The sequence below is a fragment of the Gorillibacterium sp. CAU 1737 genome, from assembly GCF_039888655.1.
In the GTDB taxonomy this organism is placed as follows: domain Bacteria; phylum Bacillota; class Bacilli; order Paenibacillales; family NBRC-103111; genus Gorillibacterium.
Genome location: NZ_JBDQQO010000002.1, coordinates 416664 through 474334, shown reverse-complemented (window position 1 = coordinate 474334; position 57671 = coordinate 416664). Strand labels below are relative to the sequence as shown.

At 54.7% G+C, this 57671-nt stretch carries 58 protein-coding genes (1 of these 58 only partly in view); 57 read left to right on the top strand and 1 reads right to left on the bottom strand.

Translation table 11 applies throughout. From position 1 onward, the window contains the following. On the bottom strand, positions 1–439 hold the beginning of the coding sequence (locus AAFN83_RS06665; RefSeq protein WP_347768045.1) for a branched-chain amino acid aminotransferase. The gene continues 644 nt to the left of window position 1, outside the view; the window shows 439 of its 1083 coding nt (coding positions 1–439); it begins with the start codon at positions 437–439; the stop codon falls past the left edge of the window. Between the two features lie 266 nt (positions 440–705). Between AAFN83_RS06665 and sucC the strand changes: the two genes are divergently transcribed. The 57 genes from sucC (at position 706) to AAFN83_RS06380 (ending at position 57331) form a co-directional block, all read left to right on the top strand. After that, the gene (gene sucC / locus AAFN83_RS06660) at positions 706–1887 is read left to right on the top strand and encodes an ADP-forming succinate--CoA ligase subunit beta (RefSeq protein ID WP_347768044.1); all 1182 of its coding nucleotides are present in this window, start codon (positions 706–708) and stop codon (positions 1885–1887) included. Next, positions 1884–2846 carry a succinate--CoA ligase subunit alpha gene (gene sucD / locus AAFN83_RS06655; RefSeq protein WP_347768042.1) on the top strand — a complete coding sequence of 321 codons (963 nt, stop codon included), beginning with the start codon at positions 1884–1886 and terminating at the stop codon, positions 2844–2846. The genes sucC and sucD overlap by 4 nt, the downstream gene beginning before the upstream one ends. 185 nt (positions 2847–3031) lie before the next feature. Then, positions 3032–4144, top strand: coding sequence for a DNA-processing protein DprA (dprA, locus tag AAFN83_RS06650; protein WP_347768040.1), 1113 nt, complete (start codon positions 3032–3034; stop codon positions 4142–4144). 14 nt (positions 4145–4158) lie between these two features. Next, positions 4159–6261 carry a type I DNA topoisomerase gene (gene topA, locus AAFN83_RS06645; protein ID WP_347768039.1) on the top strand — a complete coding sequence of 701 codons (2103 nt, stop codon included), beginning with the start codon at positions 4159–4161 and terminating at the stop codon, positions 6259–6261. A 166-nt stretch (positions 6262–6427) separates the two neighbouring features. Continuing rightward, a complete protein-coding gene (gene trmFO / locus AAFN83_RS06640) occupies positions 6428–7750 on the top strand; it encodes an FADH(2)-oxidizing methylenetetrahydrofolate--tRNA-(uracil(54)-C(5))-methyltransferase TrmFO (RefSeq protein WP_347768038.1) in 1323 nt (440 codons plus the stop codon). A gap of 247 nt (positions 7751–7997) precedes the next feature. Next, positions 7998–8537 carry an ATP-dependent protease subunit HslV gene (gene hslV / locus AAFN83_RS06635; protein WP_347768037.1) on the top strand — a complete coding sequence of 180 codons (540 nt, stop codon included), beginning with the start codon at positions 7998–8000 and terminating at the stop codon, positions 8535–8537. A gap of 47 nt (positions 8538–8584) precedes the next feature. Further along, positions 8585–9982 (top strand): ATP-dependent protease ATPase subunit HslU, encoded by a 1398-nt coding sequence (gene hslU, locus AAFN83_RS06630; protein WP_347768036.1) that lies wholly within the window; start codon positions 8585–8587, stop codon positions 9980–9982. Positions 9983–10059: 77 nt separating this feature from the next. Further along, positions 10060–10815 carry a GTP-sensing pleiotropic transcriptional regulator CodY gene (codY, locus tag AAFN83_RS06625; protein WP_347768035.1) on the top strand — a complete coding sequence of 252 codons (756 nt, stop codon included), beginning with the start codon at positions 10060–10062 and terminating at the stop codon, positions 10813–10815. Positions 10816–11078: 263 nt separating this feature from the next. Beyond that, the gene (gene flgB / locus AAFN83_RS06620) at positions 11079–11489 is read left to right on the top strand and encodes a flagellar basal body rod protein FlgB (protein WP_347768033.1); all 411 of its coding nucleotides are present in this window, start codon (positions 11079–11081) and stop codon (positions 11487–11489) included. A 3-nt stretch (positions 11490–11492) separates the two neighbouring features. After that, the gene (gene flgC / locus AAFN83_RS06615) at positions 11493–11939 is read left to right on the top strand and encodes a flagellar basal body rod protein FlgC (RefSeq protein WP_347768031.1); all 447 of its coding nucleotides are present in this window, start codon (positions 11493–11495) and stop codon (positions 11937–11939) included. Between the two features lie 51 nt (positions 11940–11990). Further along, positions 11991–12290 (top strand): flagellar hook-basal body complex protein FliE, encoded by a 300-nt coding sequence (gene fliE / locus AAFN83_RS06610; RefSeq protein WP_347768030.1) that lies wholly within the window; start codon positions 11991–11993, stop codon positions 12288–12290. A 37-nt stretch (positions 12291–12327) separates the two neighbouring features. After that, the gene (gene fliF, locus AAFN83_RS06605) at positions 12328–13905 is read left to right on the top strand and encodes a flagellar basal-body MS-ring/collar protein FliF (RefSeq protein ID WP_347768029.1); all 1578 of its coding nucleotides are present in this window, start codon (positions 12328–12330) and stop codon (positions 13903–13905) included. 12 nt (positions 13906–13917) lie between these two features. Next, complete coding sequence (fliG, locus tag AAFN83_RS06600; protein WP_347768028.1) at positions 13918–14940, top strand: flagellar motor switch protein FliG; 1023 nt, start codon at positions 13918–13920, stop codon at positions 14938–14940. Next, positions 14927–15787, top strand: a complete 861-nt coding sequence (locus AAFN83_RS06595) for a FliH/SctL family protein (RefSeq protein WP_347768027.1) — start codon at positions 14927–14929, stop codon at positions 15785–15787. Before fliG ends, AAFN83_RS06595 begins: the two co-directional genes overlap by 14 nt. Beyond that, positions 15780–17102: a flagellar protein export ATPase FliI gene (gene fliI / locus AAFN83_RS06590; protein ID WP_347768026.1), complete on the top strand. Its 1323-nt coding sequence runs from the start codon at positions 15780–15782 to the stop codon at positions 17100–17102. Before AAFN83_RS06595 ends, fliI begins: the two co-directional genes overlap by 8 nt. A gap of 5 nt (positions 17103–17107) precedes the next feature. Continuing rightward, entirely contained in the window at positions 17108–17548 is a 441-nt protein-coding gene (gene fliJ / locus AAFN83_RS06585) for a flagellar export protein FliJ (RefSeq protein ID WP_347768025.1), read from the top strand. 58 nt (positions 17549–17606) lie between these two features. Next, positions 17607–18515 (top strand): MotE family protein, encoded by a 909-nt coding sequence (locus AAFN83_RS06580; RefSeq protein ID WP_347768024.1) that lies wholly within the window; start codon positions 17607–17609, stop codon positions 18513–18515. Between the two features lie 41 nt (positions 18516–18556). Further along, the gene (locus AAFN83_RS06575; protein WP_347768023.1) at positions 18557–20053 is read left to right on the top strand and encodes a flagellar hook-length control protein FliK; all 1497 of its coding nucleotides are present in this window, start codon (positions 18557–18559) and stop codon (positions 20051–20053) included. 31 nt (positions 20054–20084) lie between these two features. Then, positions 20085–20522: a flagellar hook capping FlgD N-terminal domain-containing protein gene (locus AAFN83_RS06570; RefSeq protein ID WP_347768021.1), complete on the top strand. Its 438-nt coding sequence runs from the start codon at positions 20085–20087 to the stop codon at positions 20520–20522. Positions 20523–20524: 2 nt separating this feature from the next. Then, a complete protein-coding gene (locus AAFN83_RS06565; RefSeq protein ID WP_347768019.1) occupies positions 20525–20902 on the top strand; it encodes a TIGR02530 family flagellar biosynthesis protein in 378 nt (125 codons plus the stop codon). Between the two features lie 95 nt (positions 20903–20997). Beyond that, entirely contained in the window at positions 20998–21819 is an 822-nt protein-coding gene (flgG, locus tag AAFN83_RS06560) for a flagellar basal body rod protein FlgG (protein ID WP_347768018.1), read from the top strand. 111 nt (positions 21820–21930) lie between these two features. Then, positions 21931–22155 carry a flagellar FlbD family protein gene (locus AAFN83_RS06555; RefSeq protein ID WP_347768016.1) on the top strand — a complete coding sequence of 75 codons (225 nt, stop codon included), beginning with the start codon at positions 21931–21933 and terminating at the stop codon, positions 22153–22155. Next, positions 22152–22631 (top strand): flagellar basal body-associated FliL family protein, encoded by a 480-nt coding sequence (locus AAFN83_RS06550; protein WP_347768015.1) that lies wholly within the window; start codon positions 22152–22154, stop codon positions 22629–22631. The genes AAFN83_RS06555 and AAFN83_RS06550 overlap by 4 nt, the downstream gene beginning before the upstream one ends. A 36-nt stretch (positions 22632–22667) precedes the next feature. Further along, on the top strand, positions 22668–23666 hold the full coding sequence (gene fliM, locus AAFN83_RS06545) for a flagellar motor switch protein FliM (RefSeq protein ID WP_347768014.1): 999 nt from the start codon (positions 22668–22670) through the stop codon (positions 23664–23666). Beyond that, entirely contained in the window at positions 23656–24978 is a 1323-nt protein-coding gene (fliY, locus tag AAFN83_RS06540; RefSeq protein WP_347768013.1) for a flagellar motor switch phosphatase FliY, read from the top strand. The genes fliM and fliY overlap by 11 nt, the downstream gene beginning before the upstream one ends. A gap of 19 nt (positions 24979–24997) precedes the next feature. Continuing rightward, positions 24998–25360, top strand: a complete 363-nt coding sequence (locus AAFN83_RS06535) for a response regulator (protein ID WP_347768011.1) — start codon at positions 24998–25000, stop codon at positions 25358–25360. A gap of 27 nt (positions 25361–25387) precedes the next feature. After that, positions 25388–25861 carry a flagellar biosynthetic protein FliO gene (locus AAFN83_RS06530; protein ID WP_347768009.1) on the top strand — a complete coding sequence of 158 codons (474 nt, stop codon included), beginning with the start codon at positions 25388–25390 and terminating at the stop codon, positions 25859–25861. Then, complete coding sequence (fliP, locus tag AAFN83_RS06525) at positions 25854–26639, top strand: flagellar type III secretion system pore protein FliP (protein ID WP_347768008.1); 786 nt, start codon at positions 25854–25856, stop codon at positions 26637–26639. The genes AAFN83_RS06530 and fliP overlap by 8 nt, the downstream gene beginning before the upstream one ends. 12 nt (positions 26640–26651) lie before the next feature. Continuing rightward, positions 26652–26921: a flagellar biosynthesis protein FliQ gene (gene fliQ, locus AAFN83_RS06520; protein WP_347768006.1), complete on the top strand. Its 270-nt coding sequence runs from the start codon at positions 26652–26654 to the stop codon at positions 26919–26921. 5 nt (positions 26922–26926) lie between these two features. Next, a complete protein-coding gene (fliR, locus tag AAFN83_RS06515) occupies positions 26927–27721 on the top strand; it encodes a flagellar biosynthetic protein FliR (protein WP_347768005.1) in 795 nt (264 codons plus the stop codon). 23 nt (positions 27722–27744) lie between these two features. Further along, positions 27745–28836: a flagellar biosynthesis protein FlhB gene (gene flhB / locus AAFN83_RS06510; RefSeq protein ID WP_347768004.1), complete on the top strand. Its 1092-nt coding sequence runs from the start codon at positions 27745–27747 to the stop codon at positions 28834–28836. A gap of 33 nt (positions 28837–28869) precedes the next feature. Then, positions 28870–30900: a flagellar biosynthesis protein FlhA gene (gene flhA / locus AAFN83_RS06505; protein ID WP_347768003.1), complete on the top strand. Its 2031-nt coding sequence runs from the start codon at positions 28870–28872 to the stop codon at positions 30898–30900. Continuing rightward, positions 30897–32234 (top strand): flagellar biosynthesis GTPase FlhF, encoded by a 1338-nt coding sequence (flhF, locus tag AAFN83_RS06500; RefSeq protein WP_347768002.1) that lies wholly within the window; start codon positions 30897–30899, stop codon positions 32232–32234. The genes flhA and flhF overlap by 4 nt, the downstream gene beginning before the upstream one ends. Continuing rightward, positions 32235–33149, top strand: a complete 915-nt coding sequence (locus AAFN83_RS06495; protein WP_347768000.1) for a MinD/ParA family protein — start codon at positions 32235–32237, stop codon at positions 33147–33149. It begins immediately after the preceding gene. A gap of 67 nt (positions 33150–33216) precedes the next feature. Continuing rightward, complete coding sequence (locus AAFN83_RS06490; RefSeq protein ID WP_347767998.1) at positions 33217–33858, top strand: CheB methylesterase domain-containing protein; 642 nt, start codon at positions 33217–33219, stop codon at positions 33856–33858. A 23-nt stretch (positions 33859–33881) separates the two neighbouring features. Next, the gene (locus tag AAFN83_RS06485) at positions 33882–35921 is read left to right on the top strand and encodes a chemotaxis protein CheA (protein WP_347767997.1); all 2040 of its coding nucleotides are present in this window, start codon (positions 33882–33884) and stop codon (positions 35919–35921) included. Positions 35922–35962: 41 nt separating this feature from the next. Further along, positions 35963–36424 carry a chemotaxis protein CheW gene (locus AAFN83_RS06480; RefSeq protein ID WP_347767996.1) on the top strand — a complete coding sequence of 154 codons (462 nt, stop codon included), beginning with the start codon at positions 35963–35965 and terminating at the stop codon, positions 36422–36424. A gap of 3 nt (positions 36425–36427) precedes the next feature. Continuing rightward, a complete protein-coding gene (locus AAFN83_RS06475) occupies positions 36428–37045 on the top strand; it encodes a chemotaxis protein CheC (protein ID WP_347767994.1) in 618 nt (205 codons plus the stop codon). Continuing rightward, complete coding sequence (locus tag AAFN83_RS06470; RefSeq protein ID WP_347767993.1) at positions 37042–37536, top strand: chemotaxis protein CheD; 495 nt, start codon at positions 37042–37044, stop codon at positions 37534–37536. Before AAFN83_RS06475 ends, AAFN83_RS06470 begins: the two co-directional genes overlap by 4 nt. A 3-nt stretch (positions 37537–37539) precedes the next feature. After that, positions 37540–37959, top strand: a complete 420-nt coding sequence (locus AAFN83_RS06465) for a hypothetical protein (RefSeq protein ID WP_347767992.1) — start codon at positions 37540–37542, stop codon at positions 37957–37959. Positions 37960–37970: 11 nt separating this feature from the next. Beyond that, positions 37971–38762, top strand: a complete 792-nt coding sequence (locus AAFN83_RS06460) for a FliA/WhiG family RNA polymerase sigma factor (RefSeq protein ID WP_347767990.1) — start codon at positions 37971–37973, stop codon at positions 38760–38762. Between the two features lie 38 nt (positions 38763–38800). Beyond that, positions 38801–40210 carry a DUF342 domain-containing protein gene (locus AAFN83_RS06455; protein WP_347767989.1) on the top strand — a complete coding sequence of 470 codons (1410 nt, stop codon included), beginning with the start codon at positions 38801–38803 and terminating at the stop codon, positions 40208–40210. A 33-nt stretch (positions 40211–40243) separates the two neighbouring features. Next, positions 40244–40561, top strand: a complete 318-nt coding sequence (locus tag AAFN83_RS06450; protein WP_347767988.1) for a hypothetical protein — start codon at positions 40244–40246, stop codon at positions 40559–40561. A gap of 37 nt (positions 40562–40598) precedes the next feature. Further along, the gene (locus AAFN83_RS06445) at positions 40599–41165 is read left to right on the top strand and encodes an LOB domain-containing protein (protein ID WP_347767986.1); all 567 of its coding nucleotides are present in this window, start codon (positions 40599–40601) and stop codon (positions 41163–41165) included. Further along, positions 41158–41646 carry a hypothetical protein gene (locus AAFN83_RS06440; RefSeq protein ID WP_347767985.1) on the top strand — a complete coding sequence of 163 codons (489 nt, stop codon included), beginning with the start codon at positions 41158–41160 and terminating at the stop codon, positions 41644–41646. Before AAFN83_RS06445 ends, AAFN83_RS06440 begins: the two co-directional genes overlap by 8 nt. Positions 41647–41883: 237 nt before the next feature. Then, positions 41884–42582 (top strand): 30S ribosomal protein S2, encoded by a 699-nt coding sequence (gene rpsB / locus AAFN83_RS06435; RefSeq protein ID WP_347767983.1) that lies wholly within the window; start codon positions 41884–41886, stop codon positions 42580–42582. 107 nt (positions 42583–42689) lie between these two features. Then, positions 42690–43340: a translation elongation factor Ts gene (gene tsf / locus AAFN83_RS06430; protein WP_347767982.1), complete on the top strand. Its 651-nt coding sequence runs from the start codon at positions 42690–42692 to the stop codon at positions 43338–43340. A gap of 91 nt (positions 43341–43431) precedes the next feature. Further along, the gene (gene pyrH / locus AAFN83_RS06425; RefSeq protein WP_347767981.1) at positions 43432–44160 is read left to right on the top strand and encodes a UMP kinase; all 729 of its coding nucleotides are present in this window, start codon (positions 43432–43434) and stop codon (positions 44158–44160) included. Continuing rightward, complete coding sequence (gene frr / locus AAFN83_RS06420) at positions 44160–44717, top strand: ribosome recycling factor (RefSeq protein ID WP_347767980.1); 558 nt, start codon at positions 44160–44162, stop codon at positions 44715–44717. The genes pyrH and frr overlap by 1 nt, the downstream gene beginning before the upstream one ends. 142 nt (positions 44718–44859) lie before the next feature. Further along, positions 44860–45621: an isoprenyl transferase gene (locus tag AAFN83_RS06415; RefSeq protein ID WP_347767979.1), complete on the top strand. Its 762-nt coding sequence runs from the start codon at positions 44860–44862 to the stop codon at positions 45619–45621. 20 nt (positions 45622–45641) lie between these two features. Further along, positions 45642–46457, top strand: coding sequence for a phosphatidate cytidylyltransferase (locus AAFN83_RS06410; protein ID WP_347767978.1), 816 nt, complete (start codon positions 45642–45644; stop codon positions 46455–46457). 10 nt (positions 46458–46467) lie between these two features. Then, entirely contained in the window at positions 46468–47619 is a 1152-nt protein-coding gene (locus AAFN83_RS06405; RefSeq protein WP_347767977.1) for a 1-deoxy-D-xylulose-5-phosphate reductoisomerase, read from the top strand. Between the two features lie 227 nt (positions 47620–47846). Then, a complete protein-coding gene (gene rseP, locus AAFN83_RS06400; RefSeq protein ID WP_347767975.1) occupies positions 47847–49103 on the top strand; it encodes an RIP metalloprotease RseP in 1257 nt (418 codons plus the stop codon). A 90-nt stretch (positions 49104–49193) separates the two neighbouring features. Next, positions 49194–50648: a proline--tRNA ligase gene (gene proS, locus AAFN83_RS06395; protein WP_347767973.1), complete on the top strand. Its 1455-nt coding sequence runs from the start codon at positions 49194–49196 to the stop codon at positions 50646–50648. A gap of 205 nt (positions 50649–50853) precedes the next feature. After that, entirely contained in the window at positions 50854–51792 is a 939-nt protein-coding gene (locus AAFN83_RS06390; RefSeq protein ID WP_347767972.1) for a helix-turn-helix domain-containing protein, read from the top strand. 85 nt (positions 51793–51877) lie between these two features. After that, the gene (locus AAFN83_RS06385) at positions 51878–52864 is read left to right on the top strand and encodes a helix-turn-helix domain-containing protein (protein WP_347767970.1); all 987 of its coding nucleotides are present in this window, start codon (positions 51878–51880) and stop codon (positions 52862–52864) included. A gap of 135 nt (positions 52865–52999) precedes the next feature. Further along, positions 53000–57331 (top strand): PolC-type DNA polymerase III, encoded by a 4332-nt coding sequence (locus AAFN83_RS06380; RefSeq protein ID WP_347767969.1) that lies wholly within the window; start codon positions 53000–53002, stop codon positions 57329–57331. Positions 57332–57671: the final 340 nt, after the last annotated feature.

Genomic DNA, 57671 nt, shown 5'->3' with positions numbered 1-57671 from the left:
TCACGAAGGGACGAATATACAAGGAGGAGCCTTCCGCATCCGGAACCCAGCTGGCCTCGACCTCTACCAGCTTGCGAATGGCTTCGACGAAGAAGGCTTCATCGAATTCCGGAATATTCAGGCGTTCACACGAAATGTTGAAGCGGGCAGCATTGCGATCCGGACGGAACAGGAGAATGCGGCCGTCCTCTGCCTTGAATGCCTTCATGCCCTCGAAGACCGTCTGCCCGTAATGGAACACCATAGCGGAAGGGTCGAGAGAGAAGGGACCGTAAGGAACGATACGAGCATCGTGCCAGCCCTTTTCGTCGGTGTAATCAACCAGAAGCATATGATCGGTAAAGTAGCGGCCGAACCCAAGCTCCTTCGGGTCAGGCTTCGGCTTCATCGCTTCTGAGCGAACGATGCGGATGGCGGGAATTTGGGTGGTTGAGGTCATGAATCATCTTCCTTTCGGTGTGGCCTGCAGAGTCTTTTCTCTAACTATAAAAGAAAACTTCGCTAATGTACAATCCTCGGCAGGGGTCCTCGCGGCCCGATAGAGGAGGGAAAGGAAAATCATTCAAAAAGAAATCCCCTTTTTTCAAATGAAACGATTGCTAATTTCCAGTTTGTCAATAAAATAGAATATAGGATTACTCGTTTATCATCTGTAGATGTTGCAAAATTGGCACAATTTCGCATTCTCTGATGGGAGGAACGGGGATGAACATTCACGAGCACCAGGGCAAGGAGCTGTTGAAGAGGTACGGCGTTCAAGTTCCGCGAGGCAAGGCTGTGTTTACCGTGGAGGAGGCCGTTCAGGCGGCAGAAGAGCTGGCAGCCCCGGTCACCGTTGTGAAGGCTCAAATTCATGCGGGTGGACGAGGGAAAGCAGGAGGCGTCAAGCTGGCGAGGTCGATCGAAGACGTGCGGGTTTATGCGGAGGAACTGCTCGGCAAGGTGCTCGTAACGCATCAAACAGGGCCGGAAGGGCGAGAGGTAAAGCGGCTTCTGATCGAGGAAGGCTGCGACATTCGCAAAGAGCTGTATATCGGGCTCGTCATCGACCGGGTAACGGGGCGAGTGGTCCTCATGGGCTCCGAGGAAGGCGGGACGGAGATCGAAGAGGTAGCGAAACGCACCCCGGAAAAGGTCGTCAAGGAAACGGTCGATCCGGCTGCGGGGCTTGCTCCTTTTCAGGCCAGGCGGCTGGCGCTTGCCATCGGGATACCCGCGGCGCTAACCGGCAAGGCCGTGCGGCTTCTGCAGAGTTTGTACAGCGCTTTCACCGATCTGGATTGCTCGATTGCGGAGATCAACCCCCTCGTCTTGACGGGGGACGGAGAGCTGCTTGCGCTGGATGCGAAGCTGAATTTTGACGACAACGCTTTGTTCCGCCATCCCGAGCTTCAAGAGCTTCGCGACCCGGGGGAAGAAGACGAGAAGGAGCGCCGTGCCGCTAAGCTGGACTTATCTTACATCGCCCTAAACGGAAACATCGGATGCATGGTTAACGGGGCGGGTCTCGCGATGGCGACGATGGATATTATCCATTATTATGGCGGAGAACCCGCCAACTTCCTCGATGTGGGAGGCGGTGCCAGCACCGAGAAGGTAACGGAAGCGTTCAAGCTCATCCTGTCCGACGACCAGGTGAAGGGCATCTTCGTCAACATCTTCGGCGGTATCATGCGCTGTGATGTCATCGCGAATGGAATCGTCAGCGCAGCGAAAGAGGTAGGATTGGATCGCCCGCTGGTCGTTCGTCTGGAAGGAACTCATGTGGAGACAGGGAGACGAGTGCTCGAGCAATCGGGCTTGCCGATCCTGACGGCTGTATCCATGGCGGACGGAGCCCGCCGAATCGTGCAGGAAGTCGAGCACCGGGGAGGAATGAGCGCATGAGCATTCTGGTGAACAGGAGCACGCGGGTTCTGACGCAGGGAATGACCGGGGCAACGGGACTCTTCCATACAAAAGGAGCGCTGGAGTACGGCACGCACATGGTCGGAGGGGTCACGCCTGGCAAAGGCGGAACCGAAATCGAGGTAACCCTTGATAACGGGACAGGAGTCCGTCTGCCAATCTTCGACACGGTGGTGGAGGCGAAGCGGGCTACGGGAGCGACAGCTTCGGTCATTTATGTTCCTCCCGCCTATGCCGCGGATTCCATCATGGAAGCCATTGATGCGGAGCTGGAGCTCGTTATCTGCATCACGGAAGGCATCCCGGTTCGGGATATGGTTCAGGTGAAGCGGTACCTGGAGGGCAAGAAGACCGTGCTCATCGGTCCGAACTGCCCCGGTATCATCACCCCGGGCGAGTGCAAGATCGGCATCATGCCGGGCTATATTCATACACCGGGTCATATAGGCGTCATTTCCCGCAGCGGAACGCTGACCTACGAGGCGGTTCATCAGCTGAGCGTGCGCGGCATCGGCCAATCGACGGCGGTCGGCATCGGAGGCGATCCGGTGAAAGGGGCGGATTTCATCGACATCCTGGAGCGCTTCAATGAGGATCCCGACACGTATGCCGTGTTCCTGATTGGGGAAATCGGAGGAACCGCTGAAGAGGAAGCGGCTCGGTGGATTCAAGCGCATATGAAAAAACCGGTGGCGGCGTTTATCGGCGGACAGACCGCGCCGCCCGGCAAGAGGATGGGGCATGCCGGCGCCATCATCTCGGGAGGAACCGGAACCGCGGCAGAGAAGGTTGCGGCCTTGTCCGAGGCGGGAATCAAGGTTTCCCCCACTCCCTCGCAGATGGGTGAAACCATGGCAGCCCTGCTCGCCGAACGCGGCATCCTTGCCGCCTGCATCACGGCGGAACCGGCTGGCTCAGTGGCAGCAGGTGGGAAGTAGGAAGAAGCGCTTGCGCCTAATGGGTTTCCATATTATGCTTATCTCAACCAAACACAACAGCAGATTTGGATTGGTAAGCAACCTTTCCTGACCCTAACCGGGCGGGAAAGGTTTTTCTTTTTATATACGGCTATCCATGGCTGAATGAAACCGGATCGAATGAATCTTCGTAAAGGAGTGGGTATATGGAAGAGAGAAGTGTCATGCTGGCCCTTCAAGAAATCAAAGGCGTGGGCTGGAAGACGGTGCTGCGTCTAGTCTCAGGACTCACGAGGCTCAGCGTATTACCGAGCATGTCCTCGGAAGAGATTGCCGGCTTAGGGTTCCCTGCGTCAAAAGCGGAGATGATCCTATCGTCTCTTCGGGATATCGACACAGAGAAGCTGGAAGAGGAGTATGCCCGGAAGCGCGTTCGCGCCATCACCATCTACGACGAGGACTATCCGGCTCTCCTCAAACAGACATCCCAGCCGCCTTGGGTGCTCTATGCCATCGGTCGAACAGAGCTTCTTCCCCTTCCCTGCGTCGCGGTCGTGGGCACTCGAACGCCTACGGCGTACGGGACGCGCGTGGCCGAGGAACTGGGGAAGCTTCTTGACCAGTCTGGAGGAGTCGCGGTCAGCGGACTTGCCCGAGGGATCGACGGTGCGGTCCATCGAGGTGCTCTCTCGGGGAGTGGAGGCACCATCGCCGTTGTCGGCGGCGGGCCGGATGTCATCTACCCACCGGAGCATCGGGCCTTGTATACAGAGATGGCGACGCGCGGCCTTATCCTCTCCGAATTTCCGCCGGGTACGAGGATTTCACCGGGGCTGTTCCCGCTCCGCAATCGGATTATTGCCGGTCTCTCGCTTGGGACCGTGGTGGTGGAGGCAGCGGTTCGGAGCGGTTCGCTCATTACGGCGGACCAGGCTCTCGATGAGTCGCGGGATGTCTTCGCTGTGCCCGGGCCGATCAGCTCGCCCAAGAGTCGCGGGACCCACGAATTGATTCGACAAGGTGCGCGAATCGTGATTGAGCCCGCTGACATCATTCGCGAATATGCGGCAAGCTTCCCATCGGCCGGTGTTGTCTTGACGGCGGGACCTCCCCGTGATAAGCTCCCTGAGCTAAGCGAAGAGGAAGCCCGGCTTCTCGCTTCCTTTCCGGAAGGTCCGGTCACCCTCGACACGCTGCTCGCCAAGAGTCAAACAAATTTTGGACATTTGCATGAACTTCTGCTAAATTTAGTTTTGACCAAAAGGATCAAAGCGCTGCCAGGTGCGGCCTACGCCAAAATAGAAGATTGTACACAGTAAGGGAGGTCGGACGCATGGCAGATTCCCTGGTGATCGTAGAATCACCCGCCAAAGCGAAAACGATCGGCAAATATCTCGGAAGTAAATATATCGTCAAAGCCTCAATGGGGCATATTCGCGATCTGCCCAAAAGCCAGATCGGCGTCGAGGTCGAGAACAGCTTCGAGCCCAAATACATCACCATTCGCGGCAAAGGTTCCGTTCTGAAGGAACTGAAGGATGCGAGCCGCAAAGTCAAACATATCTATCTCGCGGCTGACCCTGACCGCGAAGGGGAAGCGATTGCCTGGCATCTCGCTCATTACCTGAACGTGGACGAGAGCGCGACCTGCCGCGTCGTGTTTAACGAAATTACCAAGCAAGCAGTGAAGGACGCCTTCAAAACCCCGCGTCCGATCAACATGGATCTGGTCAATGCCCAACAGGCGCGGCGGATTCTCGATCGGCTCGTCGGCTACAAGATCAGCCCTCTTCTCTGGAAGAAGGTTAAGAAAGGTCTGTCAGCCGGGCGCGTTCAATCCGTATCGGTGAAGCTGATCATCGACCGGGAAAATGAGATCCGTGATTTCCTGCCCGAAGAGTATTGGTCGATCACGGCCAAGCTGCAGCAGAAGGGCGCTGCCTTCGAAGCGAAATATTACGGGACGAACGGTGAGAAGAGGGAGCTCGGATCGGAGGCGGATGTCCAAGCCGTCTTGAAGGATCTCGAGCAGGGTTCCTTCGTCGTTGTGGATGTGCGAGAGAAGGAACGCCTCCGGCATCCATCAGCTCCTTTCATTACGAGTACGCTGCAGCAGGAGGCGGCCCGCAAGTTGAATTTCCGCGCCGCCAAGACGATGTCCGTCGCCCAGCAGCTTTACGAAGGGATCGATCTCGGCAAGGAAGGGACCGTCGGTCTCATCACCTACATGCGGACCGACTCCACCCGGATTTCGCCGGTCGCACAGGAAGAAGCCAAAGAATTCATCCAAGGCAAGTATGGAGAGGCTTTTGTCCCGGAGACCCCACGTGTCTATACCAAGAAGAACGCCAACACCCAGGACGCACATGAAGCGGTCCGTCCCAGCTCGGTGCTGCGTGAGCCTGAGTTGATCAAGGAATTCCTCTCTCGGGATCAATTCCGCCTGTACAAGCTCGTCTGGGAACGGTTTGTCGCAAGTCAGATGGCCTCGGCCGTTATGGATACCGTTACGGCGGATTTGAGCGCGGGGCCCCATCTTTTCCGTGCCGCGGGTTCGCAGGTGAAATTCCCGGGCTTTATGAAGGTGTACATCGAAGGAAGCGATGACAGCGTCGCGGAGGACGATGGGCTCCTGCCGCCGCTGCATGCGGAGGATCGGCCTTCTGTGCAGAGCATCGATCCGAAGCAGCACTTTACTCAGCCCCCTCCTCGGTACACGGAAGCACGGCTCGTTCGAGCGCTGGAGGAGATTGGAATCGGACGTCCGAGCACCTACGCCCCGACTCTGGAAACCATCCAGAAGCGCGGGTATGTGGCCTTGGAAGAGAAGAAATTCATGCCGACCGAGCTCGGAGAGCTGGTCATCGCTCAGATGGAGGAGTTCTTCCCCGAAATCCTCAACGTCGAGTTCACTGCCCACATGGAGCAGGACCTTGACCATGTGGAGGAAGGCAAGGAAGATTGGGTCCAAGTCTTGGAAACCTTCTATGAAACCTTCTCCAAACGGCTGGAGTACGCCGAGGAAGAGATGAAGGAGATCGAGATTCAAGACGAGGTCTCGGATGTCATCTGTGAGAAGTGCGGTCGTCACATGGTCTACAAAATGGGCCGCTTCGGCAAATTCCTCGCCTGCTCCGGGTTCCCCGATTGCCGGAACACGAAACCGATTGTGAAGGATACAGGGGTCACCTGCCCGCAGTGCAACCAGGGCAAAATCATCGAGCGGCGCAGTAAGAAAGGCCGAATCTTCTACGGCTGCGACCGATACCCCGATTGCGACTTCGTATCCTGGGATCGTCCGGCCGGAAAACCTTGTCCGGAGTGCGGCGGTCTCATGATCGTAAAGAATACGAAGAACGGTCCTGTGATTCAATGTACCAAATGCGATTACAAAGAAGAGCCGCAAGAGGAAGAGAGCGGCGACGATCTGGAATAAGAGCGGCAGCGAATAGGCTGCCATCGGCAAGAGCGTGTGGGCAGCCTGGGGTTCATTCTCCGGGCTGCCGGACACGCTCTAGCTGTGGAGACGGGACGCCGCCGCAACACTTTCGGCGTCACCGTTTCTTCTTGTCTTCGCGTCTATTACGGAAGGAGTTACCCTCATGAGTTCATCTGCATTCCCGCGTGTTACCGTCATCGGAGCCGGTCTGGCCGGCAGCGAGGCAGCCTGGCAAATCGTCAAGCAAGGCGTCCCGGTGAGGCTCTACGAAATGCGCCCCGTTCGGAAAACCCCGGCGCACATTTCCGATAAATTCGCCGAGCTCGTCTGCAGCAATTCGCTGCGAGCCAACGGCCTGACCAATGCCGTCGGCGTTCTTAAAGAAGAGATGCGACGTCTGGATTCTCTCATCATGCGAAGCGCCGACAAGCATGCCGTTCCTGCCGGTGGAGCACTCGCCGTGGATCGTGACGGATTCTCCGGCGAAATTACCGAAATTCTTCACCAGCATCCCTTGGTGGAAGTCGTCAACGAAGAGCTGACGGAGATTCCGGAAGGGATTACTGTGGTCGCATCCGGTCCACTCACCTCTCCGTCTCTGTCGGAGAAGCTGCGAGGCCTCATAGGAGAAGAGTACCTCTACTTCTACGATGCTGCTGCGCCGATCGTGGAGAAGGACTCCATCGACATGGACAAGGTGTTCATCGCTTCCCGTTATGACAAGGGAGAGGCAGCCTACATCAACTGCCCGATGAACGAGGATGAGTTCAATGCGTTCTACGATGCGCTGACAACGGCAGAGGCCGTTCCCTTGAAGGAGTTCGAGAAGGAGATTTACTTCGAGGGCTGCATGCCGGTCGAAATCATGGCCTCCCGCGGCCGTCAGACGCTCCTGTTTGGCCCCATGAAGCCGGTTGGCTTGCCCGATCCACGCACAGGAAAGATTCCGCATGCGGTACTCCAGCTGAGACAGGACAATGCGGCTGGGACGCTCTACAACCTGGTAGGCTTCCAGACACATCTGAAGTGGGGGGAGCAGAAGAGGGTATTCTCGCTCATCCCGGGACTGGAAAACGCAGAATTCGTTCGTTACGGCGTAATGCACCGCAACACGTTCCTGAATGCTCCCCGCCTGCTCGAACCGACTTATCAGTTCAAGCAGCGCCATGACCTCTTCTTCGCCGGGCAAATGACCGGAGTTGAAGGCTATGTGGAGTCGGCGGCTTCGGGTCTGTTGGCCGGCATGAACGCAGGCCGTCTTGCTCGCGGGCTGGAGCCTGTCGTCTTCCCGCTGGAATCGACGTTAGGCGGTATGGCCCATTACGTGACGAATGCCGATCCAGGGGCTTTCCAGCCGATGAACGCGAACTTCGGCCTGTTCCCGCCGCTCGGAGAGAAGATTCGCAACAAGCAGGCGAAGAACGAGAAGCTGGCTCATCGCGCGCTCGATGCGGTCCAAGCCTTTTTGCCAACGCTGAATTCGTAAGCAGCGGTTCATTCGTCAACCAAATCGTCCGCTGCTGCCGGCTCGAAGCGGGAAGACCTCTCAAGAGGCTCTTCTTGCTTCGGCCGGTTTCTTTCATTAGTCGTTGGCCAAATCCGCTTGTGAGGCCAAGCACAGGTGTGATACGATAGGTGTGTTTGTCACATGAGGCAATGAGGGACGGGGCTTTGACTCCCCCGGTCAGAATATTCAGTTAATAATGTCGGAACCCGGCAAGGAGGGATTCACCATGGGAGATTTTCATGCAACCACAATCTTTGCGATCCGTCACAATGGCAAAGGAGCCATTGCGGGCGACGGCCAAGTCACGTTCGGCAACAGCGTTGTCATGAAGAACACGGCGAAGAAGGTGCGGCGCCTCTATCGAGGCAAGGTAGTCGCAGGCTTTGCCGGATCGGTCGCGGATGCGATCACGCTTTTTGAGAAATTCGAGGGCAAGCTGGAGGAGCATGGAGGCAACCTGCAGCGCTCCGCGGTGGAGTTGGCCAAGGAGTGGAGATCAGACCGCGTTCTTCGCAGGCTGGAAGCGATGATGATCGTCATGGATGCAGAGGGACTGTTGCTCATCTCCGGGAATGGAGAGATTATTGAGCCGGATGACGGGATTTTGGCCATCGGTTCGGGCGGCAATTTCGCCCTGGCGGCTGGTAGAGCCCTGCATCGGTATTCCCCGCAGCTTGAAGCGAGGGACATCGCCAAGGCGGCACTTGAGACGGCATCGGAAATCTGTGTCTATACGAACGGCAATATCATCGTGGAAGAGATCTGAACCGATCATGCGCTTCGCGCATAAAGCCCGAAGGAGGCGATCTTCGTATGAAAAAGCAGACGGTGTTCACCCCGCGCGAGATCGTAGCGGAGCTGGATAAGTACATAGTGGGCCAGGCCAAGGCCAAGCGCTCGGTAGCGGTTGCCCTGCGCAATCGTTATCGGCGGAGCAAGCTCGAGGAGCAGCTTCGCGACGAAGTGGTTCCGAAGAACATTCTGATGATCGGCCCGACCGGCGTGGGCAAGACGGAGATTGCCCGCCGGCTCGCCAAACTCGTAGGCGCGCCTTTCGTGAAGGTGGAGGCGACCAAGTTCACCGAGGTCGGCTACGTCGGACGGGATGTCGAGTCGATGGTGCGCGACCTGGTGGAGACCTCGATCCGCATCGTGAAGGCGGAGAAGGCCGAGGAGCTGAAGGACCGTGCGGGGGAGCTGGCGGAAGAGCGGCTTGCTGCGATTCTCGTTCCACAGCCCGAATCCGCCAAATCCTCCCGAAATCCGTTTGAAATGCTGTTCGGCGGGCAGAATGCATCTGCACCGGAACCGCAAGCCCAGGATCCTTCCTTGGATGCCAAGCGTCGGGAAACGTTGGATCGTCTGAAGCGCGGGGAACTGGAAGAAGAGACGGTCGAGATCGACGTGGAGGATCATTCCCCGACGATGCTCGATATGCTGGCCGGCCAAGGGAACGAGCAGATGGGCATGAACCTCCAGGAGATGTTCGGCAACATGATGCCGAAGCGTCGAAAGAAACGCCGTCTCAAGGTGAGAGAGGCGCGTCAGGTGCTCCTCCAGGAGGAAGCTCAAAAGCTGATGGATATGGATGAGGTGAACCAGGAGGCGCTTAGACGCGCCGAGCAGTCCGGGATCATCTTCATCGATGAAATCGACAAAGTCGCCAGCGGCGGCAAAGGAAGCGGGCCAGATGTATCCCGAGAGGGCGTGCAGCGTGATATTTTGCCGATCGTCGAAGGCTCTACGGTATCCACCAAATACGGTCCGATCCACACCGATTACATTCTCTTCATAGCAGCAGGAGCTTTTCACATTTCGAAGCCTTCCGATCTGATCCCGGAGCTGCAAGGACGCTTTCCGATTCGGGTGGAGCTGACCAACTTAAGTGAAGACGACTTCTACTGCATTTTGACGGAACCGAGAAACGCCCTGACCAAGCAATACACGGCTCTTCTCCAGACGGAGGGGATCGATGTGGAATTCTCCGAAGAGGCCATTCGCGAGATTGCCAAGATTGCGGCCGAGGTCAACCGCAATACGGAGAATATCGGGGCCAGGCGTCTGCACACCATCCTGGAAAAGCTTCTGGAGGATCTTTCCTTTGAGGCTCCGGACCTCCAGTTGGAGCATTTCGTCATCACCCCGGAATACGTCCGGGAGAAGCTGGTGGAGATCGCGAAGAATCGGGATTTAAGTCAGTATATTTTATAGGTCGATAGACCTAATTTTTATCAAAGGTCTTTCCGCAAGATCATGATGGGCTGTACGGATATGATGGGGGTATAGAGATGAGCTTATTGGGAAAAACACGAACCCTGAACCGGCTGCTGCAAAAAGCCGCTGGGAAGGCAGTTAATTTTAGGGAAATGGCGGAGGTGCTGCGGGACATCCTGGGAGCAAGCGTCTTCGTGATCAGCCGACGGGGCAAGATGCTGGGGTTCGCGGTATCCGGCCCGTTCGGCTCGGAGGAAGCCGAGCGCTCCATCAACCAGGAGCGTCGGATTCCGGCCGATTACAATCATCGTTTGCTGAAGATCGACGAGACTCTGTCCAATACGGAGGACCCGCTTCATTCTTTGTTTGCACCTGGAATTCTAACCGTTGTGCCCATTATCGGCGCAGGGGAACGTGTAGGTACGCTCGTCCTCTCCCGTCCTGATCAGCTGTTTACCGATGACGATCTGATCCTGGCGGAATACGGCTCTACCATTGTCGGCATGGAAATCCTGCGGGAAAAAGCGGAGGAATATGGCCAGGAAATTCGCAGCCGTACTGTGGTTCAGGTTGCGGTTAATTCCCTGTCTTACAGCGAGCTGGAGGCCGTCGAGCATATCTTCGAGGAGCTGAACGGCAAAGAAGGCCTGCTGGTGGCGAGCAAGGTGGCGGACCGGGTCGGCATCACACGGTCGGTCATCGTCAACGCTCTGCGCAAGCTGGAGAGCGCCGGTGTGATCGAGACCCGCTCGCTCGGCATGAAGGGAACGTACATCCGGATTTTGAACGACCAGCTTTTGTCCGGTCTGGATAAAGCAAAAATTCAATAAAAGCGTTCTGGGGATTAAATTAAATAACGGAAACAGATGAGCACTATCTCACAGGAAGATAGTGCTTTTTTCATATTGAATGAAATGGGGAAAAAAGGAATAATCAGATGGTGTGATCGTTCGCACGAATGCGACAAAAGTTGCATTTTTCTTGATTCCTGTCGAATCAAGAAGGGAAAGCAGGCCTTTTCGACGAATTACCTTCCTAAGATGTTGCTACAAGGCTGACGAGCTGTCTAAATGAAACCAGGTAAAGGGGGACAATGACGACCTTGCTTACGAATTCAACTTTTCGACTGCTTGAAAATACCCTTGATTCTTCTGCTTTGCGGCAACGGGTGCTGGTGAACAACCTGGCGAACATCGAGACGCCGAACTTCAAGCGTTCCGATGTCGACTTTGCGAAAGTTTTGCAAAAGGAAATGACCTCTTCGTTCAGCATCGAAGCGAAACGGACCGACTCGAGGCACATTCCGTTCAGCGGCTCGGGATCTTCGGTAGATCCTCGTATTGTGACGGATGAGACCTCCGTGATGAATAACAACAAGAACAATGTGGATGTGGATTCCGAAATGACGAAGCTGGCTGAAAATCAGCTTAGCTACTATACGCTCATTTCACAGGCCAACTATGACATCAAGCATCTACGCACTGCCATTGGGGGGAGAGGGTAATCCATGAGACTGAACACCGGATTTGACATTAGTGCATCCGCCCTTACGGCCGAACGGCTTCGCATGGACGTCGTCTCCTCGAACATCTCGAATGCCAACACGACTCGCAGCAAGCTGGTCAATGGCAAGTGGGAGCCTTATACCCGCAAGATGGTCGTGATGGAGCCGAATGCAAAGTCATTTCAATCTTATATGAATACCGCCATGAACAAGTCCGCAGGGGATGGGGTCAAGGTGACGAAGATTACCGAGGACAGCGCTCCTTACAAAATCGTCTACAACCCGACGCATCCCGATGCCGATGAGAACGGCAATGTCCTGATGCCGAATGTCGATGTCCTGAAGGAAATGGTGGACATGATCGCAGCGACACGCTCGTATGAAGCCAACGTAACCGCTCTGAATGCCTCTAAGGCGATGGTGACCAAAGCGCTTGAAATCGGAAGATAATCGCTAGAGAAAAAACCGCATCAAGAGCGGCACTGATGGAGGAATCCGTACATGATTAACCCGATTTCCATTCAATCGCTTCAAGCGGCCGGAACCAAAACGGCAGGATCTGTTACCGGAACCGAGCTGGCTGGCCAATTCGGTGACTATTTGAACGGAGCGCTTACGAAGCTTAGCCAGGATGAGCAAACGACGAAAAACTTGACGACGGCCTTCATTCAAGGAGAGTCTACGGATATCCACACTCTGATGGTTGCTCAAGAGAAGGTGTCCCTCGGACTCGAGCTCACCGTACAAGCACGCAATAAAATGATAGAAGCCTACCAAGAAATTATGAGGATGCAGCTGTAATGAATCATTTATTGCCTGTTTATGATGGGGTGACACGGTGAACGAAACGATTCGACGCTACTGGGACGGAGCCAAGGAACGCTGGCTTCGCTTCGGAAAAAGCCAAAAGATAGCTTTTGTTTCGATTTTATTGATTTTGCTTATATCGGTTCCGATGCTCATTATGTATTTCTCTCGAACCGAATACTCGCTCGCCTTTACCGATCTTCAACCAAATGATGCGGCGGCGATCAAGAATTATCTCGATTCCAGTTCCATTCCCTATCAGCTGAGCGATGACGGGAAGAACATTTCGGTGCCGCGCAACAAAGCGGCCACCATCAAGATCGATGTCGTACAACAAGGCTTGAACCAGAACGGCGCGATTGGATATGAATCGCTGAAGGACAGCGCCTTCGGTACTACGGACCGCGAATTCGACGTTAAACAGCTGTCCATGCTGCAAGGCGAAGTCGAAAAGATGCTTAATACCTTTGATGCGGTGGCGCGCTCCAATGTCATGATCAACCTGCCGAAGGAATCGGTCTTCTTGACGGATTCGGAAAAGGAAGCGTCCACGGCAGCGGTCATCCTGACGCTGAAGCCGGGCTACCTGCTCGATCAGCAGAAGATCGACACGATGTACCAGCTCGTCTCGCACAGCGTGAAGAACCTTCCGGTCGGCAATGTCACGATTTCGGAAGCGAACGGGGACCTGCTTCCCTTTTCGAAGTCTGATGAAGCGACGGCTTCCGCCACGACAGCTGCATCGGTTCAGTTCCAGATCAAGAAGCAATTCGAGCGCGACATCCAGGCGAACGTAACGAAGATCTTGAGCGAAGTGATTGGGTCGGAGGGCAAGGTCGTTCCGATCGTTGTCGCAAGCCTCAACTTCGACAAGAAGACGAGCGAAGAAAATCTCGTTACCCCGGTTGTGGATAACGAAGGGATCGCTATCAGCGTGCAGGAGATTCAAGAGAGCTATTCCAGCGATGGCAGTTCGGCAAGCGGAGCAGCCGGCACCGGGGAAACCGATGTCCCGACTTATCCGTCCGACACGAACAGCGGCAAAACCACTTCGGAGAAGGTCCAAAAGACGATCAACAACGAGGTTAACCGCATTCATAATGTCATTGAGAAGAGCCCGTACTATATCAACGATTTATCCATTTCCGTAGGCATTGAAACACCAAACGGACAACCGTTGTCGGATGACCTGCGAACGAATATTCAAAAGCTGCTCAAAAGCGTAGTCAGTGCATCGCTTGCCAACCGCGAAAATGCTTCTGCATTAACAGACGATGATCTGACGGCAAAAGTTACGGTCTTTGAAAATAATTCCACTGCGACGACTGCGACAGCAGCCTCGAACGGACTGAACTGGTACCTGATCGGAGGAATCGGCGCGGCTGTGTTAGCGCTCGCCGGCCTAGGGGGTTTCCTTCTGGCGAGGAGACGGAGGAATAACGCGCTGGTGGAAGAGTTCGAACCGGCACCGACCCGTGTGGAATATCCGACTATCGATCTGGATGCGGAGACCGGGGAAACTCAGATGCGCAAGCAGCTTGAAATGTTGGCCAAGAAAAAACCGGATGAGTTTGTCAACCTGCTCCGGACTTGGCTGGTAGACGAATAGGGGTGTCGATTCTTGGCTAAAGCTTACGCTCAACAACCCGTTTTATCGGGCAGGCAAAAGGCGGCGATTCTGCTCATCAGCCTCGGCCCGGAAGTGTCTGCTCAAATCTTCAAGCACTTGCGCGATGAGGAAATTGAGCAGCTGACTTTGGAGATCGCCAACGTCCGTAAGGTGGACTCCTCCGAAAAAGAAATGATCCTGCAAGAATTTCATCAAATCTGCATGGCCCAAGAATTTATCTCTCAAGGCGGGATCAATTACGCCAAGGAAATTTTGGAGAAGGCTCTCGGGTCGCAGAAGGCGATCGATATTATCAACCGGCTTACGGCCACCCTGCAGGTTCGTCCCTTTGATTTCGCCCGCAAGGCAGATCCAGGGCAGATTCTGAACTTCATTCAGAATGAAAACTCGCAGACCATTGCACTTGTTCTCTCTTATCTGCAGGCGGACCAAGCCTCTATGATCCTGTCGTCACTTCCGCAAGAGAAGCAGGCGGAAGTGGCCAAACGGATCGCCCTTATGGACAGCACTTCCCCGGAGATCATCGCTCAAGTCGAGCGAGTTCTCGAGCAGAAGCTGTCTGCGACCGTCACGCAGGATTACACGTCGGCAGGCGGCATCGAGGCGATCGTTCAAATCTTGAACGGCGTCGACCGCGGTACCGAACGGACGATTCTGGACTCTCTCGAGATTCAGGACCCCGAGCTTGCCGAAGAAATCAAGAAGCGGATGTTTGTCTTCGAAGACATTGTCAACATCGACAACCGTTCGATACAGCGTATCATCCGCGACATCGAGAATGCCGACCTTCAACTGGCGCTCAAGGTGGCAAGCGACGAGGTTCGGGAAGTTATCTTCCGGAACATGTCCAAGCGGATGGTCGAAACCTTCCGCGAAGAGATGGAGTTCATGGGACCGGTTCGCCTGCGCGATGTAGAAGAAGCGCAAACCCGAATCGTCTCGACGATCCGTCGACTCGAGGAAGCTGGAGAGATCATTATCGCCCGTGGCGGGGGGGACGATGTCATTGTCTAATCTCATCAAGCCGGACGGCTATATTGCCCTGGATGAAGCGAAGCTCGTGCAGCACATGGAAAAGTGGATCTTGGAGCGCCGCGCGGAGAGCATGAAAGAGAGTCTGGCCGATGAGCAAACCGAGAAAAGAGATCGTGAACTGGCCGAATTAAATGCCATGAAGGACGGAATTATTCTCGACGCCGAGCGAATGGCGGAAGAACGAATCCGGCAGGCGCAAGAGGAAGCCGATCAGCTGCGGGAGGAAACCGAAGCCGATCTGGCCGCCTGGTGGGAAGAAAGAAGGAGCCATGATGCGGAGGCCGAGGAGGCTGCCCGTCAGCATGGCTACCAGATCGGCTACAAAGAAGGAATTCTGAAAGCCGATGAAGAGGTACGCCAGGAGTACAGCCAGATGACGCAGGAGGCGGCAACCGTTCTGGAGCAGTCTTACCGCTTGAAGACGGAGATTATCCAGGAGGCGGAGCCGTTTCTGATCGAGCTGGCCACCTCCATCGCGGAGAAGATTATCAACAAGCAGCTCACGCTCGAACCGAACTGGATTCGGGACATGACCCGCTCCGTCCTCTCGCGGAAACGGGAGAACGGGACAATTACCCTCTGCGTAGCCCCTCAACACTTCTCGTACTTCCATGATGCCAGAGAAGAGCTGCTTCTCGCTGTCGATTCGCAAGCGGAGCTGGTGATTCTTCCGGATGCTTCTGTTCCGGATTATGGCTGCGTGGTTCGCACGAACCTGGGCAGCGTCGATGCTCGCATCGATACCCAGTTGAAGGAGATCAAGCAAGCCCTTGCCGCCCTTGCCATTACAGACCCCGCTGAGGACGGAGGGGACTCCGATGAGTAGCCGTCTGGATGCCGCTCGTTACGTAGAACACCTGCAGCAGTTGGATCCGGTTGTTGTCGGAGGCCGGGTAACCCAGGTTATCGGCCTTACCGTGGAATCGGAAGGACCGGACGCCAGTGTCGGCGATGTCTGTCTGATTTATCCGTACAAGGCCGGCAAACCGCTCCAAGCGGAGGTCGTCGGGTTTCGGGATAACAAAGTGATTCTCATGCCGCTTGGCGAGCTTCATTCCATTGGTCCTGGCTGCGAGGTTGTCAGTACGGGCAAGCCGCTCACGGTTCAAGTGGGTCATGAGCTTCTCGGCAAAGTACTGGACGGTCTGGGACAGCCCTTGGACGGCTCCAAGCTGCCTGCCCGCATGGCGCATTATTCCACGAATAATCAGCCGGGGAATCCGTTGAAACGGCCTCGGGTGCTCACCCCGATCAGTGTGGGGGTTCGCTGCATCGATGGTCTGCTGACCATCGGCAAGGGGCAGCGGGTCGGGATTTTCGCAGGTTCAGGCGTCGGGAAGAGCACCTTGCTCGGGATGGTCGCCCGCAACACAGAGGCGGACGTCAACGTCATTGCGCTGATCGGAGAACGCGGCCGCGAGGTGCTTGACTTCATCGAGCGCGACCTCGGGCCGGAAGGCCTTGCCCGTTCGGTCGTCATCGTGGCAACCTCGGATCAGCCCGCTTTGATCCGGATCAAGGGGGCGCTGATCGCAACCAGCATCGCCGAGTATTTCCGCGACCGCGGGTTGAATGTCATGTTCATGATGGATTCGGTCACCCGGTTTGCCATGGCGCAGCGGGAGGTCGGGCTCGCCGTTGGGGAGCCTCCAGCAACCCGCGGCTATACCCCGTCGGTATTCGCGATGCTGCCGAAGCTCCTGGAACGCTCCGGTACCGGACCGAAGGGGTCGATTACCGCCTTTTACACGGTGTTGGTCGATGGGGATGACATGAACGAGCCGATTGCCGATGCGGTGCGGGGGATTCTGGATGGCCACATCGTGCTGAACCGCAATATCGCGCACAAGGGCCATTACCCGGCCATTGATGTGCTGGCGAGCATCAGCCGGGTCATGAAGGAAATCGTTCCGGAGGAGCATCAGGATGCTGCTGATTTCCTCAAGAAACTGCTATCTACTTATAAGGATTCGGAAGATTTGATTAATATTGGGGCGTACCAGGAAGGTTCGAACACGCAGATTGACCAATCCATTCAGTTCATTGGTGCGATCAATCAGTACACGAGGCAGAAGACGCATGAAAAAGTGAACTTCGAGGAAGCGCAGGAGCGGCTCATGGCCGAATTCTCAGGAGGTTGATCGCAGTGAAATTCCGCTACACGTTTCAAAAGATCGTCGACCTGAAATCCAATGAGAAGACACAAGCCGAATGGATCCTGTCTTCCGCTGTCAGCCAACTGAGGGTGGAGGAATCCAGCCTGACGGAGCTTCGCATCGAGCGTCAAGGGATTGAAGGCATGCTGATGGATGCGTCGATTGCCAGCACAACGGTGTCCGACTTGCTCCTCTTCCAGAATTACCTCACGCACATGGACCAGCGGATCGATGCAAAGCTGCTCGATGTGAAACAGGCGGAGGAGCAAGTATCCACAAGCCGGACACACCTCTCGGAGAAAGCTGTGGAAGAGAAGGTTTGGTTTCGGGCGAGGGACAAAGCCCGTGATCTTTTCCTGGCAGAGGCGCAAAAGAAAGAGCAGGAGACGCTGGACGAAATGGCGCTCACCCGATACAAACGTCCTTCCTAAGGCGTGTGGAGAGCTAGATTGAACCAGCAGGGGACTGCGAGGAAGGTGAACGGAATTCATGGATACGGAAGAAAAATCGGAGATGAACGGATTTGAGCGGTTTTTGATCTGGTTCCTTGTTCCGGTAGTATTCGGAATCGTGCTGATCCTGGTGATGATGACCCTTCTCGGGGTAGACATCAAGCAACAGGCCATGAACATCGGCAATCGCATTCCCATCGTCGAAAAGTGGGTGCCGGATCCGAAGAAGACGCCGGCCGAGCCAGTGGACGGGGAAAAGAAGGGCGCCGAAGAGCAACCGAGCGAATCGGCCAAGGATAAGCAAATCGCGGATCTGCAAGCTCAGTTGAAGGAAGCGAAAGCAGACGCCAACCAGTTCCAATCCTCTTACCTGAAAAAGGATCAGGAGCTCAAGGACCTGCAAGCCAAGCAGGACAAGCTTGAAGAAGACATGAAGAAGCTGGAGTCCAGCAACGAGGCCTACGATCAAGCCGTGTCGGAGACCAGCAAGGTCTATGCCACGATGAGTCCCTCCAAGGCGGCTCCGATCCTGGAGGCGATGACGAAGGCAGAGCAGGTCCTGATCTTAAGCGGCATGAAGACCGCGGAGCAAACCCGGATTCTGGAAAAGATGACACCGACGAATGCAGCAGACGTCTCGGTTTTGCTCAAGGATCAAGTGCCTGCACGGGACCGGGAACTGCTGGCCCTGCAAGAGCGAGTCAAAAAACTGACCTCCTCCACAACGAGCACCTCGTTTACCATCACGGACCTGGGCGCCACCGTAGCGGGAATGCAGGCGAAGCAAGCCTCTGCTCTGCTTCTGGAAATGTACAAATCAAGTCCAGCCAAAGTGATCTCGGTGCTGAAAGCAGCGGATTCCTCGGCTCGGTCCTCGATCCTCAGCGCGATGACGACCGCGGATGCTAAGAAGGCGGCGGAAATCTCAGCCAAGCTGGCACCGTAATCGAAGAAATCTCTGATTACCCCACGAAAGGAGGTGAAACCATGGATAATCGAATTTCGATTGGACCGGCTGCATCGCCTGCGCCGACCGCGGCAGCAGTACCTTCTGCCGAGGCTGCAAAAGGAAATGGGGCTGCCTCCAGCGCAGCCGCAAACGGTCAAGCTGGAGGGAGTACTTCAAAAACAGCTTTCAAGGATGCGTTGAATCAGGCGAACAAGAGTGCCGCCCAGACAGATACCGCTTCGCCGTCATCAGACAGCACCGTAGCCGAACCCGTTGCAAAAGGCGAAACGGCAACTGACTCCTCTCAAGCGGTGGACGCCAATCTGATCGCCATCCTGCTTGGAGGGGCTGGCTTGACGAATAGGCCGGATCGGGAGAACCTGATCTCGTTGATTCAAGAAGCCTTAGACAATTCGGATAAGGTAGCCGAGCTGCTGAACACCCTGGATGGCCAAGCCTGGCTTACTCAAGCGGATGCACTGCTTCAAGCGTTGAACGTTGATCCGAACTCGGACACCGCAGGAAGTTCGACTTCTCTACCCGTTACGGCGAAAGTTGAATCCGTTCTGAGCGGACTATTGACCGCCCTGCAGACCGAGCCGGAGACCGTATTGCCCGTTCAACTGGCGGAAGGGTTTGCTAAGCTCCTTGCGGCCCAGCAAAAGGACTCTGAACCGACTGTGGAAGCTAAGCCGGCGGCAGATTCTAATGCTCAACCTTCCTCCCCCGAGCAAGGAGAGGTTCAAGTTGCCGTTAAGGTAACCAAGTCTGCGCATTCTGCACTGGAAGCCCTAACCTTCCGCAAAGGCCTTCATCCGGAGCAAATGCAGGCGTTAGCTGCGGATTCCGCTGCTCTTTCCAGCGAAGAGCCTGCACCTGCGGTGACTCTTGCTCAACCGGTTGCAACTAGTGCGACCGTGCAAAAGGAAGAGGCGCAGCCAGGAACCGCCGCTCTCGTTTCCGGGGCGAAGGAAGAACCGGTCTCTCCTGATGCCCAGCCCATATTGGCCGCATCTTTGAAATCGTCCGCAGCCGAGCTGCTGAAGCCGGACAAGCTCGAGATTCCCGTACAGGTTAGAAACTTTGCTGATGAAATGGCATCATTGCTTGCCAAGAACAGCAAAACCGGCATTCTCGGGAATTTAACCGAAGCCAGACTTCTCTTAAGGCCGGAGCATCTTGGCGCAGTTGACGTTCGGATTACTCTTCACAATGGTCAGCTCGTGGCACACTTTGCCGCTCAGCAATCGCTCGCCAAAGACGTGTTGGAGAACCAAATGACACAGTTGCGTGTTACCCTTCAGAACCAAGGCTATCAGGTCGAACGGTTGGAGGTGACGCACAGTCCTTCCCTTCAATCCGGTATGTTCCAAGGGGATCAAGGAAGACAGGCTTTCCGGCAAACCAAGGAAAACAGTCAAGGGAATCGCTCGCATGTCGTGGACTTGACGGAAGAAGAGTTTGAAGCTCAACTCGATCATGTCGACGAACTGCGGAGGGATGCAGCCGGAGCGACGGTGGACTTCACCGCATAGCGAAGGAAAAAGTGGTAAGAGGAGGTGACGTATGGCTGACAATGCGGTTAGCACAAAGAATGTATGGCCTTATTATTCCAGCGGCAATACAAGCACCGCTGCAAAAGCGGACCAATCGCTCGGCAAGGATCAGTTTATGAAGATCCTGATCGCGCAGTTGAAAAATCAAGACCCGATGAATCCGATGAAGGATCAGGAATTCATTGCTCAAATGGCACAATTCAGCTCGGTCGAGCAATTGTCCAACATGGCCAATGAGATGAAACTGCTTCGTTTGTCTGCCGGGCTCAGCCCCGAACTAATCGATAAGAAAGTGACTTGGGAAGCCAAGGATTCCACAGGAGCAACGGTCACACAATCTGGAATCGTCACAGGCCTTTCGATGAAAAAAGGGGTTCAGTACGTGCAGGTGGACGGGAAGGATATCAGCGTGGAGCTGCTGACCCGGGTCGAGAAGGCGGAGGGTTGATCATGAAGGATTCCGTATCTCTCGGCAGGCTTTATCCCAATCCGGTTCCTCCCGGTCTAACCAAACGGACGAATGCTTCTTCCGACACTACCAAGCCGTCGGTCCGCTTCCAAGATGTGCTCCAACAGGAGATGCGCATCAGCAAGCATGCTCAGAACCGTCTGCAAGAACGGGGCATCAACCTGAAGCCGGAGCAGATGGAACAAATTCGGACTGCGGTGGAGAAGGCAGAAGCCAAAGGAGCCAAGGAATCGCTCGTTCTCATGCGAGACCTTGCCTTTATCGTAAATGTAAAAAGCAAGACGATTGTAACAGCAATGGACGGCACCTCGATGAAGGACAACGTGTTCACTTCCATCGACAGCGCCATTGTGATTTGAGGAAGCACCGGGCTGGCCCGAAATGGAGGCCCAGGGTCTGCTGAATGACAGATGCAGCCCAACATTTCCAAAACAACTTAGGAGGTTTTGAATCGATGCTTAGATCCTTGTATTCGGGCATTTCGGGTATGCGCGGCTTTCAAACCAAGCTGGACGTCATCGGGAACAACATCGCAAACGTAAACACCATTGGCTTTAAGGCTGGCCGGGTAATGTTCAAAGACATCCTCAGCCAGACCGTCGCCGGTTCGACGCCTCCTACCGATACGACCGGCGGTGTCAATCCGAAGCAAGTCGGTCTCGGCGTGGCGCTGGGAACGATCGACACGGTTCACACACCGGGCAGCGCAATGACGACGAACGTCTCTACGGACCTTCGGATCGACGGTGATGGATTCTTTGCTGTCAAGACGAGCTCCGACTCCGATTCCATCTTCTTGACGCGTGCCGGGAACTTCACGTTGGACTCGAACCGCCGGCTTGTAAATGGGGACGGAATGTTCGTTCTCTCCGCTGAAGACGGCGACGTGATTCAGTTGGACGACACGGTAACGGCCTTTACGATCGGTCAGGACGGCTCGCTCATCTCGATCGACAGCGAAGGGAATGCAACTCCTCTCGATGTGCGGGTTGGTGTCGTGAAAGTGGCGAACCCAGGTGGTCTGGAAAAGATCGGCGGCAACCTGTACCGTCCGACGACAACCGCCATGGGTGAAGGCATAACGGAAGTAACCGTTGGAACGGCCGGCGTGGAAGGAAACGGCTTGATCATCGCAGGTCAGCTGGAGATGTCGAACGTGGACCTCACGAGCGAATTCAGTGAAATGATCGTCGCTCAACGCGGGTTCCAAGCGAACTCCCGGATCATCACCACATCAGACGAAGTTCTGCAAGAAATCGTGAATCTGAAGCGATAATCGCAATAGCGCCGGGACGAGCTTCTCTCGTCCCGGCGTATAACAGCAAAATCCTTCGATTCGCATTCAGCTTGCCCGGATTAACGGGACTTAGGCAAGGAGGGAATTCACGTGATATCGGTTACCCGGCTTAACGGCAAGACCATCACCATCAATGCCCTGCTCATCGAAAGCGTAGAGGAGACCCCGGACACCATGATCACCTTGACCACAGGGAAAAAACTGATGGTGCTCGAACCTATGCCAGAAGTGAACGAGCGGATTACCTCCTATTACGGGCAGCTCGGCCTTTTGGGAGCCGGTGTAAAGATCAGGAAGGTGGAGGAGTCGGAATGAACAGTAAAAAAATCATTACCCTCAGCTTGGGGATGCTTTGCGCAGGGCTTCTGGTCGCTTTTGCTGCCGTTTGGCTGTACAATTTCCTGTCCGATCAGAACAGCATCGCGGACCCGGGGAAGAAGGCTGTAAATTCGGTAGAGACGGTGGAAGGAAAGAAGGTTTCGGCTGCCGAAATCAAAAAGCTTACCGTCACCATCGATAATGTCATCACCAACCTGAATGAACCGAACAAAGCCGTGAAGGCAAGCTTCGCCTTTGAGCTTAGCGGCGACAAAGGAAAAACCGAATTTGAAAACTTTGATACTCGCGTAAAAAGCGTGATCAACAGCACCCTTGCCGATCTGACCAACGAACAGCTGGCCGGAAGCAAAGGGCAAGATTACCTGGCTTCCTTGTTGATGAACAAAATCAACGGCTTTCTGACCGAAGGCAAGGTAAGCCGGATCAACATCACCGAATTGATCGTGCAATAATGAGCCTGACTATTTTGCTACGGGGAGGTGACAGATTTGGTAGACGTACTCTCGCAGAATGAGATTGATGCGCTCCTCGCGGCCCTCTCTTCAGGAGAAATGGACGCTGAGGAGCTCAAAAAGGAAGAGACCCAGAAAAAAATACGCGGTTACAATTTCAAGAGAGCTACGAGATTTTCCAAGGACCATCTCCGAAGCTTGACGCGAATACATGAGAACTTTGCGAGATTTCTGACGACGTACTTTTCCACCACCTTGAGAACCTTCGTCCAGATCAGCGTCGTGCAGGTGGAACAGCTTCCATACGATGAATTCATTCGATCCATCCCGAAGATGACGATCTTGAATATCTTCGAAGCCGAGCCGCTTGAAGGCCGCATGGTACTGGAGGTGAATCCGAACGTCGCCTTCGCCATGGTGGATCGCATGCTAGGCGGTTCCGGAACCTCGACCAGCAAAGCAACCGTGCTGACCGAGATCGAAAACATGATCATGGAACGGATGTTCGGGCGAGCCTTGGAGAGCCTTCAAGAAGCTTGGAAAACCGTTGCGGACATCAGCCCGCGCCTGGATTCGCTTGAAACGAACCCTCAATTTATGCAGATCGCTTCGGCGAACGATACGATCGCACTCATCTCGCTCAGCACCAAAATTGGGGAAACGACCGGGATGATCAACCTTTGTATCCCGCACGTGGTCATCGAGCCGATGATGCCTCGACTATCGGTCCACCATATGTTTGTCACCCAGAAGAAGAGCAAGACGACGGAAGAATACGAAGCCTTGCAAGATCGGGTAAACTTGGCTCCGCTCGACATTGTGGCCGAGCTCGGTGAATCGCGACTTACGGTTCAGGAATTCCTCAGCCTATCGCCGGGGGATGTCATCACCTTGAACAAGCCAGTGGAAGAAGGGCTATTGGTCAAAGTCGGGAGCCAGACGAAATATATCGGAAGTCCGGGCACGATGAGAGGGAAGGTCGCGCTACAAATCACGCAGATCGTAAGCGAGGGAGTGGAAGAACATGACGAATAACCGGGATTACTTGTCCCAGGAAGAGATCGATGCTCTCTTGAGGCAAACCTCGGATGATGGAGAGGGCTCTCCGACGGAGGAGGCTTCGCCGGATCTGTACCAATACCTCACGAGCATGGAACAAGACGCCTTAGGCGAGATTGGGAACATCACGTTTGGAAGCGCGGCTACCGCTTTGTCGACTCTGCTTGGCAAGAAAGTCGACATCACTACGCCAAAGGTCTCCATCCTTCCGAGAGCAGAGCTTCAGAAGGAGTTCCCTAAGCCTCATGTCACGGTTCATGTGAACTATGTGGACGGCTTCCACGGCATCAACTTGCTCGTGATCAAAGTTCGCGACGCCCAGGTCATTGCCGACCTGATGATGGGCGGTTCGGGAACGGGTCTTGAGAATACCGAGCTGAACGACCTGCACATCAGCGCCGTTCAAGAAGCCATGAATCAGATGATGGGTTCATCGGCAACCTCGATGTCGACGATCTTCAACCGGATGGTAAATATTTCACCTCCAGGAATCGACATTATGGATCTTGCTTCGCAAGAAGGAAAAGACAGTCTTCCTGCCGAAGAAGTGTTTGTGAAAATTTCGTTCCGCTTAAGGATCGGAGATCTTATCGACTCGAACATCATGCAGTTGCTTCCGGTCGATTTTTCTAAGGAGATGGTGCGAACCTTAATCGGCGGTTCCGACGAATCGGTACCGGAATCGACAAAATCCGAGCCCGCGATTACGCCTCCCGCACCGGCTGCGGCACCGCCGCAAGAAATGCCTGCCGCGCAAACGCCGCCGCCCGCTGCGTCTATTCCCGCGCAGCCGCCGCAGCAGCCCTTCGACGGGATGCAATCGGGAGCACCGACCTATCCGCCGCAGAATCCCTATTATCCCCCGTATCCAGCTCCGCAGCCTGGGGCGTATGGTTATCCGCCTTATCCGGGACAACCGATGGGGATGCCGGCTCAACCTTCGTTTGGTTCTGCTGTCAACCGCAACGTGAATGTACAGCCCGCTCAGTTCAGCGGGTTCACGCCGGGACTCGTCCCGCCTGTAGACGAGGGCAACCTCGGACTTTTGATGGACATTCCGCTTAAGGTGACGGTAGAGCTGGGTCGATCCAAGATGCTGATCAAAGATATTTTGCAGTTGTCGCAGGGGTCGATCATCGAGTTGGACAAGCTGGCTGGGGAACCCGTTGATATTCTCGTGAACAACAAGCTGATTGCCAAAGGCGAAGTCGTCGTTATCGACGAAAACTTTGGGGTCCGCGTGACGGATATCATCAACCAGTGGGAACGAATTCAGAAGATCCAATAACTAGGAGGACTGTTTACTAATGTCGAATCGTATCTTGATCGTGGACGACGCTGCCTTTATGAGAATGATGATCCGTGACATCCTGACGAAGAACGGATATGAGGTTTGCGGAGAAGCCAATGATGGCGCACAAGCCATTGAGAAATTCAAGGAATTCCGCCCTGACCTTATCACGATGGACATCACGATGCCGGAGATGGACGGAATCAATGCGCTGAAGGAAATCAAGAAGATCGATCCGAATGCTAAAGTTATCATGTGCTCCGCCATGGGGCAGCAAGCGATGGTTATCGATGCGATCCAAGCTGGGGCGAAGGACTTTATCGTCAAACCGTTCCAGTCGGACCGCGTTATCGAAGCGATTCGCAAAACGCTTGGGTAAGCGGCCATGCCGAGCAGTTCTGGAACTATGCTCCTGATGGTGGGGTTATACCTTGCCCTGATCATCGGGATGTTTCTTCTCATCATCAAGTTGATCGCAAAACGCAATCGGACCATGCTGCCTGGAAGGATTGTCCGAACGCTTGGAGGCTCCGCTCTCGGTTCCGGCAAGTCGGTTCAGGTGGTTGAAATCGGCGGAGCCTATTATATCCTCGGGATTGGCGAGAACATTCACCTCATCGCCAAGATCGAGGATCCGGAAGAGGTCGAAGCGATTCGTTCGACTCTTGAAGGCCCCGCGACTTCCGGAAGGACCTTTCCAACCGTGAAGGAATGGTGGGACAACCGCAAGAAGAAGAACGCCCCTGAAGAGGAATGGTCTGATTTCGGCCAGGTGTTTCAGGACCGAATGGCAGCGATGAGAGAGGGAAGGAAGAGCGTTGGCGACCTGCTGGAGCAGGATGCGACCTCGGAACAACGGAAGGATTCGGTCGATGAATAGGAAGAAAGCTTTACTCATTCCGCTCGTTGTTCTTCTCTCCCTGTTCTGGGTGGCAACAGCGATAGCGGCTCCCGAAACGAGTCCAAGCCCATCAACCGCCGGTTTGACTTTACCCAGCATCAACATTCAGACCGGCACGAGCGGTGCAGAGGGCTCGGATACCATCAGCATCATTCTGCTTCTCACGGTTCTCAGCTTGGCGCCGGCCATTCTGATCATGATGACCTGCTTCACTCGGATCATCATCGTACTCGGTTTTGTCCGGACGTCGCTTGGTACGCAGCAGATGCCGCCTAACCAGGTCTTGATCGGGCTTGCTCTGTTTATAACCTTTTTCGTGATGGCCCCGACATTCGGCACCATTAACGAGACGGCGCTTCAACCCTACCTGAAGAAGGAGATTTCACAGCAGGAGGCTTTCACCAAGGCTACGATCCCGCTGAAGGAATTCATGGGCAAGCAGACGGAGGAGAAGGACTTGAAGCTGTTCCTGGATTACTCGAAAGCGGAGAAGCCGAAGAGTATCCAAGACATTCCGCTGACTACGCTTGTTCCCGCGTATGCCATCAGCGAGCTAAAAAGAGCCTTTACGATGGGCTTTATCATCTTCGTGCCGTTTCTGGTCATCGACATGGTCATCTCCAGCACCTTGATGGCAATGGGGATGATGATGCTTCCGCCGGTCATGATATCACTGCCCTTTAAGATCCTTCTATTCGTTCTTGTGGATGGCTGGTATCTTGTTGTACAGTCTCTGCTCCGAAGTTTCGGAACATAAGGGAGGATGACCGTGAGTACCGAGTTTATTGTAAAGCTGGCAGGACAAGCGGTCTACACGGTGCTCAAGGCAAGTGCGCCCATGATGCTGGTAGCCCTCGTGATCGGTCTTGTGATCAGCGTGTTTCAGGCTACAACGCAAATTCAAGAGCAGACGCTGGCCTTCGTCCCCAAGATTCTCGCGGTCTTGCTCAGTCTCCTGATCTTTGGCCCTTGGATTTTGGCAACCATTGTAGATTTCACCTATAACCTGCTCAGCAATCTATACCAATACGGCGGATAGGGGATATGAATGTACTCCTCGATGCCCTTCCTGCCTTTCTGTTGATTTTTTGTCGGATTACGGCGTTTTTTGTTAGTGTTCCGGTCTTTTCTTCGCGAAATGTCCCGGTTCCGTTCAAAATCGGTCTGTCCTTCTTCGTTACGTTGATCACCTACGGGGTGGTTGCGCCGACGGAAACCTTCCCTATGGACCCTGGATTTGTCTTGCTGATCGCGAAGGAAACTCTCGTCGGTCTCATGCTAGGGTTTGTCGCCTATCTGTTTTTTACGGTCGTGCAAATTGCCGGGTCCTTCATGGATATGCAGATCGGGTACAGTTTGGCCAACATTATCGATCCGATGACCGGGACGCCAAGCCCCATCCTCGGGAACTTCAAGTACATGGTCGGCACGATGCTGTTTCTCTCCTTCAACGGGCACCACGCCCTGCTGAAGGGGATCATGGGGAGCTATAACTGGGTTCCGCTCGACAACGAGGTATTTGCGCGAATCTACCACGGAAGCCTCAATGAGTTTTTTGTGAGATCCGTTTCGCAGGTGTTTGGACTTGCTCTGCAAATGTCGGCTCCTATTGTCATCGCCCTGTTTTTGGTGGATGTGGGCCTGGGCATTTTGGCCCGGGTTGCCCCTCAGTTCAACATTTTCGTAGTCGGGATTCCCATCAAGATTATCGTCGGACTCCTTTTGCTTATCTTGCTCGTATCGGCATTTCCCAATCTGTTCCGGGAGCTGTTCAATGCGATGTTTGCGGCTATGGAGAATCTGCTTCGTCTCCTCGGATCCAGCCCTGCGTCCTCCTGAACGCCGATTGAAGGGGAAAATCCATGACCAGCTATCGTTATCCCATAGACCTGCAGCTGTTCGCCGGAGAGAAGACGGAAAAAGCGACCCCGAAAAAGAGGCGGGAAGCAAGAGAGAAGGGCCAGGTTGCGAAGAGCCAGGAGCTTCCGGGTGCAATCGTCTTGCTGGCGTGCTTTGCTTCCTTTTCCATGTTTGGCGGCTATATGAAGGAAAGGTATTTCAACCTGTTTCAGGCTACCTTTCAGGAGTACCTGCTTGCCGATATCACGATTCCAAATGTCGTCTCGCTGTTTGGGAATCTTCTCAAGGAAGGGTTGCTCCTTCTCGCCCCGATCTTTTTCGTCAGCGTTCTCGTCGCTCTCCTCGCGAACTTTATTCAGGTAGGGGTTCTCTTTACGGGAGACCCGCTCAAGATGAAATTCAGCAAGATCAACCCGATCGAAGGATTCAAACGAATGTTCGGTTTGAAGGCAGTCGTGGAATTTCTGAAATCCATCCTCAAGATGAGCATCATCGGCCTTGTCGTCTACCAGACCTTCTGGGCGGAGCGGGGCAAACTTCTTGTACTCGGTCATGTTCCTCTGCGGGATACCATCTCCTATGTTGCCAAATTGACGGTAAGTCTCGGGATCAAGATCGGCATCATCCTGGTCATTCTCGCGATCCTGGATTATGCCTACCAGAAATTTGACCACGAAAAAAATCTGCGGATGTCCAAACAGGACATCAAGGATGAATATAAGAAGACCGAAGGTGACCCGAAGATCAAGGGGAAGATTCGGGAAAAGCAGCGCCAAATGGCGATGTCGCGGATGATGCAGGAAATTCCGAACGCGGATGTGATCATCACGAACCCGACTCACTTCGCTGTCGCGCTCAAGTATGACGCAGACGAGATGGCAGCTCCCCGGGTGATTGCCAAAGGAGCCGATTATATCGCCTTGAAGATCAAGGAGCTTGGCCGGCAGCATGACATCGTTTTGATGGAAAACAAACCGCTTGCCCGCGCGCTCTACGGTCAAGTAGAGATCGGTCAAGCGATCCCGGCAGAGCTCTTTCAAGCGGTGGCGGAGGTGCTGGCCTATGTGTATAAGCTTAAAGGCAAGGCCAAATGATGCAATGGATATAAGGGAGAGGAGGTACGTGTCGTGAAGACCAAAGAGTTAACCGTTTTGATCGGCATCATCAGCATCGTGCTCATGATGATCGTCCCTGTTCCCATCGGTCTTCTCGATGTGCTGCTGGTCATCAACATCACGCTGGCCATCCTCATTCTGCTTGTCTCGATGAATACGCAGGAGGCTCTGCAATTTTCGATATTCCCCTCTCTTTTGCTGATCACCACCTTGTTCCGGTTAGCTCTAAACGTCTCGACAACCCGGAACATTCTGGCGCACGGTGAGGCAGGGGATGTGGTTCACACCTTTGGATCGTTCGTCGCCGGCGGCAACCTAGTCGTCGGATTTGTCGTTTTCTTGATCCTTGTCATTGTGCAATTCATCGTCATTACGAAGGGGTCGGAGCGGGTAGCGGAAGTCGCGGCTCGCTTCACCTTGGACGCGATGCCGGGTAAGCAAATGAGTATCGACGCCGACTTGAACGCTGGCCTCATCAATGAGCAGCAGGCGAGAGAACGGCGTTCGAAGATTGAGAAGGAAGCGGACTTCTACGGAGCGATGGACGGTGCCAGTAAGTTCGTCAAAGGGGACGCGATCGCCAGTATCATCATCCTGATCGTCAACCTCGTCGGCGGCTTCATCATCGGGATGCTGGACGGTAAGGAATTGGCCGATTCGGCCAAGCTGTACACCATCCTGTCCATCGGCGACGGGCTGGTCAGCCAAATTCCGGCGCTTCTCATATCCACCGCATCGGGTCTAATCGTGACCCGAGCCACTTCGGACGGCAACCTCGCAGACGATTTGACCAAACAGCTCTTCGCTTACCCCAAGCTGATGTTTATCGCAGCGGGAACGCTCATTCTTCTGGGAACCTTTACGCCGATTGGCATCATATCCACGTACCCGATTGCTGGACTTTTGATTTTTGCCGGATACCGCATGAAGGGGAATCTGCGCAAAAAGCAAGCAGCTGACGAGCAGTTGGAGGAAGAGCAGCAGATCGAGGAAGTTCGGAGTCCGGAGAGCGTTATCAGCCTGTTGCATGTCGATCCGATCGAGTTCGAGTTCGGCTACGGCCTCATTCCGCTCGCGGATTCGCAGCAAGGTGGAGATCTTCTCGACAGAATCATCCTTATTCGGCGCCAATGTGCGCTTGAGCTTGGAATTGTCGTCCCGGTTATCCGAATTCGCGACAATATCCAACTAAAACCGAACGAATATGTCATTAAAATTAAAGGAAATTCCGTAGCGCGTGGTGAATTACTCCTTAATCACTATCTCGCCATGAGTCCCGGGTTTGAGGACGAGGCGGTCTCCGGTATTGAGACCGTTGAACCAGCCTTCGGACTCCCGGCGATCTGGATTGACGACGCCACCAAGGAACGGGCGGAGCTGTCCGGTTATACGGTAGTGGATCCGCCCTCGGTCGTGGCGACTCACTTGACCGAAGTGGTGAAGCGTCACGCCCATGAGCTTATCGGCCGTCAGGAAACGAGGGCGCTTGTCGACAATGTCAAGGAATCGTACCCAACTCTTGTCGAAGAGCTGGTGCCGAGTGTTCTGACGATTGGAGACATCCAGAAGGTTCTGGCCAAAATGCTGCGGGAAAAGATATCGGTTCGCGATATGGTGACCATTCTGGAGACACTCGCTGACTACGGAACCTACACCAAGGACCCTGACATTCTGACGGAGTATGTCCGCCAAGCGTTGTCGAGGCAGATTACCCTTCAGTATGCGATGGACGGAGAGTCGTTGAAGGTGATCACCGTCGGACCGAGCCTCGAGCGCAAGATCGTGGAATCGGTCCAACAGACCGAGCAGGGGTCTTACCTGGCCCTCGATCCTTCCTCGTCGCAAATGATACACCATCGTTTCTCGGAACAGGTCACCAAGGCAGTTCAATCCGGCCAGCAGCCGGTTATCTTGACTTCGCCGACCATTCGGATGTACCTGAAGCAGCTGCTCGAAAGAACCCTGCAGGATGTGCCGGTTCTCTCGTACAGCGAGCTTGAACCGAGCGTAGAAATTCAAAGTCTGGGAGTTGTGAATTTATGAGGGTGAAACGATACGTGGTCGAGACCATGCCCGAAGCCCTGCAGCGGATTCGCAGTGAACTGGGCAGCGATGCGGTCATCCTGAGCACCAAGGACATTCGAACCGGCGGGTTTCTCGGTCTCTTCGGCAAGAAGAAGATCGAGGTCGTCGCTGCAACCGATACGGCGGAAGCCACGGATGCGAAGGCCGGAAGGCCGCTTCCGGCGAGTCCCGTCGTTAGCGCGAAAGCGCCGGCAGCGGACATGGCTCCTGCGGCGGTAACCACCGTGCCGAAGAATACGGCGGTACGGGCGTATGGCGGCGGAACGCCTGCTGCTCCGGCAGCGGCAAAGCTGTCGATGCCCCATGTTCCGGATGTTCTGGCGGCTCAGGAGACCGCGGCAGCGTCGACTTTGCCCCATGCGGGAACTAGATCGGCGTCCGCTACCGCCGCAACAGCAGCAGCTGCCAGAGGAACGGCGAACGATCCGGACCTGCTCGCGGAAATCCGGCAGATGAAGGACATGATGCGAACCATGGCGCTCAGCCAGACGGTTGGCAAACGTCATCCTCTGGTGGAACGATGGGCAGAGCGGTTGGCGGAGCAGGATCTGTCGGCCAGCATCGTAAGCGACGTCCTCGGCTCCATTGAGCTGCGGGCGGAGAGCGAGCCGGATTTCCTCACCGAAGACAAGGTGAGAGACCACGTGCGTTCCGTTCTCCTCGGGTTTGTATCCGGTCGAGGCGGAACCCCTCTGGCACCAGACGCGAAGGTTGTCAATTTCGTCGGCCCAACGGGAGTTGGGAAGACAACGACAATCGCCAAGCTCGCAGCCGATCAGGTTCTCCGCTCCCATCGGAAAACCGGCTTTATTACGGCGGACACCTACCGAATCGCAGCGGTGGAGCAGCTTAAGACCTATGCGACGATTCTGAACGTTCCGATGGAGGTTGTTTTCTCACCCTCTGACCTGACCAAAGCCTTCGATCGGCTCGACACCTGCGAGATCATCTTCATGGATACGGCGGGCCGAAACTATCGTAACGAGCGGTATGTATCGGAGCTGAATACCCTTTTGCAAGCCCGTGGAGGCAGCGACACCTACCTGGTGCTCAGCTTAACCAATAAATTCTCCGATATGAAGGTCATTGCCGAACATTTTGTTCCCTACGGGGTGGAGAAGGTGCTCTTCACGAAGTGGGATGAGACAGGCTCCTACGGGGCGATTCTCAATCTGCTGTATGAATTCCCGCTTCGCTTGTCGTACGTGACGAACGGACAGAACGTCCCGGAAGACATTCAATTGCTGACCGAGGACATGCTGGTCGATTGGATTATGGGAGAAGGAGCCTAGATGAACGATCAAGCAGAACGATTGAGACGTCTAGTCGAATCTCGAATGCAAGGCTCCACAAGCCCTTCCCTCGATCCTCAAAAGGAGCGGGATACCCGTGTCATCACGGTGACCAGCGGCAAAGGAGGAGTCGGCAAGTCGAACTTTACTTTGAACTTCTCGATCGCCCTCCAGCAGTTAGGCTACCAGGTCTTGATCTTCGATGCGGACATCGGTCTGGCGAACATCGATGTGCTGATGGGAATCAGCCCTTCTTACAGCCTCTATCATTTGCTCAAGAAGGAGAAGTCGATCTTCGATATCGTGCAAATCGGCTACGGAGGAGTTCGTTTCATCGCAGGCGGCTCGGGCTTCACCGATCTACTTCGATTAAGCGATGAGGAACTCAATGACTTTGCCGAGCAAGTAAGCTTGTTGAATGGACATTTCGATTTTATTCTCTTCGATACCGGAGCCGGATTGTCCAAGGAAACGTTGAAGTTTATCCTGGCCGCCCACGAAACGTTCGTGGTAACGACTCCGGAGCCGACCTCCCTGACCGATGGATATGCCATCATCAAGATGGTTCATCAGATGGAGGGAGGCGTTCCGTTTCAGCTCGTGATCAATCGGGTGACTGATGAAAAGGAGGGAAAAGTGACGTCGGAAAAAATCTCGCTCGTCGCCAAGCGGTTTCTCGGCATCGATATTCCGACACTCGGCTACATCAAAGACGATGTTCATGTGTCACGAGCGGTTCGAAAGCAAATTCCTTTCACGGCTGCTTATCCGGGCAGCGACGCGGCTAAGGAGATTCGAGTGATTGCTGAGCGCTATGCAGGGTTGCATCGAGCCAGCAGGCAGAACTCCCCCGCACCCGGCATCAAAGGCTTCTTGTCGAAAATGCTCCGCTTGCTAAACCAGCCCCCGTCTTAAGCTGGGAACGACCGCTATACGGGGACGTGATGTTGATGACACCCAAGAAAGCAGAGGAGGTAATCCGGTGCCCATACAGAAAGAGGATGCCGTACCGGGAATTCCCGGGAGAGCCAGGCCCGCTCCGCCTTTTCAAAACTTGATCGCCATCGGCACATCTACCGGAGGGCCGCGGGCCCTTCATGCCGTACTGACTGCACTGCCAGGAAACCTGAATGCCCCGGTTCTTGTCGTGCAGCACATGCCCCCCAAGTTCACGAAGTCTCTTGCCGAACGGCTGAATGCGAACAGCGCCATTACCGTTGTGGAAGCAGCGGATGGGATGACGGTCGAAAAAGGAACCGCGTACATTGCACCCGGCGGACAGCACATGCTCATGATTCGGGATGACAAAGGTCAGTATCGAATCAAGTTGACGCTAGACGATCCGGTGTCCGGCCATCGTCCCTCCGTAAATGTGATGTTTGAATCATTGCTCTCTTTTACAGAATTGAAAAGGTACGTGGTCTTGATGACGGGAATGGGCAGCGACGGGGCAAAAGGAATGCAGGCCCTCGCCCTGTCAGGTGCGGCTGCCACCATTGCCGAGGCGGAAGAAACCTGTGTCGTGTATGGCATGCCGCGTGCGGCCGTTCAACTGGAATGCGTAACTCATATCCTCCCGCTTCACGAAATTCCCGGCAAATTGTCGGTAATGATACAGGGTTAGAATGACTCGGAGGTGCAACGCCTTTGGAACTGAATCAGTATTTGTCCATGTTTATCGATGAATCTACGGAGCATCTGCAAGCGATCAATGAAAAGCTCCTCGAGTTGGAGCAGAGTCCGGACAATCTCGATATCGTTAATGTGGTTTTCCGCTCTGCCCATACCCTGAAGGGGATGGCGGCGACGATGGGCTTTGAAGACCTCGCGTCGCTGACTCACCAAATGGAGAATGTGCTTGACCTTGTCAGAGGCAGCAAACTCTCCGTCGATTCCTTTGTGTTCGACGGGCTCTTCAAGAGCACGGACGCTTTGGAGTCCATGCTGTCGGACATCATCAATGGAGGAACCGGACAAGCCGACGTCAGCGCAATCGTCGCCGTGCTGAAGTCCATTGTCAGTGGGGAGTACAAGGAAGCAGCGGCAGCTGCGGCTCCCAAAGCGTCAACCGGAGAAGATGCGGTCACACTCGATCAGTTCCAGCTGTCGGTTTTGGAGCAATCCCTGGATTCGGACTTCAACGTGTACTTCATCCGCACCGAGCTTACGGAGGAGTGCGTGCTGAGAGCCGCTCGCGCGTACATGGTCTTCCGTCAACTGGAAGACAACGGAGAGATCATCAAGTCGTTCCCGTCGGTTGAAGAGATCGAACAGGATAAGTTCGACCGGGCTTTCTCTCTCTATTACGTCTCAAAACAACCGCAAGAGACCATCGTGCACTTGATTGAAGACGTCTCAGAGATTCGCTCCGCCACCGTGACGCCGCTCGATCACGACAGCCTCAAGCTGATCGCGGTTCCGAGTCCGGCCGCTGCGGAGACGGCGGCGGCAAGTGCAGCTCCGGTTGTATCCGTCGACCAACCGGCTTCTGCCGCTCCAGCCAAAGCGGCTGCTGCACCGGCCGTGCACGCCGTAGCTAACCGGACGATCCGGGTTGACCTCGACCGCCTCGATCATTTGATGAACCTCTTCAGCGAGCTTCTGATCGATCGCGTGCGTCTGGAGCAGCTCGCATCCGAGATTCGCCGCTCCGACTTGACCGAAACGGTCGAGCACATGTCCCGGGTAAGCAGCGACCTGCAGAACATCGTCCTCAACCTGCGGATGGTGCCGATCGATACGGTGTTCAACCGCTTCCCGCGCATGATCCGGGATGTGGCGAAGACGCTCGGCAAGAAGCTGGAGCTCGTCATCAGCGGCGCCGAAACTGAGCTGGACCGTACCGTAGTCGATGAGATTGGCGATCCCCTCGTTCACCTTCTGCGTAACTCGGCAGATCACGGGATCGAGACGATCGAAAACCGCCGCAAGGCAGGGAAAGACGAAACGGGAGTCATTCAGCTTCGCGCTTACCACAGTGGGAACCACGTCATCATTGAAGTGTCGGATGACGGGGCCGGGATCAACCGGGCGAAGACGCTCGCCGCCGCCATCAAGAAGGGTGTCGTGACGGAAGAAGCTGCCGAGCGGATGTCGGACGAAGAGGTTTATCGACTCCTGTTCGCAAGCGGCTTCAGCACCGCCGACAAGATCTCGGACCTCTCGGGCCGCGGAGTCGGGCTCGATGTCGTCAAGACGAAGATCGAATCCCTCGGCGGGCAGATTCACATCTCGTCGAAGGAAGGCGTCGGCACAACGTTCTCCGTCAACCTGCCGCTTACCCTCTCGATTATCGGCGCGATGCTCATCGCCGTCGGCAGCGAGAAGTACGCCATTCCGCTTAATTCCATTGTGGAAACCGCTGCTGTTGAGGTGAGCAAGATCCGCCGCGTTCACGGCAGGGATCACCTCGATTATCGCGGAAGCGTCATTCCGGTGATCGACCTGGGCAAGATCCTCGAAGTCCCCGGCTACGGCCTGGAGGATGGAGGCGAACGGAACCTCGTCATCATTCGCAAGCGCGAGAAGCTGGCTGCACTCATCGTAAGCGATTTTGTCGGGCAGCAGGAGATCGTTCTGAAGAACCTCGGCAAATACTTGAATAAGGCGTTCGCTGTCTCGGGTGCAACGATCCTCGGCGACGGTCAGGTCGCCCTCATCATCAATCCGAACGCGTTGATCAAATAGCACAAGTCAGAGAAGGATCCGTCCAAGGAGGTTGTTCGCAAATGAGTGAAGAAATCAAAGTGATCGTCTTCAAGCTGGGTGCAGAGGAATACGGGGTCGAAGTCGAAAAGGTGGAGACCATCGAACGGATTCAGCATCTGACCCGCGTCCCCAAAACCCCGCCCTTTATCAAGGGAGTTATGAATCTTCGAGGAGTCGTCGTTCCGGTACTGGACCTGCGAGGACGCTTCAATCTGGAAGAAACGGCTTATACGGATGCTAGCCGAATCATTATCATTGCGATTGAAGACCTGAAGGTCGGGATGATCGTGGATTCTGCAGACGATGTCATCGATGTAGACACCGATACCATCTCCGATCCTCCGGAAATCGTAGGCGGAGTGAAGGCGAAGTACTTGCGCGGCGTGGCGCGTGTAGGGGAAGACCGTTTGCTCATTCTCCTGAACCTGAAGGAGGTTCTGAACAAGGGAGAACTTATTCAACTGGAAGAGTTGGAGGAGTAGCCTGTGGCATTTGGATCTCTTGCCGACTTCCATCTGGATGTCCTCCGAGAAGTCGGCAACATCGGCGCCGGCCACGCCGCTACGGCGCTGTCAACGATGCTAAACAAGCCGGTCGACATGCTCATCCCCACCGTCCGCTTCGTGCCCTTCGAAGAGATTTCGGAAAGCGTGGGAGGCTCCGAAACCGTCGTGATCGCCATCTTTCTTCGAGTGGAAGGAGAGACGCCGGGCAACTTGTTCTTCATTCTCTCGATCGAATCAGCGCGCAGCCTTCTGAAGAAGCTTGTCGGCCTCGAAGGAGCGAGCGGAGAAGAGTTCAACGAACTGGAGCTGTCGGCTTTAAATGAAATAGGCAACATCCTAGCGGGCTCTTATCTGTCTTCCTTGGCGGACTTCACTCAACTCAGCATGTACCCGACCGTTCCGTCATTAGCCGTCGATATGGCGGGAGCCATCTTAAGCTACGGCCTGCTTCAATTCGGTGAAATGGGGGACCAAGCCCTGTTCATCGATACCAAATTTCTGCAAAATGGCGATGAGGTGGAAGGGCATTTCTTTTTGATTCCCGATCCAGAATCCTTTGACCGGATATTTGCTGCATTGGGAGTCGCTGCCGAATGATAGAACGGACGTTGATCAAAGTGGGGATGGCGGATTTAAACGTATCACCCGCCCCAGGAATCTTGAAAACAACCGGCCTTGGATCTTGTGTGGGCCTCACCCTGTATGATCCAAGAACCCAAATAGCCGGGATGGCTCACGTGATGCTCCCTTCCTCCGATATCGCGAAGGAAGGGCAGCTGAATCAAGCCAAATATGCGGACACCGCCATCCCCCTCATGATTGAGCGAATGGTTGCGCTCGGGGCTTCCGTGAGCCGAATGGTTTCGAAGATGGCGGGCGGGGCGCAAATGTTCGCCTTCAGCACGACCAAGGACACGATGAGAATCGGGCCGCGCAATGTAGAATCCTGCAAGCTGATGCTGGACCAATACCGAATTCCCCTTATGGCGGAAGATACGGGAGGCAGTTACGGTCGGACCATCGAATTCGACTCGTCGACCGGACTGCTTCTCATATCAAGCGTCCAACAGGGTACGAAGGAATTGTAGCTGATGAAGAAATTCATTCGTTTGCCGCTCGGGCTGGCTTTGGCCGGTTTCGTATTCACGTTTCTGCTTTCTTTTTCGCGAAATGTCCTGAGCACCTCGCTCACCCGAGGATTGCTCAGCGGAGTGCTTATGTTCGCAATCGGAGCGGTGGTGCTGTGGGCGCTTGGCGCTCTTGAGGGAGGCACGGCGGTCAAACCGTCTCTTCCTTCGACTCCTCCTCCCCTTGAAGGAGAAGAGAGAGGGAGCGCACTCGACCTGACCACGCCGGACGAGGCGGATGAATTAAACGATCTGATTCGCGGAACCAAGCCAGAATCCGAACCCGCGTCATTTGAACCACTCGACCCGCCCAAGCTGACAACCCGAACCGATTTGGAGGCTCAACGATTTGCTGATGCACTCCGAACGATGTCTGAGGAGTAAGGTGGTGAAGCATGACCGTGAAGGAAAGCGACAAATCTCTCAAATCCGGGGCAACCCTATGGAAGCGGTGGAAGGAAGAGGGAGACGAGAGCGCGAAGAAGGAACTGATCGAAAGCTATCTCCCTTTGGTGGACTATGCGGCCGGTCGGCTAGCGGTCGGGCTGCCTAAATCCGTTTCCAAAGAAGATTTGACCAGTACCGGCATTCTCGGTCTGATCGATGCAATTGAGAAATTCGATTACGAGCGTGGCTTGCAATTCGAAACCTATGCTTCCTGGCGTATACGCGGGGCTATGATTGACGGGCTTCGGCAGAATGATTGGGTGCCGAGGTCGGTTCGAGAGAAAGCCAAGCGCATTGAAGAGGCCTACCAGAAGCTGGAGCAGCAATACATGAGAAGTGTCTCCGATCGCGAGATCAGCGACTTCCTTGGCATAAAAGAGAGTGAGTTTCATCATATGCTGCAGGAAGTGGCCGTATCGACGATCACTTCCATCGATGAGCCGGTCAAGGAGGACGAGTACGAATCCAAGCTCGCCTACTTGATCGACGAGAAAGCCCGCAATCCCGACTATCAGGTCCATGAGTTTTTTCAAAAAGAGACGCTGTCCAAAGCGATTGACCGCTTGACGGAGAAAGAGCGGACGGTCGTTTCCCTGTTTTATTATGAAGAATTGTCCTTGAGTGAAATCGCGGAGGTCATGAGCCTGTCTCCGTCTCGAATCTCCCAACTTCATTCCAAAGCCATTTTGAGGCTGAGAGGTTCCCTCACCCGGTTAAAAGGACAGTTGATGGCTGATTGAAGGAACGTATTCCTAGTTCACGTTAGGGGGGAAATTGTGTGGGATCGAGAAGATTTCCGATCGACCACTACCTGAAGCTAAAGACCTCGGACGACAAACTTACCGTATGGCTCACCATGGAACAATACGATGATAGCTTCAGCTGCACAACGACAGAGATTCTGGACTTTCTAAGAGCAAATAACGTGGTTTATGGCGTTCAGCCGCAAGCGGTCGAAAAGCTGGTTTCGTCGCCTTCCTCTTGTCTAGGCGCGCTGCTCACCGTTGCAGCAGGTGTACCTGCCAAAGACGGCAAGGACGGCTACATCCGCTTTCTCTTCGATCTGAACAGCACGGACAAGAAGCCTCAGATGCTGGAGAACGGAACCGTCGATTATCGCGAGATGACCCAGATTCTGAACATCCGCCAAGGGGAAAAGATTGCGGAGCGTGTATCTCCTGAGGACGGGACACCCGGAACGAATGTAAAAGGGGAGCCGATTGCCTTCAAACGAGGGAAGGATGCCCGATTCAAGATAGGCAAGAACGTCATGACCGATGCGGAGCAAACCGCATTGTTTGCTTCCATCAGCGGGGTTATTACCCGCACAGACGGCGATAAAATCAACGTATTCCCCATCTACGAAGTGAACGGCGATGTAGACTACAACATCGGCAACATCGATTTTGTCGGATCGGTTGTCATTCGCGGGAATGTTCGCAGCGGCTTCCGCGTGAAGGCATCGGGCGATATCCGGATCACCGGCGGAGTCGAAGCCGCTGAGCTGTACGCGGAAGGCTCGATTGAGATCTCGGGAGGCATTCTCGGGCAAACAAAAGGGCTGGTCAAAGCCGGTAAATCGATCCGCAGCTCCTTCATCCAGGAGGGCCGGGTGGAAGCGGGAGAGGACGTCATCATCAACCAGAGCATCATGCATTCCACGGTTCGCGCGGGCCGTTCTGTTCTCTGCACAGGGGCGAAGGGGCTTATCGTAGGCGGCCTCATTCAGGCGGGAGAAAAGGTGGTTGCTCGCACCGTCGGCAATTCCTTGTCCACGGTTACGGTGATTGAAGTCGGCGTGCTTCCGGAGCGCCGAAATGAGCTCATCACCCTTCGAGCCCAATTGAAGGACAGCACGGAGGCATTGCGGAAGACCGAGCAAGCGCTGGCCCTGCTCGATCCGCTCGCGGCAAGCGGGCAATTGTCCGTTGAGAAGATGGCGATGCGCATCAAGCTGAATCAAACCCGTCGGAAGACAGGGGAAGATATTATTGAAATGAAGGAACGGCTGCTCGAGCTGGAGACGATGCAGGAGCTGTCTAATTCGGCTGTAATCGAAATTGGTTCGGTCATCTATGGCGGTGCCAAAATCGTGATGGGTCGGTACACCCGATTCATCAAGGACTCGGTTTCGCGGTGCAAATTCCGTATTGTCGATGGGGATATCGGCTTGCTAACCCACGTTTAACCGCAGGATCACTTTAGAGAGGCGGGATCGGCGATGAGCTTCAAGTCCATTGATATGCAGATAGCGGTTCACAAGCAGCCGGATGTCAGTCTCATCCAGAGGCAGCTTAGCGAAAAGCCGGTTCTGGATCAATCTGCAGCGGCTTCCAGCCAGCTCAAGCAGGATGAAGTTCAACGCCGCCGCAGTCCTGAAGCCTCCAAGGCGGAGGAGGGGACCATCCGTCAATCGGGCGAGCGGGAGAAGAAAGAAAGCCATGGCCGGTTTTTGAGCCGAGCCGCTTCCGATCAGGAAAACGAGCAAACGGAGACGCCCCATCCCTATAAGGGACATCGACTCGATATCAAGCTTTAATGGGCGATCAATCAAGTGAAGCAAGGAGATGGATGCATTGCAGCCATGGGTAGTGGTGGTAATCATCGGAATTTTTTGCATCCTGTTCTCATGGTTTCAGAAGGACCGCGAGCCGGCAAGTCCGGTGGCCGCTGACATCGAGAATGCCATGGACCTGGTCGTGGCCAGCATGGAGGAGGAGAACCGGAAGCTTCTCGAAGCGATGAATGCCATGAAGCGAGAGGATGCTCTCCGATCCGAAGCCTGGGAGGCGAAGGCAGTCCTCCTGGAGAAGCAAGTTAAGGAATTAAAGGAAGAGCTGGACGAGCAGCGGCTTTTCTCGGATGGTTTATCGACCAGTCTTCAAGAAGTGCAGCGCATGGGAGTTCGAAACGATTCCGTCCAGGCGACAGTCGAATCGGCCCTTCCGTCGGAGCTTCGAGAAACCAAAGCACCCGCACGAATCTACCCGGCTAACGGGATTCGTGCCCGGTACCCGGAGCTGTTTGAGTTGAAGGAAGCCGGCCGGAGCATGGAGGATATCGCACGCCAGGTTGGGTTGACGACCGGAGAGGCTGCGCTCATCCTGCAGCTCGCGAAGCAGGAGGAAGAGCATCATGGCTAGAAACCGAAGGTTCCTCTTTGGGCTCGGCACCGGGATCATGATCGGCGCAATCCTGGTACAGCTCAGTCATATCGGAGAAGCTGCTTCACCTTCTCTCCAGCCGTCCGCATCGCCGAGTTCGGCGCCAGCTCCTGTTGTTTGGACGGAGGAAGAGCTGACCAAGGCTGCGGAGGAGAAGGGGAAGGTTGTGATCTCGAAGGACGACTTTGAAAAATGGAAGCAGACCCCTACGCCTGCTCCGGCAACCTCGACTCCTGCCCTCGTTCCGACCAAACGCTTCCTCTATGTTTATAGCGGAATGAATTCAACCGCCGTCGTCGAGTATTTGTACCAAGCGGGGGTTGTTCAGGATCGCTATGTGTTCCAAGAAAAGCTGCGCAAGCAGGGATTGACGAAGAAGCTGGTCGCGGGCCTGTACTCGTTCGAATTGAATAGTGACATCGACCAAGTAGTGGCCGAACTGACTGGCGCCAACCGCTAAGGGAGGAGCCTTCAGCGGCCGCTGTTTTTTATGTCAAGCTCGTTACCAACGCGCTTCGGACTCGTGAGAAATCCGTCGAAGAATAGTTGCATTGGGAAAACCTTCTGTGGTATAGTAATTAGCGGTGTCAAGAACACACACGCCTTTTAATTCGGACGGAGGTGCTGCCAGTCGGCAGTCCCGGACGAAAATGAGAAAGGCGGAGGACAAAATAAACCATATTGAGGAGGTGTGGAGATGGCAGTTATTTCCATGAAACAGCTTCTGGAAGCTGGGGTACACTTCGGTCACCAAACCCGTCGTTGGAACCCGAAAATGGACAAATACATCTTCACTGAAAGAAACGGAATCTACATTATTGACCTGCAAAAGACGGTCAAGAAAGTAGAGGAAGCGTACAACTTTGTTAAGAGTGTTGCGGCTGATGGAGGCACGTTCCTCTTCGTCGGAACCAAGAAGCAAGCTCAAGATTCCGTTAAGGAAGAAGCTGAGCGTTGCGGAATGCACTACATCAACCAACGTTGGCTCGGCGGTACGCTGACCAACTTCCAAACGATCCAAAAGCGGATTTCCCGCCTGCACGAGCTTGAAAAGTGGGAAGAGGACGGCACGTTCGAACTTCTTCCGAAGAAAGAAGTTATCCTTCTCCGCAAAGAGAAAGAGCGTCTTGACAAGTTCCTGGGCGGCATCAAGAACATGAAGAACCTGCCGAGCGCACTCTTCATTATCGACCCGCGCAAAGAACGCATTGCGGTTGCCGAAGCCCGCAAGCTGGGTATCCCGATTGTCGGGATTGTCGACACCAACTGCGATCCGGATGAAATCGATTATGTGATTCCGGGTAACGACGACGCAATCCGCGCCGTTAAGCTGCTCACCTCCAAGGTAGCAGACGCCGTTGTTGAAGCGCACCAAGGCGAACAAACGACAGCTTAAATCTTGAAATAGCGGGGTGGGTTGAAGGTCTAAGAACCGACGCCCACCCTTTCTTTATATCGAAATTGAATCACCCCATTCCCCCACATATACAGGAGGTTTCACCCATGGCTGTTACTGCTGCACAAGTGAAAGAATTGCGCGAGAAAACCGGAGCAGGTATGCTCGATTGTAAAAAAGCATTGGAAGAAGCAAATGGCGACATCACGAAGGCTTCTGAAATCCTTCGCGAAAAAGGCCTTGCCGCTGCTGCTAACAAAGCAGGCCGCATCGCTACTGAAGGTGCTGTTGGCTCCTACATCCATGCCGGCGGCCGCATCGGCGTTCTCGTCGAAGTGAACTGCGAAACTGACTTCGTTGCAAAGACGGATGCTTTCCAAGCACTGGTCAAAGACATCGCTATGCAAATCTCGGCTACCAGCCCGCGCTATGTTCGCCGTGAAGAAGTTCCGAGCGAGGACATCGAAAAGGAACGCGAAATCCTTCGCGCACAAGCTCTGAACGAAGGCAAGCCGGAGAAGATCGTCGACAAGATGGTGGAAGGCCGCATCGGCAAATTCTACGAAGAATTCTGCCTGATGGAACAATCCTTCATCAAGGACCCGGACAAGACCGTCGCTCAACTGCTGAACGAAAAGATCAGCACGATCGGCGAAAACATCACCATCCGTCGTTTTGCTCGTTACGAGCTCGGCGAAGGCCTTGAGAAGAAGCAAGACAACTTCGTGGAAGAAGTTATGGCTCAAGCCAAAATGTAATCCGATTTCTACTAGGGGAAGGGGCGCCTTGCGTGTTCCTTCCTTTGAAATGGAATCCGGCTTTTATCTTACTTACTGGAGGTAACCAGGTTTGGAACAGCCCAAGTTTAAACGGATCGTGCTGAAGCTCAGCGGAGAAGCGCTGGCTGGCCAACAGGGGTTCGGAATCGATTCCCAGACCATCATTTCCATTGCAGAACAAGTCAAGAGTGTTCATGAGCTCGGCGTTGAGGTTGCCATTGTATGCGGCGGCGGCAACATCTGGCGCGGAATAGCCGGAAGCCAAAAAGGCATTGATCGAGCTACTGCCGATTACATGGGAATGCTCGCCACGGTCATGAACTCCCTTGCCCTGCAGGATGCGCTTGAAAACGCCGGTGTGCCTACCCGTGTCCAAACCTCCATCTCCATGCAGCAAATCGCCGAGCCTTACATTCGCAGACGGGCCATCCGCCATCTGGAAAAGGGCCGCGTCGTCATTTTTGCAGCTGGTACCGGGAATCCGTACTTCTCCACCGATACGACGGCCGCTCTGCGCGCCGCTGAAATCGAAGCGGAAGTCATCCTGATGGCCAAGAACAAGGTGGACGGCGTTTATTCTGCGGATCCATTTAAGGACGAAACGGCAATCAAGTATGAATCCCTGACTTATCTGGAGGTCATCAGCAACAACCTCGGAGTCATGGATACCACCGCATCCTCGCTCTGCATGGACAACAACATCCCGCTGATCGTCTTCTCCATCACGGAAGAAGGCAACATCAAGCGTGTGGTAGTGGGCGAGAAAATCGGAACTATCGTAAAAGGGAGTGTCGAGTAATGCCAGCATCCGTGAAGAAAAACGCGGAAGACCGCATGGAAAAGGCCATGGCCGCCCTCAAGCGGGAAATGGCCAGCCTCCGGGCCGGACGCGCTTCCGCATCCCTCCTGGATCGAGTTCAAGTGGAGTATTACGGTTCGATGACCCCGCTGAACCAAATGGCGGGAGTCACGACCCCCGATTCCCGCACCCTGCTGATTCAGCCTTGGGACAAATCGGTCATCGGAGCCATTGAGAAGGCGATCCTCAAGTCAGAGCTCGGCCTGAATCCTTCGAATGACGGAACCGTGATTCGGATCGTCATTCCGGCGCTGACGGAAGAACGCCGTGCCGAATTGGCGAAGATGACCCGCAAATACGGGGAAGATGCCAAGGTGGCGGTTCGGAACATTCGCCGTGATGCCAACGACGAAGTCAAGAAGCTGGAAAAGACGGACGGGATTTCGGAAGACGAAACCCGCCGCCATCAGGATGATATCCAAAAGCTGACGGATCGCTACATCGTCGAAGTGGATAAAATCCTCGCCGCCAAAGAAAAAGAAATCATGGAAGTGTAACAGCAGAAAGCGGCAGTGCCCCATTCAGTTTCATAGTGAGCGAAGAGGCGTTTTTGAGTCCCGGCCAGCCGGGTGAGAAAACGCCTCTTTCTGAATGGAGACAAGACGGCTGCTTCTTACGCGGCCTGCGTTGGAGGTTATTATGGCCTGGTTATGGAAAAAGTCAAAACCCGAAGCGAACGCGCTTTCGCCTCTGGATCGGGATAACATTCCGCAGCATGTGGCAGTGATCATGGACGGGAACGGCCGCTGGGCCAAGCAGCGCGGTCTGCCGCGCGTGGCGGGTCATCATGCCGGAATGAAGGCCGTGAAACGGATCACCATTGCCGCGGATGAGCTGGGCGTGAAGACCTTGACGATGTATGCCTTTTCCACTGAGAACTGGACTCGTCCGCGTGAGGAAGTCGATTACTTGATGAGGCTTCCCTCTGAGTTTCTTGCCATTGAGCTTCAGGAGCTCATCGAGAAGAACGTTCAGGTGCGCATGACGGGGTGGAGAGAAGGCTTGCCCGCGCATACCTTGGCCGCCCTTGATCAAGCGGAGGCGGATACCCGGCACAATACCGGCCTCATCCTTAATTTTGCTTTGAACTATGGATCGCGAAGAGAAATTCTGGAGGCCGTCAAAACCGTTGCACGGGAAGCGGAGGCCGGAACCCTCGATCTCGACAAGCTGGACGAGGAGACGTTCACGAAGAAGCTGCTTACGGCGGATTTACCAGATCCCGATCTCCTGATCCGAACAAGCGGAGAAATTCGGTTGAGCAACTTTATGCTGTGGCAATCCGCCTACACCGAATTTTGGTTCTCCAATCGGTATTGGCCGGATTTCGGCAAGGAAGACTTTGAAGAAGCGGTTCGGGAATACCAACGTCGAACCCGCCGCTACGGCGGTTTAAAGTGACGGAAGGGAGTCTATGACTCATGCGTACGCGCATCATTACCGGTGTCGTGGCCGGCGCCGCGTTCATCGGTCTTCTCCTTCTGGGAGGTTATGCTTACAGCGCCCTCATCGCGCTTATGGCACTCATTGGCTATGATGAATTGGTTCGAATGAATAAAATGAAGCGTTTTGGTGCGGCAGCCCTTTGCGGATATGCCGGCTTGGTGTTAGTTCTCGCTCCTTCATTTGATCTCGGGAGCAAGTGGACCGAAGTCGTGACCCAGGAGAGATTGGTTTGGTTCCTGCTCTTTGCTCTCTTGGCTGTGACCGTTTTCTCCAAGAACAAAACAACCATCGATCAAGCGGCCTATCTCTTTTTGGGCACGATCTACTTGGGCATCGGTTTCTTCTATATGATGGAAACCCGAGTGGAGGGAGAGCATGGCCTCTTCTGGACGCTTTTTGTTTTTCTCGCCATCTGGGCTTCGGATGCCGGAGCTTATTTCACCGGTAGTCTGATCGGCAAAGCCAAACTGTGGACGCTCACCAAGCTGTGGCCGGCCATCAGCCCCAACAAGACAGTTGAAGGGGCGGTCGGAGGTATTCTGCTCGCAGTGGTCGTGGCCATCTCGTTTCATTTTGCCAAGCCGGAGCTCGTTTCCCTGGGGCATGCGATTGCCTTAGGTGTAGTGATCGCAATCGTTGGAACGCTTGGAGACTTGATGCAATCCGCCTACAAGCGCGTCAAAGGGGTGAAGGACTCCGGAACCTTGCTTCCGGGACACGGAGGGATCCTAGATCGCACGGACAGCTGGCTGATCGTATTCCCGTTCCTGCACCTGATCGGACTTTTGTGAGGTGATCGTCATGAAAAAACTTGCCATTCTCGGCTCAACCGGCTCCATCGGAACGCAAGCCCTCGATGTAGTGGCCCATGATCCCGAACGCTACCAGGTGGAAGCCCTCGCAGCAGGGAACAATGTCGAGCGATTAGAAGAGCAGATTCGCCGGTTTCGTCCGAAACTTGTGTCCGTACATAGCAAGGAAGCGGCTGACAAGCTTCGCTTGCGCGTGGATTCGTCGGTAAAAGTCCTTTACGGCGCAGAAGGGTTGATGGAGACGGCAGCAAGCACCGATGCGGATCTCGTGATTACCTCCGTAGTCGGAAGCATGGGCCTGGAGCCGACGCTTGCTGCTATCCGCGCAGGCAAGGACATCGGACTCGCGAACAAAGAAACGCTCGTCAGCGCAGGACATCTGGTGACCGAGGCTGCACGGAAGCAAGGCATCCAACTGATGCCCATCGACAGCGAGCATTCCGCCATCTTCCAATGCTTGAACGGAGAACCTCGCCAAGCGGTGCGGAAGCTGATCATTACCGCCTCCGGCGGCTCCTTCCGGGATCGCACCCGCGAGCAGCTCCGAGGTGTCACGGTAGAAGAGGCTTTGAAGCACCCCAACTGGTCGATGGGAGCGAAGATTACCATCGATTCGGCTACCATGGTGAACAAAGGGCTTGAAGTGATCGAAGCCCACTGGCTGTTTGATATGGAGTATGATCAAATTGAGGTGCTGCTGCACCCTGAGAGTATCATCCATTCCATGGTCGAGTTCCAAGACAACAGCGTTATCGCGCAATTGGGGAATCCCGATATGCGTGTGCCGATTCAATACGCGCTCACGTACCCGGAGCGGTTCCCGACTCCCACGACGCCGCTGAACCTTGCCCAGATTGGCAAGCTCCACTTCCGCGAGATGGACGAGGAACGCTATCCCTGTCTGCGTTTCGCCTACGAGTGCGGACGAGCCGGAGGATCGCTGTCCACGGCCTTCAATGCAGCGAATGAAGTGGCTGTCGCTCGTTTTCTCCGCGGAGAAATCTCGTTCCTCGGCATTGAGGATGTGATTGCCTCGACGCTCGAGAAGCACAAGCGGGTGGCGAATCCGTCTCTCGAAGAAATACTGGCTGTTGATGCGGAAGCGCGGAAGATGGCGAACGATGTAGCAGAGCGGATGTAAGTCTGCTTCACAGAAGCAACGGTACAGACGATCCTTGCGAGCCGTTGCTCGCAGCAGGGAAGAGGCATAGCTCGGCCCTGGCCTGCATACGGTTAGAGCATTCGCGCTCACCCCATGCGCTAACTTGTCTAGTGTTCGGTAGTCGTGGTACTCTTAGGAAATGAATCCGTAACCGCGTGCTGCCTGCACGCGCCGGAAGAAGTCTGCGGCAAGGAGGGCAGAAGCCCATGAATTCCATTCAAATTGCGTTCCAGATTGTGCTGATGTTTTTCGTTCTGGTGTCTTTGCATGAGTTCGGACATCTGTACTTTGCGAAGCGTGCGGGCATTCTGGTAAGAGAATTTGCAATCGGCTTTGGCCCCAAGATTTTTTCGTACAAACGCGGGGAAACTCGCTATACGCTGCGACTGCTTCCCATTGGCGGTTTTGCGCGGATGGCAGGAGAAGACCCCGAGATTCTGCAAGTGGCGACCGGGCAGACCGTCGGTGTTCGGTTGAAGGACGGCCAGGTTACCGAGCTTCACACCGACCGCTTTGAACGGCTGCCGAATCTCCTGGTCGGAGAGATTGAGGATTTCGATCTGGAGGACGGCTTATTCCTCGTCCTGTCGATTGACGGGGAAAGCCACCGCTTCCCTGTTTACCCGAAGGCTGACATCATCAGCCAAGGCAAAGAGACGCAGATTGCTCCCAAGGATCGGCAATTTGGCAGCAAGACGGTGTTCCAGCGGTTCCTGACCATCCTGGCCGGGCCGGTGATGAACGTGCTGCTCGCGTTTCTCCTGTTCCTGATCTATGCCTTTTCCGCCGGTGTCCCTACCAACATCAAGCTGGGAACCATCGAAGCGGGAAGCCCTGCGGCCCAAGCCGATTTGAAGAAGGGCGACGTCATCCTGTCCGTGAACGGCGAAGCCATTGGCCGCGACGGGGACCGATTGGTCGAACTGATTCAAGCCTCGCCAGGAAAGCCGGTTCTCCTCATTGTGAACCGCGGCGGGGAGCAGTTGCAGAAGGAAGTCACGCCGGTGCAGATGGGCGAGACGATTCGCATCGGAACCGCCCTTGGTTATGAAACGCGCCGCACCCAGTTTGGGGAAGCGGTCACGGGGGCATGGAAAGACATGACCTTCATGACCGAGCAGATTCTGATGAGCTTCAAGAAGCTGATCGTCGGCGATTTCAAGATGGACGACCTGGCCGGACCGGTGGGAACCGTCAAGTTTACCGCTGAGATCGCATCCGCCGGCGTTGCGCCGATGGTGCGTTGGTCGGCTCTGCTCAGCCTGTATCTTGCGATCTTCAACCTGTTGCCCATTCCGGCTCTTGATGGAAGCCGGCTCGTATTCCTGATCGTCGAAGCCCTGCGCGGCAAGCCGATCGATCCGAACCGCGAGAGCCTCGTGCATTTCATCGGTTTTGCGATGCTGATGCTGCTCATGATTGCCGTGACGTACAACGATATCCTGCGATTGTTCCAAGGGTAACGACGTCCGGCTCATCTGATAAAAGATCTTAAATCCTTGGTAGAGCGCCTTCCTCCATAAGGAAGGCCCTCACCTTGGTCGGAGGTAACCATGTCGAAGGATAAAGAAAAGCAATTCGTTAAAGAAATCACCCCGCAGAGCGAGGATTTCTCCCGCTGGTACATCGATGTCATCAAGAAGGCCGACCTGATGAGCTATTCACCGGTTCGCGGCTGCATCGTGTTCAAGCCGGACAGCTATGAAATCTGGGAGCTCTGTCAGAAGCACCTGGATGCTCGATTCAAGGAGACCGGTCACCGCAACGCCTACTTCCCGCTCTTTATCCCCGAGAGCTTCTTCCAAAAAGAGAAGGAGCACGTAGAGGGCTTTAACCCCGAGCTTCCCTGGGTAACCGAAGCCGGAGGCGAGAAGCTGGAAGAGCGCCTCGCCATTCGGCCGACGTCTGAGACGATGATCGGGCATATGTATTCCGAGTGGATCAATTCCTATCGTGACCTTCCGATGCTCATCAACCAATGGGCAAACGTGGTTCGCTGGGAAAAGCGGACGCAGCCGTTCCTTCGCACGAGCGAGTTTCTCTGGCAGGAAGGGCATACCGCTCATGAAGACGAAGCGGATGCTCGCCGGGAAACGATGCAGATGCTGGAGATTTATCGGGAATTCGTGGAAGGAGTTCTCGCCATTCCGGTCATCATGGGCCAGAAAACTCCTTCGGAGAAATTCGCCGGTGCTGTGGATACCTACTCCATCGAAGCGATGATGAAGGACGGCAAAGCCGTTCAAGCAGGAACGTCCCATTACCTGGGAACGAACTTCGCCGTTGCTTTTGATATCAAGTACCTGAACCGCGAAAACACCCACACCTTCTGTCACACGACCTCATGGGGCGTCAGCACCCGTCTGATCGGCGCTTTGATCATGGTGCATGGCGATGACCGAGGCCTCGTGTTGCCTCCGAAGGTGGCTCCAACCCAAGTGGTGATGATCCCGGTTGGCCCGCCGAAGCTGAGAGAGCCGGTCGTGGCTCGCGTGAAGGAGCTGAACGAGGCTCTTCGCCAAGCGGGTGTTCGCAGCAAGGTGGACGACGATACGAACCAAAGCCCCGGCTGGAAGTTCAATGAATACGAAATGCGAGGCATTCCGCTTCGTATTGAGATCGGGCCGCGCGACATGGAGAGCGGACAAGCGGTAATCGTCTCCCGCGTCACGGGCGAAAAGAAGATTGTCACTCAAGAGAACCTGACCGCAGAAGTCCAAGCGATGCTGGAGCAGGTTCATCAAGATATGTTCGAGAAGGCGAAGCAGTTCCGGGAAGAACACTTCACGTCCGTTGACACGATGGACGAGCTGAATCGCTTCCTGGAAGAAACGAAGGGCTTTGCTTACGCCGGCTGGTGCGGCTCCAACGCCTGCGAAGAACAGGTCAAGGAAGAGACAGGGGCAACGAGCCGGAACATTCCGTTCGAGCCTGCGGTCACCAAGACCACCTGTGTCTGCTGTGGAGAAGCTGCCAAGCACACCGTTGTTTTCGGACGCGCTTATTAAGACAAGGAAGGCCGTGTTCCCGTTTTGGGAGCACGGCTCTTTTGCATATTCATAGACAACCGCCTATTGGCGGACTCAACGGTTGCTTGAGTGGAGATAGAATCGCGAGAAAACAAGGGTTCGAAACACTCAACGAACGCTTGATAGCTTGCCCGGCAGATTGGTTATATGCTGGGGACATTCCACGAGAAAGGGAGAAATCGCCATGTTTGATATGGGGAAAGTTGGACAAGCCATCGGAGAGCTGCGCAAGAAGGCGAATATGACTCAGATGGAATTGGCGGATCGGCTGGGGATCAGCTATCAAGCGGTAAGCAATTGGGAGAGAGGGCAGTCGATGCCCGACATCTCCAAGCTGGCAGATTTGGCTGGTATTCTCGGTGTAAGTGTAGACGCTCTGCTCGGAGAAACACCGAAATCCGAGCTGCTGCACAGCGCGTTGGAAAATCGGATGGAGGCTTATCTGGAGACCCATTCGGTCAGCAACGAAGAAGTGGCGGAGTTGGCGCCTATCTTAAAACCTCGGCAGACAGAGCTTGCGGCAGCACGGTTGATGAAGGAATCCAGCCTGGAGGATCTGGCCGAGCTTGCCCCTTATCTAAGCAGGGAAACTTTGGACCAGTTGGCCGCTGCATCGGCAACCGCAGGGAACACAGACGGGATTGATGAATTAGCACCTTACCTGAGCCGAGAGGTTCTCGGGACTATTGCGATAGGTATGCAGGAGAGAGGAGAGGATGTGGAGGATCTCCTGCCGTATCTGGATCGGGCCGCAGTGGATCGTCTCTTCCTGGAGGGAGTTCGAAGAGAAGGGGATTTGGAGGAGCTAGCCCCTTTTACCAGCAAGGAAGCTTTGTTGCTGGGAGCTTTGCAGATTTTGAAAACCGGTGACTTGAGCGACATTGAGGACCTGCTGCCTTTTCTCGGAAAAGAGCAGTTGGCCATGATAGCGGAAGCTGCCTACGAGAAGGAAGGCCTGGAGGAGTTGGAGGAATTATTTCCGTTTTTGGACAAAGACGTTCTCGTCCGCTTGGCAGTGGATACCATGGAAAAGCACGGCATCGAAGCGCTCGAACCGATCCTGCCCTTTCTGCCAAGAGGAGCTTTGGACGAGCATTTGCGAAGTATCTTCGGCTTGAAGTAATCGATTCTCTCAACGAACGATTGATAGACATTTCAGGGACTTGCCCGCTAGGATGGAGCCATTCCCATGGAAAGGATGAGATGAGATGTTTGATATGAGACGAGTGGGGCAGACGATCAATGAAATGCGCAAAAAAGCGGACATGACCCAAATGGAACTGGCGGATCGGCTGGGGATCAGCTATCAAGCCGTGAGCAATTGGGAAAGAGGAACTTCGATGCCGGATATCTCCAAGCTGCCGGAGCTTGCAGAGCTGTTCGGAGTGAGCGTGGATGCGTTGTTAGGAAACGACCCGTCCTCTGGCCTGCTTCAAAGTGTACTGGAAAACAAGGTAGAGACGTACCTGTCGGCCCATGAGATCGGGGTGGAGGAAGTGGCAGAGCTCGCACCGATCTTGAAGCCTGCACAGACGCAGGAAGTTGTGGATCGGATGGGAGTTCCTCAGCGATTGTCTGACCTGGTGCCGCTCGCTCCGTTCCTCGGTCGTGAAATCCTTGATCCGCTTGTAGAACAAGCGGCTGCAGAGGGAGATTATGACGGGCTGGTGGGGATCGCCCCCTTTGTCAGCCGATCCGTATTGGACCGGCTGGCAGAATCAGCGGTTGGCCAAACAGAAAGGCTACGGCAGCTTCATGCTCTGGCTCCATTTATCAGCCGTGGGGTGTTGGATGGGCTAGCGATACGACTGATGGAAACCGGGTATCCGAAGGATGTGATTCCTCTCGCTCCCTTCGTAAGTCGGCCGGTAATGGATCAGCTGGCGGAAAGTGCTGCCGAGCGGGCAAGTTTCGTTCATTTGGAGGGGATCGCTCCCTTTGTCAGCAGAGAAGTTCTGGATCGATTGGCCCTTGATTCAGTAAGAAAGGGTTACCGTCAAGAACTTGTTGCCCTTGCGCCTTTTCTCAGTCGGGAAGCGCTTGACCAGTTGGCAGAACTGGCGATGGCGAACGGAGACTATGTTCATTTGGCTGGTCTTGCTCCTTTCTTGAGCCAAAGAACGCTGGCCGAGTTGGCAGCGCCGCTAACTTTGCGATCCCAAGCTTACCCGATTTTCAACCAAGCTTCCAAATAGAATCTTCTTTTTTCAAGTGGTAGAAAGGGAGTCAATCCGCTACAATAGAAAGAGCACGGGGATGGACCGGCGTGAACGGGTCCGTTCCTTTGCTCTTTCTTTGTTCGAACGATAAGCAAAGCAGAGGTGATCCGATTGAGCAGTTTGGCGGACAAGAGAACCCGCTTCGAGCAGCTGATGCAGTTTGCCGAAGTTCCGCAGGACGTGGTGGCGTCTTATTTCGCCGACGGCTATATCGAGCAGGTCGAGGTGAACGAAGGGAACAAGGCCTGGACCATCCATCTGATGAAGGAGCGATTGGTTCCGGCGGACGTTTACCGTTCCTTTTGCCGCATGATCCAGGAGAAGATTCAGCCGATCGCCAAGGTTCGTTTCATTATAAGATATGGAGAAAGTTGCCCGACCGAGCAATTGGTGGAAGAGTACTGGAGCATGCTGATTGAATGGGTGCAGAGGGAAGAAGTGTCCATCAACGGCTGGTTGACCAAGGCGAAGATGGAAGCGGCAGGCTCGCGCATTACGCTGCACCTTCTTGATCGCATCGGGTTGGACCTCGCTCGCAAAAAGCAGCTGGACCAGCTTATCATTCGCTTTTTCCGCGATTTTTTCGGCCAGGAGTGCCAGGTCACGCTTGTTATGTCCGAAAACCGGGAGCAGGAGCTGGAGCAGTTCGCCAAGCAGATTGAAGAAGAAGGCAACAGCGTCGTGCAGGAAATCTTCACCTCCATCGAAAAGGAAAACGAGAGCGGGAAGCAGGCAGAAGCGGAAATCAAGCTTATGCTCGGCTATGAGATCCGGGATACCCCGGTGCCGATTCAAACCATCCAGGATGTCGAGAAGAAGATTACGATTCAAGGGATGGTGTTTAATCTTGATTCCCGCGAGCTGAAGAACGGGAACACGCTGTTTATGTTCAACCTGACGGACTTTACCGATTCGATCATGGTCAAAGCGTTCGCCCGCAACAAGGATGATGCGAAGATTTACGGGCTGCTCGCGAACGGCAAGTGGATTCGCACTCGAGGGAAGGTGGAATACGATACGTTCAGCCAACCGCCGGAATTGATGTTCATCCCGTCGGATTTGTGCGAAGTAAGCGCACCCCCGGCGCGTAAGGATGAAGCATCGAAGAAGCGCGTCGAGTTCCACCTTCACACGGCCATGAGTACGATGGATGGCATTACCCCGATAGATGAATACATCAAGACCGCGGCCAAATGGGGAATGAAAGCGATAGCGGTGACCGACCACAGTACCGTTCAAGCCTACCCGGAAGCTGGCAAGGCGGCGAAGAAGCACGGCATCAAGGTGATTTATGGAGTCGAAGCCAATGTTGTGAACGACTCGGTTCCGATCGTCATGCAGCCCGATGATCGCTCCCTCACCGAGACAGACTATATCGTATTTGATATCGAAACCACGGGGCTGTCCGTGGTGAACAACAAGATCATTGAAATCGCCGGAGTCAAAATGCGCGGTGACCAGGTCATCGATCGATTCTCGACCTTTATCGATCCGCATGAGAACATTCCGTACAACATTACGCAGCTCACCAACATCACCAACGAAATGGTGCAGGGAGCTCCGGAGCTCGTTGAGATACTTCCGAAGTTTGTTGAGTTTGTGGGAGACAGCGTCATCGTGGCGCACAATGCTACCTTCGACATGGGCTTCATTCAACTAAATCTTAAGCAGCTCGGTTTACCGACACTGCCCAACCCCGTCCTCGATACATTGGAGTTGGCCCGCTTTCTGTACCCGGACATGAAGAACCACCGGCTGAACACCTTGTCTGCGAAGTTCAAGATCAGCCTGGAAAACCATCACCGAGCCATCGACGATGCGGAGGCGCTTGGCGGCATTCTGCACGGCATGCTGAAGGATGCGGTACAGGAGCGTGGATTCACGCGTCTGTCCGCTCTCAATGACAATGTCGGCAAGGACCTGTCCAACCAGCGGCCCTTCCACTGCAACATTTATGCGCGCACTCAGGCGGGCAAGAAAAACCTGTACAAGCTCATCTCGCTGTCGCATACCGAGCACTTTAACCGGGTTCCGACGATCCCGCGCACCCGTTTGAAGGAGTACCGCGAGGGGCTCATGATTATCTCCGGCTGTGAGAAGGGCGAGCTCTTCGAAACTGTGTTGAATAAATCGCGCGATGAAGCGGAGCGTGTAGCCGAGTTCTACGATGTGCTGGAAATCCAGCCGATCGAGATGTACCTCCACCTTGTGGATAAGGGACTCGTCGGCAGCAAGCTCGATTTGGAAAAGGCCGTCCGCACGATCTGCGAGATCGGCTATAAGCAGGGCAAGCCTGTCATTGCAACCGGAAATGTTCACTACTTGGACCCCCGCGATAAGATATGCCGGGACATTACCATTAACGGGATTACCGGCTTCAGTCCGCTCAAGGATCAGCGCAAGCCGGATGCGCATTTCCGTACCACTGACGAAATGCTGGAGGAGTTTGCTTTCCTTGGAGCGGAAAAGGCGCGGGAAGTTGTTGTAGAAGCGACGGATCGCCTTGCCGACGAGTTCGAAGAGATCAGCCTGTTTCCACGCAAGGGGGGGCCAACCGACAACGGCCTGTTTTCCCCGATCATCGAAGGGGCCGAGGAAGAGATTCGCGATACGTGCTATTCGACAGCACGAGCCCTCTATGGGGAGCCGATTCCCGAGATTGTCACGGCTCGGCTTGAGAAGGAACTGAAGCCGATCATCGGCTACGGTTTCGCGGCGAACTACCTCATCTCCGAACGGCTCGTCAAGAAGTCGAATGCCGACGGGTACCTGGTCGGCTCGCGGGGATCGGTCGGCTCGTCCTTTGTCGCAACCATGCTCGGCATCTCGGAAGTGAACCCGCTTCCGCCGCACTACGTGTGTCCGTCCTGCAAACACAGTGAATTCTTCACAGACGGCAGCGTGCCATCCGGATTCGATCTTCCCGATAAGAGCTGCCCCACCTGCGGGGAGAAGCTGCGCGGGGAAGGGCAAGATATTCCGTTCGAAACGTTCCTCGGATTCAAGGGAGACAAGGTGCCTGATATCGACTTGAATTTCTCCGGGGAATATCAGCCGGTGGCACACAACTTCACGAAGATCATGTTCGGGGAGAAAAACGTCTTCCGTGCGGGCACCATCGGTACCGTTGCCGAGAAAACCGCCTTTGGCTATACCAAGAAATACGAAGAGCATATGGGCAAATCGTGGCGCAAAGCTGAAGTGGAACGGCTCGCCATGGGCTGTACCGGCGTGCGCCGCAGTACCGGCCAGCACCCCGGCGGTATTGTCGTGGTGCCGGACTACATCGATGTCGAGGATGTCACCCCGGTGCAATATCCGGCTGACGACACGAGCGCGGACTGGATGACGACGCACTTCGATTACCACTCCTTCGAAGAGAACCTGCTCAAGCTCGATATTCTCGGGCACGATGATCCGACGATGATGCGGATGCTTCAGGACTTGACCGGAGTCGACCCGACGACGATCCCGATGAACGACCCCAAAGTCATGAGCCTCTTCAGCTCGACCGAGGCGCTCGGGGTTAAGCCCGAGCAAATTCGAACGCCTGTCGCTACCTACGGGGTGCCCGAGATGGGAACTGGCTTTGTTCGTCAGATGCTGCAGGAGACGCATCCGACCACCTTTGCCGACTTGCTGCAGATCTCCGGGCTGTCGCACGGAACGGGTGTTTGGCTTGGCAATGCGCAGGAGCTTATCCGTCGGGGCGTCTGTACGATCAAGACGGTTATCGGCTGCCGAGATGACATCATGCTTTATTTGATCTACAAAGCCGGTATGGATGCAGGGCTTGCATTCAAAATCACGGAAAGCGTTCGGAAGGGTAAAGGACTCAGCGAGGAATGGAAAGACGAAATGCGCAAATGCAACGTTCCGGCCTGGTACATCGATTCCTGCGAACGCATCAAGTACATGTTCCCGAAGGCGCATGCTTCGGCGTACGTCATCTCTGCCGTTCGTACAGCCTATTACAAGCTGTATCATCCCATTGCTTACTATGCGACCTATTACTCCGTTCGGGCGGAGGACTTCGATATCGAGCTGTTCTGCCAAGGCTATGATGCGATCCTGAAGAAGCTGATTGAGATCGAAAACAAAGGCTTCCAAGCCGTTCCGAAGGAAAAGGCGATGTGTCCGGTTCTGGAAATGGGCCTCGAAATGACGGCGCGCGGGTTCAAGTTCAAGCCGCTCGACCTCTATCGCTCGCACGCGACGAAGTTCCTGGTCGACGGTGATTCCTTGATTCCTCCATTCTCCGCGATTGCGGGCATCGGGGAAAACGCCGCCAAGCAGATTGCTGCTGCGAAGGAAGAAGGAGACTTCCTTTCCGTAGAAGACTTCCAGCGTCGGGCCAAAGCATCGAAGACCGTCATTGAACTCCTCACGACCTTGGGCTGCTTCCGCGGGCTTCCGGAGTCGAATCAGCTTTCTCTTTTCTAAAGCTGCAACGGGTTCGCGAACGCATTAACCCGGAAGGGATACACTTTGGCTACAACCAATTTCTCCGGGGGAAATGTAAAGGTTTCTTGCTTTACGGCTATTGTAAGGGTACACCGGTTATGGTATAATTTTTTTTGGCAATAATGAAAGTAAACGTCCGTTTGCGAGAGAGTGGGGAAACCCACTCTTTACATTTATAAATCAGACCTCATCGGTTCCGGCAGCTGTGCCGCTCTGATTTGTCCGGTAAACGGCCCTGTTCCTTTTCGCAAGGGAACGGTTTCGCCGTATATCGTCATGCGTCAGGGAAAGTTGCGGGATTGAATTTCTCGCTTGCGAG

Coding starts and splice junctions, on each gene's coding strand:
- sucC (WP_347768044.1), top strand. CDS start 706: ATGAACATTCACGAGCACCAGGGCAAGGAGCTGTTGAAGAGGTACGGC.
- sucD (WP_347768042.1), top strand. CDS start 1,884: ATGAGCATTCTGGTGAACAGGAGCACGCGGGTTCTGACGCAGGGAATG.
- dprA (WP_347768040.1), top strand. CDS start 3,032: ATGGAAGAGAGAAGTGTCATGCTGGCCCTTCAAGAAATCAAAGGCGTG.
- topA (WP_347768039.1), top strand. CDS start 4,159: ATGGCAGATTCCCTGGTGATCGTAGAATCACCCGCCAAAGCGAAAACG.
- trmFO (WP_347768038.1), top strand. CDS start 6,428: ATGAGTTCATCTGCATTCCCGCGTGTTACCGTCATCGGAGCCGGTCTG.
- hslV (WP_347768037.1), top strand. CDS start 7,998: ATGGGAGATTTTCATGCAACCACAATCTTTGCGATCCGTCACAATGGC.
- hslU (WP_347768036.1), top strand. CDS start 8,585: ATGAAAAAGCAGACGGTGTTCACCCCGCGCGAGATCGTAGCGGAGCTG.
- codY (WP_347768035.1), top strand. CDS start 10,060: ATGAGCTTATTGGGAAAAACACGAACCCTGAACCGGCTGCTGCAAAAA.
- flgB (WP_347768033.1), top strand. CDS start 11,079: ATGACGACCTTGCTTACGAATTCAACTTTTCGACTGCTTGAAAATACC.
- flgC (WP_347768031.1), top strand. CDS start 11,493: ATGAGACTGAACACCGGATTTGACATTAGTGCATCCGCCCTTACGGCC.
- fliE (WP_347768030.1), top strand. CDS start 11,991: ATGATTAACCCGATTTCCATTCAATCGCTTCAAGCGGCCGGAACCAAA.
- AAFN83_RS06595 (WP_347768027.1), top strand. CDS start 14,927: ATGTCATTGTCTAATCTCATCAAGCCGGACGGCTATATTGCCCTGGAT.
- fliI (WP_347768026.1), top strand. CDS start 15,780: ATGAGTAGCCGTCTGGATGCCGCTCGTTACGTAGAACACCTGCAGCAG.
- AAFN83_RS06580 (WP_347768024.1), top strand. CDS start 17,607: ATGGATACGGAAGAAAAATCGGAGATGAACGGATTTGAGCGGTTTTTG.
- AAFN83_RS06575 (WP_347768023.1), top strand. CDS start 18,557: ATGGATAATCGAATTTCGATTGGACCGGCTGCATCGCCTGCGCCGACC.
- AAFN83_RS06570 (WP_347768021.1), top strand. CDS start 20,085: ATGGCTGACAATGCGGTTAGCACAAAGAATGTATGGCCTTATTATTCC.
- AAFN83_RS06565 (WP_347768019.1), top strand. CDS start 20,525: ATGAAGGATTCCGTATCTCTCGGCAGGCTTTATCCCAATCCGGTTCCT.
- flgG (WP_347768018.1), top strand. CDS start 20,998: ATGCTTAGATCCTTGTATTCGGGCATTTCGGGTATGCGCGGCTTTCAA.
- AAFN83_RS06550 (WP_347768015.1), top strand. CDS start 22,152: ATGAACAGTAAAAAAATCATTACCCTCAGCTTGGGGATGCTTTGCGCA.
- fliY (WP_347768013.1), top strand. CDS start 23,656: ATGACGAATAACCGGGATTACTTGTCCCAGGAAGAGATCGATGCTCTC.
- AAFN83_RS06535 (WP_347768011.1), top strand. CDS start 24,998: ATGTCGAATCGTATCTTGATCGTGGACGACGCTGCCTTTATGAGAATG.
- AAFN83_RS06530 (WP_347768009.1), top strand. CDS start 25,388: ATGCTCCTGATGGTGGGGTTATACCTTGCCCTGATCATCGGGATGTTT.
- fliP (WP_347768008.1), top strand. CDS start 25,854: ATGAATAGGAAGAAAGCTTTACTCATTCCGCTCGTTGTTCTTCTCTCC.
- fliR (WP_347768005.1), top strand. CDS start 26,927: ATGAATGTACTCCTCGATGCCCTTCCTGCCTTTCTGTTGATTTTTTGT.
- flhB (WP_347768004.1), top strand. CDS start 27,745: ATGACCAGCTATCGTTATCCCATAGACCTGCAGCTGTTCGCCGGAGAG.
- flhF (WP_347768002.1), top strand. CDS start 30,897: ATGAGGGTGAAACGATACGTGGTCGAGACCATGCCCGAAGCCCTGCAG.
- AAFN83_RS06495 (WP_347768000.1), top strand. CDS start 32,235: ATGAACGATCAAGCAGAACGATTGAGACGTCTAGTCGAATCTCGAATG.
- AAFN83_RS06480 (WP_347767996.1), top strand. CDS start 35,963: ATGAGTGAAGAAATCAAAGTGATCGTCTTCAAGCTGGGTGCAGAGGAA.
- AAFN83_RS06470 (WP_347767993.1), top strand. CDS start 37,042: ATGATAGAACGGACGTTGATCAAAGTGGGGATGGCGGATTTAAACGTA.
- AAFN83_RS06465 (WP_347767992.1), top strand. CDS start 37,540: ATGAAGAAATTCATTCGTTTGCCGCTCGGGCTGGCTTTGGCCGGTTTC.
- AAFN83_RS06460 (WP_347767990.1), top strand. CDS start 37,971: ATGACCGTGAAGGAAAGCGACAAATCTCTCAAATCCGGGGCAACCCTA.
- AAFN83_RS06450 (WP_347767988.1), top strand. CDS start 40,244: ATGAGCTTCAAGTCCATTGATATGCAGATAGCGGTTCACAAGCAGCCG.
- AAFN83_RS06440 (WP_347767985.1), top strand. CDS start 41,158: ATGGCTAGAAACCGAAGGTTCCTCTTTGGGCTCGGCACCGGGATCATG.
- rpsB (WP_347767983.1), top strand. CDS start 41,884: ATGGCAGTTATTTCCATGAAACAGCTTCTGGAAGCTGGGGTACACTTC.
- tsf (WP_347767982.1), top strand. CDS start 42,690: ATGGCTGTTACTGCTGCACAAGTGAAAGAATTGCGCGAGAAAACCGGA.
- frr (WP_347767980.1), top strand. CDS start 44,160: ATGCCAGCATCCGTGAAGAAAAACGCGGAAGACCGCATGGAAAAGGCC.
- AAFN83_RS06415 (WP_347767979.1), top strand. CDS start 44,860: ATGGCCTGGTTATGGAAAAAGTCAAAACCCGAAGCGAACGCGCTTTCG.
- AAFN83_RS06410 (WP_347767978.1), top strand. CDS start 45,642: ATGCGTACGCGCATCATTACCGGTGTCGTGGCCGGCGCCGCGTTCATC.
- AAFN83_RS06405 (WP_347767977.1), top strand. CDS start 46,468: ATGAAAAAACTTGCCATTCTCGGCTCAACCGGCTCCATCGGAACGCAA.
- rseP (WP_347767975.1), top strand. CDS start 47,847: ATGAATTCCATTCAAATTGCGTTCCAGATTGTGCTGATGTTTTTCGTT.
- proS (WP_347767973.1), top strand. CDS start 49,194: ATGTCGAAGGATAAAGAAAAGCAATTCGTTAAAGAAATCACCCCGCAG.
- AAFN83_RS06390 (WP_347767972.1), top strand. CDS start 50,854: ATGTTTGATATGGGGAAAGTTGGACAAGCCATCGGAGAGCTGCGCAAG.
- AAFN83_RS06385 (WP_347767970.1), top strand. CDS start 51,878: ATGTTTGATATGAGACGAGTGGGGCAGACGATCAATGAAATGCGCAAA.